Raw genomic sequence first — 57,671 nt, forward strand, 5'->3', positions numbered from 1 at the left:
CTGCTGTCGTCGCCGACGCGAATATTCCGGTCGGTGAGATCGAATTGCTCTCCGACGCCGAACGGCATGACGTCCTCACCGCATGGAACGACACCACCCATTCGGTGGAGCCCGCCACGCTGGGAACATTGCTGCGCCGGACCGCCGCGGCGACGCCGGGCGCGGTCGCGCTGGTCGCGGACCTACCCGGCGGCGAGCGCGCCGAGCTGAGCTACGCCGAACTCGCCGCCCGCGTCAACCGCCTCGCCCGATATCTGATCTCGGTGGGCGTCGGCCCCGAAACCCGAGTCGCGCTCGCCTTCCGCCGATCGGTGGACCTGGTCGTGGCGATGTACGCGGTGGCCGAGGCCGGTGGGGCCTACGTCCCGGTCGATCCGGACCAAGCCGCCGAGCGAACCGACTACATCCTCTCCGTCGCCGCGCCCGTGTGTGTGCTGAGCAACGCGGAGTCGGACTTCGACACCGACGTCGCGCCGGTGGTGCGGCTGGAGGATCTCGAACTGACCGCGGTCGCGAGCGTGCCGCTCACCGACTCCGAGCGGGTCGTACCGCTGCGGCCGGAGAACACGGCCTACGTCATCTTCACCTCCGGTTCGACCGGACGCCCGAAGGGTGTCGCGGTGCCGCACGCGGCGGTCGTGAACCAGCTGCTCTGGAAGGTCGCCGAATTCGCGCTGACGCAGGACGACTCGGTGCTGTTGAAGACGGCGGCGACGTTCGACTTGTCGGTGTGGGAGTTCTGGTCGGCCGTGGTGTGCGGTGGTCGCCTGGTGATCGCCGCCCCGGACGGTCACCGGGACTCTGTGTATCTCAACGACCTCGTGGCGCGGGAATCGGTTACCACCCTGCACGCGGTGCCATCGATGCTGGAGGCGCTACTGGCGCACCGGCCCGTCGCGGACGACTGGTCGCCACGGCGGGTGTTGGCGATCGGTGAATCCCTTCCGGGTGCTTTGGCGCAGCGGTTCTTGCGTGGTTATCCGCGGACCGAGTTGTTCAATTTGTATGGTCCGACCGAGGCGGCGGTGTCGATTACCAGTCATCGGGTAACGGTGGCTGATGAGACGTCGGTGCCGATCGGTGCGCCGGAGTGGAACAGTCGGGTGTTTGTGCTGGATGGGCGTTTGCGTCCGGTTCCGGTGGGTGTGTCGGGTGAGTTGTATTTGGCTGGTGCGCAGTTGGCGCGGGGTTACTTCGGTCGTGCGGATTTGACGGCTGATCGGTTCGTGGCGAATCCGTTCGAGCCTGGTGAGCGGATGTATCGCACGGGTGATTTGGTGGCGTGGAACAGCGCCGGTGAATTGGAGTACCGGGGTCGTACGGATTTCCAGGTGAAGATCCGTGGTTTCCGTATCGAGTTGGGTGAGATCGAGGCTGCGTTGCTGGCGCTGCCGCAGATCGCGCAGACAGCGGTGATCGCGAAGTCCGATCCCAAGACCGGTGACCGTTTGGTGGCCTATCTGGTGGCGAGTGATGCCGTGGCCGGTGTCGATGTGGCGCAGGTGAAGTCGGAGCTGACTGCTGGGTTGCCGTCGTACATGGTGCCGTCGGCGTTCGTGGTCCTGGATGCGTTGCCGTTGAATGTCAACGGCAAGCTGGATCGTAAGGCGCTTCCGGAGCCGGAGTTCGAGGTTCAGGCGTTCCGTGCTCCGTCGACGCCGATCGAGGAGATCGTGGCGAACGTGTTCGCCGAGGTGCTGGGTGTGGAGCGTGTCGGCGCGGATGACGATTTCTTCGCTTTGGGTGGTAACTCGCTGTTGGCGACGCAGGTCGCGGCGCGGATCGGTGCGGCGCTGGATTCCCGTGTGCCGGTGCGTGTGCTGTTCGAAGCCTCCACCGTCGCCGCACTCGCCATCAAGGTCGAACGGGCCACCGGTGAACGCAAGCGCGCTCCGCTCGTCGCCGGTCCGCGTCCCGACCGCATCCCGCTGTCGCTGGCGCAGCAGCGCATGTGGTTCCTCAACCAGTTCGACACCTCGGCCTCGGTCTACAACATCCCGGCCGTGATCCGCTTGTCCGGCGACCTGGATGTGGATGCCCTGCGGCACGCCGTCACCGACCTCGTCGCCCGCCACGAGATCCTGCGCACGATCTACCCGCAGACACCGGAAGGCCCCGTGCAGCAGGTGCTCGCGCCCGACGAGGTGCCGGTTGATCTGACGCCCGCGCAGATCGGTGACGAGCACGTCGCCGGGGAGGTGCAGCGGATCGTCGCAGCCGGATTCGACGTGACCGCCGACGTGCCGTTCCGCGCGAAGCTGTTCCAGCTCGCGGGCACCGAATACGTGCTGGTCTTCGTCGCGCACCACATCAGTGCCGACGGCTGGTCGATGGGCCCGCTCACCCGGGATCTGATGCTGGCCTACGTCGCTCGCGGCGGCGGGCAGGAGCCGTCGTGGGCGCCATTGCCCATCCAGTACGCCGACTACGCGCTGTGGCAGCGCGACACGCTCGGCGCCGACGACGATCCCGAATCGCTCGCGGGCGCCCAACTGGCCTACTGGACGACCGAACTCGCCGACCTGCCCGACGAGCTGAACCTCCCCGCGGACCGGCCGCGCCCGCCCGCCCAGTCCTTCGCCGGCGGCAGAACCGATTTCGCCGTGGACGCCGACGTGCACGCCGCGCTGACCGATCTCGCGCGACGGCACAACGCCACGCTGTTCATGGTGGTGCACGCCGCGTTCGCGGTGCTGGCGGCGCGGCTGTCCGGCACCGAGGACATCGCGATCGGCACGCCCGTCGCTGGCCGCGGCGATGCCGAACTGGACGACCTGATCGGCATGTTCGTCAACACGCTGGTGCTGCGCACCCGGGTCACGCCCGGTCTCGGCTTCACCGAACTGCTGGCCGGCGCCCGGGAAACCGACCTGCGCGCCTTCGCCAACGCCGACATCCCGTTCGAGCGGCTGGTCGAGGCGCTCGCCCCCGAGCGCTCGGCCGGTCGCCATCCGCTGTTCCAGGTGGCGCTGTCGTTCGAGAACCTATCCGCGACCGGCTTCGAGCTACCCGGCCTGAGCTGCACCGCGCTGGATCCGGCCGCCGACACGGCGAAGTTCGACCTGTTGCTGACGGTGCGCGAGCAGCGCACGGAGTCCGGGGCGGAAGCCGGTCTCGCCGCTGAATTCACCTACGCCCGTGATCTGTTCGACGAACAGACCGTGGTCGAGTTCGGCCGCAGGTTCCGTCGCATCCTGTCCGCGATCGTCCGCAATCCGGACATCGCCGTCGGGGATCTGGAGATCCTGGAGGACTCGGAGCGCGCGGACCTGATCACCCGCGCCGGCGCACCCGCCGTGCCGCCGCGCACGCTGCCGGATCTGATGGCCGCCGCAGTCGCCGCGAATCCGTCCGGTATCGCCGTCGTCGCGGACGACCGCACCTTCAGCTACACCGAGCTGGACGCGGCTTCCGCGCAGTTGGCGCGGGCGCTGATCGATCGCGGCGCGGGACCGGACGTGCTGGTGGCCATCGCGATCCGTCGTTCGGTGGAATACGTGCTGGCACTGTGGTCGGTGGCCAAGACGGGGGCGGCGTTCGTCCCGATCGACCCGGCCTACCCGGCCGACCGCATCGCGCACATGGTCGCCGATTCCGGCGTGGCACTCGGCGTGACCCTCACCGCCGAACTGGACAGCCTGCCCGCCCTCCCCGGCGGTTGGCTCGCTTTGGACGATCACGACTTCACCCTCGACGTCGCGGTGCGCTCGGACCAGCCGTTGCGTCCCGAGGAACTGCGCGGACCGCTGTACGCGAGCAACGCCGCGTACGTGATCTACACCTCCGGCTCCACCGGCGTGCCGAAGGGCGTCGTGGTCACCCACGCCGGCCTGGCCAATTTCAGCGCCGAGCAGGTGCAGCGCTACCGGCTCGACCGATCCACCCGCGCCCTGGCGTTCGCGTCGCCGTCGTTCGACGCGTCGATGCTGGAGCTGCTGCTCGCCCTGGGCGGTGCGGGCGGGCTCGTGGTCGCGCCGCCGCTGACCTTCGGCGGTGCGGAACTGGCCGAGCTGATCAGCGCCGGAGGCGTCACGCACGCCTTCCTCACGCCGTCGGTGCTCGCCTCGCTGGATCCGGACGCGCTGCCGGGAACGCGGACCATCGTGGCGGGCGGCGAAGCGGTGCCCGCCGATCTGGCGGCCAAGTGGACGACCGCCACGGAGCGCGACTTCCACAATGGTTACGGGCCGACCGAGACCACCGTCATGACCACCATCAGCGACCCGCTGCGGCCCGGCGAACCGGTCACGATCGGCGGACCGATCCGCGGCATGCGATCGCTGGTGCTCGACGGCAGGCTGCGCCCCGTGCCCGAGGGCGTCACGGGCGAACTGTATCTGGGCGGCATCCAGCTCGCGCGCGGCTACCATGCCCGCCCCGCCCTCACCGCCGCCCGCTTCGTGGCCGACCCGTACGGCGTGCCGGGCGAGCGGCTCTACCGCACCGGCGACCTGGTGCGCTGGCGCCGCACCGAGGACGCGCCGGTGCTGGAGTATCTGGGCCGCAACGACTTCCAGGTCAAGGTGCGCGGCTTCCGCATCGAACTCGGCGAGATCGACGCCGCGCTCACCGCCCAGCCCGAAGTCGGCTTCGCCGTGACGCTCGGCCGCGCAACCGATTCCGGCGCAACCATGCTGGTCTCCTACGTGCTGCCCGCCGAAGGCGCGACGGCCGACCCGGCCGTGCTGACCGAGCGGATCGCACGCACACTGCCGGAGTACATGGTTCCGGCGGCGATCGTCGTGCTCGACGCGCTTCCGCTGACTCCTGTCGGCAAGCTGGACCGCAAGGCGCTGCCCGCGCCCGAGCCGGACACCCGCCCCTATCGCGCGCCTTCGACCCCGGCCGAACTGGTGATCGCCGAGGTGATCGGCGAGGTGCTCGCCATCGAACGGGTCGGCCTGGACGACGACTTCTTCGCCCTCGGCGGCGACAGCATCGTGTCCATCCAGGTGGTCACCCGCTCGCGTGCCCGCGGCGTGAGTTTCACGCCACGGGACGTCTTCGAGCAGCGGACGGTCGCGGCGCTGGCGCGCGCCGCCGTGGTCGCGGGCGCGCCCGGTGACGAGGCCGGCGAACTGCCGCTGACGCCGCACGCCGCGCGGATGCTGGACGACGGCATCGAAGTGCGGGCCGTCGCCATCGACGTCCCCGAGACCTGCTCCGTGGAGACCGTGCACGACGCGGTGGCCGCTGTGCTCGAGCAGCATCCGATGTTGTGGGTGCGGGTGGAGTACGGCGACGACGGCACGCCCGTGCTGCGCATTCCGGCCGCCGCCGAACGCACCGGCGAGGCGTTCCGCAGGCTGGATCCGCAGCGCGGCGAGACGTCGCTGCCCATCGACGACGTGGTGCAGGCGGCCGCGGCCGCCCTCGACCCGGAGCAGGGCCGCAATATCTACTTCGTGCTCACCGGCGGTCCCGAGGCCCGCTCCACGCTGATCGTGGTGGCCAGCAGCCTCGTCGTCGACGACGTCTCCTGGCGCGCGGTCGTCGACCAGCTGACCGCGGGATGGGAGCGGTCGCGCCACGCCGCGCCCGCGAGCGCCGAATCCGGCCTGGGCGTGCTCATCCGCGCCCTCTCGGCGAAGGCGCACGATCCGGCCACCGTCGCCGAAATGGATTGGTGGCGGCTGGCGCTCGGCTCCGTCCCGGAGGGCGCGGGAACCGAGGGACGTGATCTGCGCGCCCGCAGCCGGGTGTCGCTCACCATCACCGCCGAGGGCGCGGCGGCGGTCGCCGCGGCGGCCGAGGCCTACCACGCCGGAGTGGACGACATCCTGCTCACCGCGCTGGCGCTGGCGCTGCAGACCTCCGCGGGCGAGACCGTCACGCGCGCCATCGGTTCGGTCGTCCGGCTGTGCGCCGACGGTCGCGCGGCCACCGACGCCGACGCGGCGAGCACGGTGGGCGGCTTCGTCACCGAATATCCGCTTCCGTTGCGCTTGAGCCGGATCGACATCGAGGAGGCCCTGATCGGCGGACCCGCGGCGGGCGCCGCGATCGCGCAGATCAAGGAACTGCGGCGATCGGTGCCGTCGCGCGGCGTCGGCTACGGCCTGCTGCGCCACCTCAATGCCGGGACCGCCGCCGAACTGCGCCGCCTCGGCCGCGGCCGGTTCGCGCTGCGCTACCGGGATCTGCGTCCGGCGCGGGTGCACACCGACATCCCGTCCGACGACCTGCTGCTGGTGCTGACCGTCGACGCCACCGACGACGGCCTGCTCGCCCGGTTCGACTTCGCCGCCGCCGCATTCCGCGGCGAGGACGCGAAGACCTTCGCCGAGCACTGGATTCGGGCGCTCGGCGGCCTCGCCGAACACGGCCTGCGCCCGGACGCGGGCGGCTACACCCCCTCGGACTTCCCGCTGGTGCGGCTCAAACAGCCCGACATCGACCGGTTCACCCGCGCCTACCCCGACCTGTCCGACGCCTGGCCGCTCACCCCGCTGCAATCGGGCATGCTGTTCCACGCCCTGCTCGCGGAGCACTCGGTGGACGTCTACACCACCCAGTTCATGCTCGATCTCGGCGGCGCGGTGGACGCGCGCCGGATGCACGCGGCCGCGCAGGCGGTGCTGGACCGGCACGACAACCTGCGCGTGGCCTTCGCCGACGACAGCGAGGGCAAGCCCGTGCAGATCGTGCAGGACGCGCTGGAGGTACCGTGGCGGCTGATCGATCTGAGCCATCTGGAACCCGCCGCGGCGGGAACCGAACTGGAGCGGATCAAAGCGGCGGATCTGGCCGACCACTTCGACATGCGGACCGCGCCGCTGCTGCGGTTCGCGCTGATCCGTTCCGCCGCGGCCCGCTACCACCTGCTGGTGACCAGCCACCACATCCTCGTCGACGGCTGGTCCATGCCGCTGTTGATGAAGGATCTGCTCACCCTGTACGCGTTCGGCGCCGATTCCAGGCGCCTGCCCCCGGCGCGGTCCTACCGCGACTACCTGGCCTGGCTGGTGGCGCAGGACACGGAGGCGGCCCGTTCCGCGTGGCGCGCCGCTCTGGCCGGTGTCACCGAGCCGACGCCGCTGGCTCCGGTCGATCCCGGCCGCGAGATCGCCTCCGGTGTGGGCGAGGTCGGTTTCGAGCTGTCCCCGGCCGACACCACCGCGCTGACCCGGCTCGCGTCCGGGCTCGGCGTCACGGTGAACACCGTGGTACAGGCCGCATGGGGACTGCTGATCGGCCGCACCGTCGACCGTGACGACGTGGTCTTCGGCGCCACCGTGTCCGGCAGGCCGCCGCAGCTGGACGGCGTCGAGGCGATGGTCGGCCTGTTCCTCAACGCGATCCCGGTGCGGGTGCGGCTCGACCCGGCCGGCACGCTCGCCGGGCTGCTGCGGCAGCTGCAGGCCGAGCAAGCCGCGCTGCTGGACTACCACTACCTGGGGCTGAGCGACATCCAGGAAGCCGTGGGTATCGAGGGGCTGTTCGACTCCCTGGTCGTGTTCGAGTCGTTCCCGGTGGACCGCGAGGGCTTGGACCGGGCAGGCGCCATCGACGGTATGAACGTCACCGGCGTGGGCGCGGTCAACGGCACCCATTACCCGTTCACGGTGATGGTGGTGCTGGACAACCAGTTGCGCGTCTCGGTGAAGTACCTGCGCGACGTGGCCGGCGAACCGGCGGCGCTCGCGCTCGCCCAGCGGCTCTCGGCGCTGATCGGCCGCTTCGTGACCACCCCGCAGGCGCGGATCGGCGAGATCGACGTGCTGCTGGACGACGAGCGCGCCGAACTGGCCGCGCGCAACGCCACCGACAGGCCGGAACTGCTCGACGGCGCGACCTTGCCCGCCCTGTTCGCCGCGCAGGTGGCGCGCACGCCGGACGCGCCCGCGGTGCGCTTCGGCGACACCACGCTGAGCTACGCCGAACTCGACTCGCGCGCGCGGTCCATGGCCGTGGAGCTGATGCGCTGGGGCGTCGGCCCGGAGACGCTGGTGGCCGTGGCCATGCGGCGGGGCATCGACCTGGTCGTGGCGATCCACGCGGTGCTGCGAGCCGGTGGCGGTTACGTCCCGATCGACCCGGACCACCCGGCCGAACGCAACGAGTACGTCCTCGGCAGCACCGCTCCCATCTGTGTCCTGACCACCACCGCGGACGCGTTCGACACCGCGACCGGTGTGCCGGTGATCGCGGTGGACACGCTGTATCTGCCGTCGTACGAAGACCCGTGGCCGCAGGAGGACGTGCATCCGGACACCGTCGCCTACGTCATCCACACCTCCGGCTCCACCGGCAGGCCCAAGGGCGTGATGATCACGCACCGGCAGATGGTGAACCAGTTCCGCTGGGCGCAGTCGGCCTACCCGCACGACGGCCGCGACGTCGTGCTGCACAAGACGCCGATCACCTTCGACATCTCCGCCTGGGAGTTGTTGTGGCCGTTGCACACCGGGGCCTCGATCGTGATCGCCGCGCCCGACGGACATCGCGACCCGGCCTATCTGGCCCGCGTGATCGTCGAGAACGCCGTGACCACCGTGCATTTCGTGCCGTCGATGCTGGACGCGTTCTTGGACCCGGTCGCCAACGCGACCGTGGAGTATCCGTCGCTGCGCCGGGTGTTCGCCGCGGGCGAGGCGCTGTCGGGGGAGACCGCGGCGCGGTTCGCCGCGACCGTGCCGGACGCGGAGCTGGTCAATTGGTACGGTCCCGCCGAGGCCACCGTGGTCACCGGTCATCCCGTGCGCGACAACGCCGCGGTGGCGGTTCCGATCGGGGTGCCCGTGGCCAACACCCGGGTGCACGTGCTCGACCGGCAGTTGTTACCGGTGCCGCCGGGTGCTCCAGGGGAGCTGTATGTCGCGGGCGTGCAATTGGCGCGTGGCTATCTCGGGGCCCCGGCCATGACCGCCGAGCGTTTCGTCGCCCACGCGGGCGGCGCGCGGCTGTATCGCACCGGGGACATCGTGCGCTGGCGCGACGGCGTACTGGAATACCTGGGCCGCGGCGACTTCCAGGTCAAGCTGCGCGGCCAGCGCGTCGAACTCGGGGAGATCGAGGCCGTGCTGGCGCGTCATCCGCAGGTGCGGCACGCCGCGGTCGCGGTGGTGCGTGGCGGCTCCGGCGACCGGCTGGCCGCCTACGTCGTCGTCGCGCCGGGGCAGACCCTGGACGAAGCCGCGCTGCTGCAGCACGCCCGCGCCGCGCTGCCGTCGTCCATGGTGCCCTCGGCGGTCGTCACGCTCGCCGAGCTTCCGCTCAACGCCAGCGGCAAACTCGACCGCAAGGCGCTGCCGGAACCGCGACTGGTGACGCGTCCGTACCGCGCCCCCGGCACGCCGCTGGAACGGACCGTGCTCGAGGTGTTCGACGAGGTGCTCGACCTCGGCGTCGGGCATCGGGTCGGCATGGACGACGACTTCTTCGAGCTCGGCGGCACCTCGCTGGTCGCAACGCGCGCGGTCAGCAGGCTGCGTACGCTCACCGGCGCGGAGGTGCGGGTGCAGTGGTTCTTCACCGATCCGACCCCGGCGGCGCTGGCGGCCAGGATCATGGCAGCGCTGGCCGACGACCACGACTACGACCAGGACTCCAACGCGGCGCTCGGCGTCCTGCTGCCGATCCGCACCATGGTTCCGCACGACGTGGCCGCCGCCGAGCCGCTGTTCTGCCTGCACCCGATGTACGGGTTGTCCTGGTGCTACGCGGGCCTGGCGCGCTACGTGCCCGCGAGCACGCCGATCTTCGGCCTGCAGTCGCCCGCGCTCACCGAAGAGGGCTACCTGCCGCGGTCGCTGGCCGAGATGGCGCACCGCTACGTGGCCGAGATCCGCGCGGTGCAGCCGCACGGGCCCTACCGCCTGCTCGGCTGGTCGCTCGGCGGTGTCCTGGCGCACGCGGTGGCGACCGAGTTGCAGGCCGCGGGCGAGCAGATCGGCCTGCTGACCATGCTCGACAGCCACCCCGACATCGACGTCACGGACTTCAGGGCGGCGATCCGCGAGGCGCTGGCCGAACTCGGCATCGGCGCCGACGCCCTGCTGCCCGGCGAGGGCGACATCCACGATCTGAGCGAGGACGCGCTGGCCGCGCTGCACGCCACCATTCCGCCGGACATGGCGGTGCTCACCCCCGACCGGGTGCGCCGGATCTACCGCAGCGCGGTGCGCTCGGCCGAGTTGATCGCCGAGCACCGGCCTGCGGTCTTCCGCGGCCGGCTGGACTACTTCAGCGCGGCCGGTCACGACACCGCGGCGGCCGGCTGGCAACCCTACGTCGACGGCCGGGTGGACGATCATCCCGTCGGCGTCTCGCACGATCAGATGACATCGCCCGAAGCGCTGGCCCAGATCGGGCCCCGATTGTCCGAGTTGCTCGATCCCCCGGGGTGGGAAGCGACACGGAACATGGGGCGGTCATGATCGGACCGACACCGTTCGGGCATGATGGGCAACGGTGCGGTAACGAAGTCCACTGTTGTGACGACTACATAGGCCGTATGGTCGGGCGGATGCCTGGACGTCCACCCGGCGCGTGGGGCATGCAGAGCGAATCTCGAGACGAAGCGAAGGTGCGAAATTGATACGTCGACAGAGCCGGCGCGGTGGCCTGCGGGCCGCGGCCGCGATCGCGGCAACCGCGGTGCTCGCGGGAATGATGACCGGTCTCGGCGCGTCCAGCGCGACAGCTGATCCCATCATCGATTCCAAAAGCCTGCTGGCCGACCCGGTCGCCCCGGACGGTTCGCGTATCACCAAGGCCGAGTACAAGGACGCGCGCAGCATCCGGCTGTACGTGTACTCGGCGGCCATGGACGAGAAGGTCATCATCGACGTCCAGCGCCCGGCCGACGCCTCCGTGCCGCGTCCGACGCTGTACCTGCTCAACGGCGCGGGTGGCGGCGAGGACGAAGCCTCGTGGCAGGCGAAGACCGACGCGCTGCAGTTCCTGTCGGACAAGAACGTCAACGTGATCCAGCCGATCGGCGGCAAGTGGAGCTACTACACCGACTGGATCAAGGACGACCCGGTGCTCGGCCGCAACAAGTGGAAGACCTTCTTCACCGAGGAGTTGCCCCCGCTGGTCGACGGCGCGCTCGGCACCAACGGCGTGAACGCCATCGCCGGCCTCTCCACTTCGGGCACCACGGTGCTGGCGCTGCCGATCGCGAAGAAGGGCCTGTACAAGGCCGCCGCGGCCTACAGCGGCTGCGCGCAGACCAGTGACCCGGTCGGCTCCGAGTTCGTCAAGCTGACCGTCGAGACCTGGGGCGGCGGCGACACCGACAACATGTGGGGTCCGGAAGGCTCGCCGGAGTGGGTGGCCAACGACCCGTACGTGAACGCCGAGGGGCTGCGGGGGCTCGACCTCTACATCTCCACCGGCAACGGCCTGCCCGGTCAGTACGACACGCTCAACGGTCAGTACGCCCTTCCCGGCGCCTACGGTCTGGCCAACCAGATCATCATCGGCGGCGTGATCGAGGCCGGCACCAACTACTGCACGCACAACCTGAAGAACCGGCTGGACGAGCTGGGTATCCCGGCTACTTACAACTTCCGCGACTCGGGCACCCACTCGTGGGGCTATTGGCGCGACGAGTTCCAGCGGTCGTGGCCCGTGCTCGCGAAGGGTCTCGGTATCTGATCGACTGAGCCGGGACGCCCGGTCCGCTTCCACCGACCGCCTGGTCTCCGCAGTCGCGGGGACCAGGCGGTCGTCTTTGTGGGGTAACCGTCACAAAAAGTTCGGGAGGCCGTAAAATTCAGTTCGTGGGTATTACGCTGGCCGAGTCGACCAAGTCCGCCACCGAGCGCGCGCGTGCCGCGACGGTCCTGCTGGGACCGGCGTTCGTGGCGGCCATCGCGTACGTCGATCCCGGGAACGTCGCGTCGAATATCAGTGCGGGCGCGCAGTTCGGCTACCTCCTGGTCTGGGTCATCGTCCTGGCCAACGTGATGGCGGGGCTGGTGCAGTTCCTCTCGGCCAAGCTCGGCCTGGTCACCGGGTGGTCGCTGCCGGAAGCGGTGCGCGCGAAGGCGAGCGGCCCGGTCCGGCTGGCGTACTGGGGTCAGGCGGAGACGGTCGCGATCGCCACCGACCTGGCCGAGGTGGTCGGCGGCGCCATCGCGCTGCATCTGCTGTTCGGCTTGCCCCTGCTGGTGGGCGGGGTCATCACCGGCGCGGTCTCGATGGGCCTGCTGCTGGTGCAGGACCGCCGTGGCCAGCAACCGTTCGAGCGCGTGATCACCGGGATGCTCGCGATCATCGCGATCGGATTTTTGGCCAGCGTGGTCATCGCCCCGCCGTCGGCCGCCGACGCGGCAAGCGGGCTCCTGCCGCGCTTCCAGGGCACCGAGAGCGTCCTGCTCGCCGCCGCCATGATCGGCGCCACGGTCATGCCGCACGCGGTCTACCTGCACTCCGGCCTGGCCCGCGACCGGCACGGGCAACCGGAGGCCGGGCCGCTGCGCGCCAGGCTGCTGCGGATCACCAAGGTCGACGTGGGGCTGGCCATGATCTTGGCGGGCACGGTGAACCTGGCCATGCTGCTGATGGCCGCCAACACCCTGCGCGGGCGAGACGTCGAAACCATCGAGGACGCGCACGCGGCCGTCGGCGACGTGCTCGGCCCGGCCGCCGCGCTGCTGCTCGCGATCGGCCTGCTGGCCTCCGGTCTGGCCTCCACGTCGGTCGGCGCCTACGCGGGCGCGATGATCATGCAGGGCCTGCTGCACAAGCGGATTCCGCTGATCGCGCGCAGGCTGATCACGTTGATCCCGGCCATCGCGGTCCTGGCGCTGGGCATCGACCCGACCCGCGCGCTGATCATCTCCCAGGTGGTGCTGTCGTTCGGCATCCCGTTCGCGCTGATCCCCCTGGTGCGCTTCACCAGTGACCGCACGCTGATGGGCGCGGACGTCAACCATCGCCTGACCACCGCGCTGGCCTGGGCGGTCGCCGCGATCATCTCCGTGCTCAACGCCGCCCTGATCTATCTCACCGTCACCGGGCGGTAGCCCGCCCGGTGCGGCGCGCCGGTCAGACCCAGTTCTCGATCCAGTACTTCCAGATCCGCGGCGCGTAGGCCTCCAGCGGCGGCACCCTGATGTCGGTGCCGGCCAAGGCCGCGCTGGTGTGCCTGCAATCGAACCAGCAGGCGAATTCGCTGTGCTCCAGCACGTCCAGCGGCACGCCGACCCGGGGCAGCAGCCAGTTCACGCCGGGGACCCGCAACATCATGTCCAGGGTGCGTTTTGGCATCACCTCGACCAGGTGTGGCGCCCCCGCCTCGTCGGCGAACAGGTTCAGCGCGTCGACCGCGCTCTGCCTGCGCGGATCCACCAGGTGATAGGCGATCTTGTCAGAGCCGGGGCGATGCGCGATGTGATCGAGGGCGCGGGCCACGAAATCCACCGGCACCATGTTTGTCTCGCCCAGTTTGGGCACCAGCACCGGCAGCAGCCTCGGCAGTTGCGCGCCCATGCGCAGCAGGCGGAAGAAGTAGTACGGGCCGTCGATCCGATCGATCTCGCCGGTCCTGGAATGCCCGATCACGATCGATGGCCGGTAGATGCGCCAGCGCAGCGACGATTCCCGCACCATCCGCTCGGCCTCGAACTGCGCGCGCTGCATCGGGGTGGCCAGCGTCTGGCCGTGATCGAACATGTCCTCGGTGAACAGCCCTTCGCTGGACCCGGCCACCTCTACGGTCGAGACGTGGTGCAGCAGGCCGACGCCAAGTTCCTCGGCGACGTCGACCAGGTTCCTGGTCCCGCCGCCGCGCTCGGTCAGGTCGTAGCCCGCGGCCAGATGGAAGACGTGCTCGATGGCGCCGCGATGCCGGGCCAGCCAGGTCGGATCGATGCCGAGCCCCGGGGCGCCGAGATCGCCGCGTACCAGGCGGACGCGGTCGCCGCCGGCCCATTCCCGCGCGCAGCAGGCGAACCGGTCGGCCGAGGCATCGCCCGGCCGCACCAGCACGTGGATGTCACCCTCGCGTTTCAGGAGCTCAGGGATGAGAAAGCGACCGATGAACCCAGTTGCCCCGGTAACCAGGTAAGTCATAGCCGATGAACATAGTCGCCTGCCGGTCGCTACGTTCCGGCGGGCCGATCAGTCGGCGAAGACGGCCTTGCGCTTGGTGAGCATCGCGGTGGCGCCCTCGATGAAATCGGGGGAGCGCAGCAGCTCGGTCTGCCCCGCCTTCTCGGCGGCCAGCGCCGCGTCCAGCGAGGTCAGCGTGGCCTGGTTCAGCGCCTGCTTGGTGAGCTCGAGCGCGCGGCGCGGACCCGTGGCGATCTTCTCGACCCCGGCCTCGACCGCGGCGTCGAGTTCGGCGTCGGGGACGACGGCGGTGAACAGACCGGCGGCCGCGGCTTCCCTGGCGGGCAGCCGTTCGCCGAGCAGCGCCATCCGCGCCGCCAGCGGGCGGCCCGCGGCCGCGGCGACCAGCGCGGCCGCCCCGCCGTCGGGCATCAGGCCGATGTTGATGAAGGCCAGCAGCAGGTAGGAGTCCTCGCTGGCGTAGACAAGGTCGGCGGCCAGCGCGATGCCGACGCCGACGCCCGCCGCGGCGCCACGGATCCGCGCGATCACCGGGACCGGCGCGTCGACGATGGCGCGCACCAGCCGGTTCGCCGCGTCCATCACCATGTCCGAGGTGATGCCACGCTGCGCCTCGTCCGCGCTCGCGGACAGATCGGCGCCGGTGCAGAAATCGCCGCCTTCGCCGGTCAGTACGATCGCCCGCACCGCGCGATCGTCCGCCGCCGCGTGGAAGGCGTCCCCGAGCGCGACCATGGTGTCGTAGTCGATGGCGTTCTTCCGCTTGGGGTTGGTGATCGTGATCCGCAGCACCTTGCCGTCCTGGACCGCGGTGAACTTCGCGGCGGAGGGCGCGGCCGGGGCCGCGGAATCGTTGTTGCTCACGTTTGCTCCTAAGCTGCAATTCGGCGGGCGCCAGGCCGTGAATAGTGGTTAACTTTGCGAATTGTGGTTAACTTAGGGTCCAGTGACGGGCGCTGTCAACCAGCGCCGCCGGAGAACGGAGAGGTGCATGGTCGCGGATCGCAGCGAGATCGATCTCGCTCCCGCGCGCCCCGAACCGGGCAGGCGGGCGGGCGCGCCTTCGGTGCGCCGCCGTCCGAAGGACCGCAAGGTGCAGATCATCCGGGCCGCCGCACGCGCGTTCAGCGAACGCGGGTACTACCCGGTCGGCGTCGATGAGATCGCCGCGGAGGTCGGCATCTCCGGTCCCGCCCTCTACCGGCATTTCACGAACAAATACGCGCTGCTGGTCGCCGCGGCGGAGGAAGGCGCGCGACACCTGCTCAGCGTCGCGGAGGGAGCCGACGACGCGCGGCTGGACCCGCAGCGGCGCGCGGACGCGCTGATTCGCGCGATCAGCGAGCACACCGTCGAGATCCGCCGCGAGGCCGGGCTCTACCGCTGGGAGCGGCGCTATCTCGAGCGGGACGATCGCGTCCGGATCAAGAAGATCTACGACGACCTGAACAACACCCTCGCGGCGCCGATCGCGCTGCTGCGCCCCGAGGCGCCGCCCGCGGACGTGGCGATGCTGGCCGCGGGCGTGCTCAGCGCGATCGCCAGCATCGCCGCGCACCGCACCGCGCTGTCGAGCGCCCGGCTGCTTCCGCTGCTGCATCAGATGTCCTGGGCCATCCTGCGCACCGACCTGCCTCCCGCGCCGGCGGAACCCGATCCAGGGCCGCCCGTTCGCGGCATCCCGGTGACCTCCAAGCGCGAACAGTTGCTCACCGAGGCCATCCGGATCTTCGGCAGGCAGGGCTACCACGAGGCGAGCATCGAGGAGATCGGCGCCGCGGTCGGCATCAACGCCTCCAGCGTGTACCGGTACTTCGCGAGCAAGGCCGACCTGCTCGCCGCGGCCTTCCACCGCACCGGCGACCGGCTGGCCATCGCGATCACCGAGGCGCTGGCCGAAGCGACGAGCCGGGCGGACGCCGCGCGGAATGTGGCCGAGCGCTACGCCAAGCTGAGTTTCGCCATGCCCGAGATCATGGCGGTGTACTACGCCGAGTTCGGCAATCTGCCGCAGGCCGAGCAGCACAAGCTGCGCGCCATCCAGCGGCAGAACGTGCTGGAGTGGGCCAACCTGCTCGACGGCGACCCGGTGGAAGCGCGTTTCCGGGTGCACGCCGCCATCAGCCAGGTGATCGATGTGGGCAGACTGATCCGATTCGATTCCCGGCCAGCGCAATTGGCCCGGGTGACCGCGCTCATGGACGCGGTGCTGCTCGCCGAACAGGCAGAGCCGCACAACCACCGCGATTGACCCCGCACCTCGCAACCCGTGACCGAACTCCGAGGCTGCCGCAGACCTATGCGGTCCTTGTCGACAACGTCCTCTGGCCGCCGACTCAACTCATCGGGTTGGCCACGGGAGGGCAGGCAAGCGTCGGCGGGACCAACAACTACAACTCACACACCGCGCTGAAAGCATTGAACGAGTTGGGCTTCGCCACGTTCGAGCGGGTGGAATACGACGCGCACGGGGCCGTAGTAGTCCGCGAAAGCCGGAAGCGCGCCTAGCCCTGCGCTCAGGGGCGGCGGCCGTGCCGGATGCGGAAGATCGTCCTGGCCAGGCGGAGGTGGCGTGGGTGCCGATCGAACGTGGACAGGTTCACCGGCGCCTGGTACCGCTTGCGGGTGATGGCCAGGGTCCGGCTGAACTCGCGCAGCCCCTGGTCGCCGTGGCTGTGGCCCTGGCCGTATTCGCCCACGCCGCCGAAGGGCAGCGCGGGGATGCCCGCGTAGGCGGTCGAGGAGTTGATGGTCACCACACCGACGCGCAGTTGCTCGGCGAACGCTTCGATCTCGTGCACGTCCCTGGTGAACACCGACACCGCGACGTCGGTGCCCACCGCGTTGATCCGCTCGGCGGCCTCGTCCATGCTCGCCACCTTGTTCACGATCAGCACCGGGCCGATGCCCTCGCCGGTGATCGCGATGCTCTCCTCGGGCACCTCGGCCAGCACGATCGGCTCGATGTAGGGATCGCGGATGGAGTCGAGCCCGCCGACCACCGCGCGGCCGCCGCGCGCCACCGCGTCGCGCACCTGCCTGCGCACCACCTCGACCTGTGACTCCATGATCATCGGGCCGTAGGACGCCTTCCGGTCCGCGCCCGGCCGCAGCTTGCGCGCCTGGTCCGCGACCAGGTCCAGGAAGCGGTCGTAGACCGACTGGGCGACGTAGGCGCGCTGGATGCCGGTGGCGTTCTGCCCGGCGTTGGCCATCGCGCCGAACACGGCGGCTTCGGCGGCGTCGTCCAGCTTGGCGTCGACGTGCACGACCATGCTGCCCTTGCCGCTGCGCTCGACGACGACCGGCGTCATGGTCTGCGCGCACACCGAGATCACCTCGCGCGCGCCCGCCTCGGAACCGGCGTAGGCGATCTTGTCGAGCTTCGCCCGGCACAGCGCGGTCCCGGTGGCCTTGTCTCCCGTGACAACTTGCAGCACCGGCTGGTTCGGCGCGAGCCGCGACCAGCTGTCGGCCAGCCACACGCCGACGCCGGTGGTCAGCTCGTGCGGCTTGAACACCACGGCGTTGCCCGCCGCCATCGCATAGGCGATCGAACCCATCGGGGTGAATACCGGGTTGTTCCACGGGCCGAGCACTCCGACGACGCCCAGCGGCAGATAACCGACCGAGGCGCGCTGATTGCGGGTGAGCCAGTTGGAACCGATGCGCCGCCTGCCCAGCGCGCGACCCGCGTTGCGCGCGGCCCAGTCCAGGTCCTCCACCGCGAGCATCACCTCGATCGCGGCGTCGGCCACCGGCTTGCCGGTCTCCTCGCACAGTAGGGTGACCAATTCGCCGGAGCGCCGGGCGATCTCGCGTTTCCAGTCCAGCAGCCACCGCTTGCGACTGCTGAATCCGAGTTCGGCCCACCACTTTTCGGCGGATCGGGCCGCGCGCACCGCGCGATTCAGTTCGCTCGCGCTCATCACGGCGTAGTTGCCCACGACCTCGCCGGTGCGCGGATCATAGGACGTCAGGACGTTCGCAGGGCCCGTTCCGCCCGGACGCGCCGCCAACCGTGACTGCGCGGACTCGGCCATGATCACCTCTCGCAGTGTCGAAACCAGCCTGCGGACCGCTGAGTGGGGCCACAGCCGCGGACGAGTGAGTGTTTTCCCCCGCAAAGCAGACTATGGTCTCGCGCAGCGGACCGACAAGGCTCGGCCGCGGCTCGGCGTCCGTACCGGATCGCGCTCACCAGCGCCGATTCTTCGCCTGGCGAACGGGCAGCGAGAAATGTGAGTAAGGACACAATGGGCGTGCCTCGGTGCGGGTACCTCACGCGATGCGGAAGTCCGGGCGATCGGGCCGGTAACATCACGCCGAGCGCGACGGATCACCAATCCGAGCGTGCGCCTGCGCTCTGGGCGACATGGTCGCCGCACCGGCCGATAGTGGAGAGTTGATGCCGAGTTCCAACCAAGCAGATTCGCATGCGAGTGAGCCTGCGGTCCGGGTAGCGGACGTCCGCAAGTCGTTCGGCGATGTGCATGCGCTGCAGGGCGTCAGCTTCGTCGCCGAACGCGCCTCCGTGCTCGGCATCCTAGGGCCCAACGGCGCGGGCAAGACGACCATGGTGAAGGTGCTGTCCACGCTGCTGCGCCCCGATTCGGGCACCGCCGTCGTCGCCGGGCACGACGTGCTGAAGGACCCGGCGGGCGTGCGCCGATCGATCATGATGACCGGTCAGTACGCGGCGCTGGACGAGAACCTCTCCGGCCGGGAGAACCTGGAGCTGTTCGGCAGGCTGATGGGCCTGGGCAAGTCCGCGGCCCGCAAGCGCGCCGACACCCTGCTGGAGGAATTCGATCTGGTGAGTGCGGGCCGCCGCGCCGTGCGCCACTACTCGGGCGGTATGCGCCGCCGCGTGGACATCGCCTGCGGCCTGGTGGTGCGTCCCGAGGTGGTGTTCCTGGACGAGCCGACCACCGGTCTGGACCCGCGCAGCAGGCAGGGCGTCTGGGATCTGGTGACCGCGCTCAAGACCCAGGGCATCACGGTGCTGCTGACCACGCAGTACCTGGAGGAAGCCGACGTGCTCAGCGACAACATCATCGTCATCGACAAGGGCACGGTGATCGCGGAGGGCACCGCCGACGAACTCAAGGAGAAGACCGGCGGCAGCTACTGCGAGGTCGTCCCCCTGGACCAGAAGAAGCTGCGCACCGCCGCCTATGCCCTCGGCGACCTGGTGCCGCCCGCGGTGCTGGCCGACATCGACGGCGGTGACCGGCTGTCCATCCCGGCGCCGGAGGGAGCCGCCACGCTGACCGAGGCGTTGCGCAGGCTCGACAGCGCCGGCGTGGAACTGGCCGACATCGCGCTGCGCCGTCCCTCGCTCGACGACGTGTTCCTGTCCATCACCGGCCACTCGGGCGGGCGAGCGTGACCGCTGCGACCGCCCCGGAGCACGTCCGAGCCGACGTGACCTTGTTCGCCGAGCTGCCCGCGGCGCGGCTGTCGTCGTTCGCGCAGTGGCGCGCGCTGACCGGCCGCATCGTGCGCACCATGGCGACCAAGGGCGAGCTGATCGTCGCCGCGGTCACGCCGCTGATCTTCACCCTCGGCTTCTACCTGCCGTTGCGCTATGTGATGAAGATCCAGGGCGTCGACTACGCCCAGTACGTCATGCCGATCATCGTGTTGCAGACCATGGCCTTCACCATGATGTCGAACGCGCAGCTGGCCGCGTTCGAGGCGATGACCGGCCTGAGCACCCGCCTGCAGACCATGCCGATCGGGACGCTGGTGCCGTTCACCTCGCGCATCTGCGCCGGGCTGGTCCGCTCGGTGACCTCGCTCACCGCCGCGGTGCTGTTCGGGCACCTGATCGGCTTCCGCTTCGTCGCTGGCACCGGCCAGGCCGTGCTGTTCTGCGCGTTCTCCCTCGCGGTCGGCACGGTGCTCGCGATCGGCGCAGACGGGCTCGGCAGTCTGACCAAGAGCCCGGAGTCGCTGAGTCAGGCGCTGACCCTGCCGACGCTGATTTTCGGCATGCTTTCCTGCGGGTTCGTGCCCGAGCGCAACTTCCCGGAATGGATTCGCCCGTTCGTGCGCAATCAGCCGATCTCCCAGTTCTCCTTCGCGTTGCGCGATATGGCGGCCGACGGCGTGACCTGGCAGGTGCTGTGGGTGCCGCTGGTGTGGTTGATCGGGCTGGCGGCGGTGTTCACCCCGTTGGCGATCTGGGCGAGTGTGAGGCGGTCATGAGTTCGGTGGAATCGACCGTGGAGCGCACCGCGCCGCAGGCCGAGCAGGCGGAGGTGCGCGCGAGCGAACCGCTGCCCGTGGTCCGGGCGAAGCCGGAAGGTTCGCTGGTCACCTGGGTGGTGCAGAGCCTGATCCAGTGCAAGCGGCTGCTGCTGGTCTGGGCGCGTGATCCGGCGACGACCATCCAGACGCTGGTGTATCCCGCGCTCACCTTGGTGATGTTCTACATCGTGCTGAACAAGCCCGTCTCCGGTGCGACCGGGATGCCCGCCGTGTACGGGACGGTCCCGTTGCTGACGCTGGTCGCGGCGATGTCCGGCGCGGTGGTCAGCGCACTCGGCTTCAAGACCGAGAAGATGACCGGATTGCTCGGCCGGTTCTGGACGATGCCGGTGCACCGCGCGGCGGGCTTCACCGGCCGGTTGCTCGCCGAGGCCATCCGGGTCCTGGTGACCACGGTGTTCGTCGTCGCCGTCGGTCTGCTGCTCGGCTTCCGATTCGAGCAGGGTCCGCTCGCGGGGCTGGCGCTGATCGGCATCCCGGTGCTGTTCGGGGTGGCGTTCGCCGTGCTGGTCACCGCGCTGGCCACCGTGTCCGAGGGCGTCATGCTGGTGAACATCATCGGCATGATCAGCACGCTGCTGATGTTCTTCAACTCGGGTTTCGTTCCGGTCTTCGCCTACCCGATCTGGTTGCAGGACGTGGTGGCGCATCAGCCGATGAGTTGCGCGATCGACGCGATGCGCGGGTTGTCCTACGGCGGCGCGGTCGCCGACCCGCTGCTCGAGACGCTGGCTTGGACGATCGGGATGATCGTCGTCTTCGCCTACCCCGCGATCAGGGGTTACCGGCGGGCCGCGGAGACGGGGCCGTAACCACCCACGTCGCCGTCCGCCGGGTCAGCCAATCCGGCGCACGACGTCTTCCCGCGGTTCGGCGAAGTCGTAGTCCAGCCAGCGGTCGCGGTTGGTCCAGCCGACCAGGTCGTAGCGCCAGCGGAACGGCCAGGTGTGCGCGACCGTGTTGAACAGCACCGCGCCGAGCGCCGCGTAGTCGTCGTGGGCGGACAGCAGAGCGCGCTGACCGCGCGGTGACGCGCTGAAGAACGCGTCGAACATGGCGACGGACTGCTCGGCGGTGAGCCTGCCGAGGCCGTAGAGGCCGCGCATCCGCATCCAATACACCAGTCGCGCGCGCGGCGGCCAGAGCGCGGCGATCGGGTCGCGGCCTTCCATCAGCGCGGCGACCGCGGTGTCCACCAGCGCCAACGAGTCGGCGACGCTGTAGCCGGTGCACGGGTGCATCATGCCGCCGCGCGAACCGAACGGAATCGCGCGCGCCTCGCCTCTGCGCGGCGGCGGCTGGTCCAGCGGGTAGTGCGCCGCCTCGCTCGGTTCGGCGCCGTTGAGCCGGATGCCGTGCGCGGCCAGCCGCGCGAGCGTGCGTTTACGCAGTTCGTGCTGCGGCATGCCGCCCCGGAGACCGAGGCTGGTCTCCTCGAAGATCACCGTGCCGTCGCCGAGCGGCACCGCGTAGAGGAACGACGGCGGCTCGTCCGGGCCCGCGCCGTTCTCCGGCCGCCAGTCCAGCAGCAAGCCCTCGCCCTCGGTGATCATCGGGGCGGCGGTCTCGGCGTCGACGAAGATGCCGTGCGCGCTCGCCGCCCTGCGGCGTCCCAGCGAGGGCAGCCCACGGGCGTCGAACACCGTCGCCGCCCGGTGCACCGCGCCGTCGGCGAGTTCGACCTCGTGCGCGTCCACCCGCGTGGCGCGGCCCGCGACGACGGTGGCGTCATCGAGCGGCAGCGCCGCCCGCAGGCCCGGTTTGGACAGCACGCAGTAGGGACGCTCGATGCGATGCTCGGTCTTCGTCCATACCGTCGGCGCCGGGATGGTCGTCGCGATCGCCGTGGCGGGCAGCCATCGCGGCAGCTCGTCCACCCAACAGGAGAAGGTGGGCGGCCACAGCCGTTCCGGGCGTGGGTCGATCGCGGACACCGACAGCCCGGCGTTCATGGCGCGGTGCGCGAGCGCCCGCCCGGTGGGACCGAGCCCGACCACGCACACATCGACTTCCCGGTCCGCGCTGACACCCATACGGGCATTCAATCCGTTGGGACGACGGCAGCGCAACTATTCCGCGCTCCTGGGCCCAAGGAATCGGGGGCTCGCTATTTCGGGATCGGATCGATATGGAGCAACGATAATTCCGCTTTTCGATGCCTGCCCCCAGAATTGGTGGCCCAGCAACTTCAGTCGTGAATCGGTTCGGGACAGACCCTAGCCTGAGCTCGGAACGCGAGGCGTACCGGGATTCGGGATAAGGGGAGTCATGAGAGGAAGCCACCTCCGCCGGCTGATGTTGTCGGCGGTCGTCGCCGTGGCCGCCGCGTCGGCGATGATTTCGACGCAGGCCACGGCCGCGCCGGCGGAGTCTTCCATTGTTTCCGTGCAGGAGCACAATGCGCGGAGCCTGACATTGACGGTGCATTCCGCCGCGATGGATATCGACATTCCGGTGGAGGTGCAGCGCGCCGCGGACACGAGCGTGCCACGGCCGGTGCTGTATCTGCTGCTCGGCGCGGCCGGTGGCGTCGACGGCTCCACCTGGGCCACGAAGACCGACGCCATGCAATTCCTCGCGGACAAGAACGTGCACGCGGTCACGCCGATCGGCGGCATGTTCAGCTACTACGCGGACTGGGAGAAGGACGACGCCAGACTGGGCCGCCAGAAATGGCGCACCTTCCTGAGCAGCGAACTGCCCCCGCTCATCGACGCGTACCTCGGGACCAGCGGGCGCAACGCGCTCGCGGGCTTCTCGATGTCGGGGACCACGACGCTCGCCCTCGCCGCGACCACGGGCGGGTTGTTCTCCAGCGTCGCGGCCTACAGCGGTTGCGCGCAGACCAGCGATCCGGTCGGCCGCGAGTTCGTCCGGCTCACCGTCGAGGAATGGGGACTGGCGGAGCTGGACAACATGTGGGGTCCCGCCGGCGCACCGCAATGGGCGGCCAATGATCCTTACGTGCAGGCGGAGGGATTGCGCGGAAAATCCATCTACATCGCCAGCGGTAATGGCATGCCCGGCGTCTACGACCGATACGGCGGCAAATACTCGCTGAACGGCCCATGGGGTTTCGCGAATCAACTGGTCGTCGGCGGCGTGATCGAAGCGGCCACCAATTACTGCTCACACAACATGAAAGACCGGCTCGACAGCCTCGGTATCCCCGCGCGCTACAACTTCCGCCCGGAAGGAACTCATTCCTGGGGCTACTGGGAGGACGCGCTGAAGGATTCCTGGCCGACGCTGGCCGCTGGATTGGGAATCTGATCGGTCGGGAATTCGAGATGACTGTTCGTACCAGGGCCGCGCGCGTCGTCGGCCTCATGATGGCCGCGGCCTGCGTGGCGCTGTCCCACGCGCCGAGCGCGGCCGCCGCACCGGAGACACCGGCGCTGGACGGCGCCAACGACTGGACCTGCGAGCCGACACCGGCGCGACCGGAGCCGGTGGTGCTCGTGCACGGCTCCGGCACCGATATCGGCCGCAGCTTCCCGCTGCTCGCCCCCGCCATCCGAGCCGAGGGGCATTGCGTGTTCGCCGCGAACATCGGCGCCGCGCCCGGCGTGGTCGACGCGGTGAGCGGGCAGAGCGGCTCCAGTTCCACCGGCATCGGGCCGATCGGCGCCGCACTGCTGGGCCGCGCGGTCTACGGCGTGGCCGACATCGACCGGATGGCGGGCGAGCTCGCCGAGGTCGTGCGGTCCGTGCGGGAGGCTACGGGCGCGAGCCGGGTGGCGCTGGTCGGCCACTCCACCGGCGGCACCGTGATCCGGCAGTATCTGCGCGCCCGCGGCGGCGATGCGGTGTCCCAGGTGGTGACGCTCGGCACCCCGTATCGCGGCACTACCTGGGGCGGATTGCGCGCCGGCTATCCGGACCTGGCCGCGCTCGGCTTGGGGGACGCGCAGATCGCCGCCCAGGTCTTCGGGACTCCGGGGCAGCAGCAAGTGGTCGGGTCACCGCTGCTGAACCGGCTGAACGCGGGAGGCGAGACCGTGCCGGGTCCCCGGTACACGGCCATCGCCTCCCGCGCCGACCAGGTGATCACGCCGCAGGACACCGCCCTGCTGGCCGCACCCGCCCCCGCCGACCGCAACGTGTGGCTGCAGGACGGATGCCCCGGCGACGCGGCCGACCACAGCGGCATGCTCGAAGACCCGCGCGCCACCGCCGCCGTGCTCTCCGCGCTGGCCGGAGATCGGCGGACGCTGCCCTGCTGAGCGCACCTGCGGCCGGATGAGATCACGAGACGAGATGGAGAACCGCGGTGGCCCTCGGCATCACCTGTAGCGGGCTGCGCCGCGAATACGCCGGCGTCGCGGTGGTCGACGACGTGACGTTCCGTGCCCCCGCGGGCCGGGTCACCGCGGTGGTCGGGCCGAACGGCGCGGGGAAGACGACGCTGCTGTCGATGCTCGCCGGCCAGTTACGGCCGCACCGGGGGCGGCTGCGCGTGGAGGACGCGGATCCGAGCGTCGAGCCGTGGGCGGTCCGCGCCAGGGTCGGCTGGGTCCCCGACGTGTACGAGGGCAGCGAGACCTGGTCGGTCGCCGAGGTGGTGGAGTTCTCGGCGAAGGTCGCGGGGCACAGCGGGGACGCGGCCGAGGAACTGGTCGATCGGGCATTGCATCTCGCGCGCTTGGCGGCGTCCTCGGCCACGCCCGTGCTGCGGCTGTCCCGCAGCGAGAAGAAATGGCTCGGCCTGGCCAAAGCGCTCGCCGCCGGTACGACGGCGCTCGTGCTCGACAATCCCATGGCCGACTTGGACGACGACGGCCGTCGCTACCTGGCCGGAATGCTGCGCGCTCTGGCGCGGCAGGACATGACGATCGTCGTCTCGGCTTGCCTGGAAGACGATCTCGCCGGATGCGCCGAGCACATCCTGCGCATCGATCGGGGCCGTGTCGTCGCGGGGTGAACGACCCGCTCCGGCGCAGTAGGAGCCGAAGCGTCGGCGGGACCGGCCGCGCGGGGGTCGCCGGTGACTACTTGGGCGTGACCCAGGTCGTGATATCGGCGTGCACCACTTCCAAGCCGTGCTTGTCGTAGATCGACACCGGCACCACCAGCTCGCGGCCCTCGGTGATGCTCGCGAAGTCGGGAATCTCGGCCAGCTTCGCGACCGCCCGCAGTCCGGTCTCCGCCTTGGCCAGGTACCGCACGTTCATCGCCTTGGGGATCCACCGGTGCGTCGCGGGCACGGTCGCCTCGCTGAGCATGCCCATCGCCACCTCGGCCAGGTTGCACGCCGCGATGGCGTGGAAAGTGCCCAGATGGTTGTGGATGCCGAACCATTTGGGCGAGGTGACCTCGCACAACCCCGGTTCGAGCCGGACCACGTTCGGCAGCACGGTACCGAAGTACGGCACCCTGGCCACCATTCCCAGCGAGAACAGGGCATGTCCCAGCCGGTTGTCCGGCAGCTTCTTCCAGCCGCGATAGGTCACGGTCTCTTTCGTCATGGCGGCTATCTTACTCAGAAGTAAGTTTGTCTCGGGCCCCACTGATTTGAAGTGGCCCACGGGGGTCGTGCATACTGTTCGGGTTGCCTTGCACCGGGCCATGCCTGTTTCTCCGTGAAACTGCTGGTCGGGCAGGGCGAGCAGTACCCATCGTGTACCTCGCCGGGTTTCTGGCGTGGGTACGTCCGGGACAGTGTTCCAGGTCTGAGATACGTTGCGATCCGAGGCCGAGGAATGAGCGGACGGGCGACACGCCCGACCGCGTGGACCGGAGAACCATGACAGATGAACAGCGGCGAGGATCGGGCATGCCCGGTCATGGTCTCCACCGTGTGGGACGTCTTCGTGTGTTCGGGCTGTGCAAATGAGGGTGGTCCAGAGGACTGGTGTAGCCGGGCTTCGGATCACGAAGGAAAGCGGAGAAAAGGACACTTAGCGTGGCGGGACAAAAGATCCGCATCAGGCTCAAGGCCTATGACCACGAGGCGATCGACGCTTCGGCGCGCAAGATCGTGGAGACGGTGACCCGCACCGGGGCACGCGTCGTCGGCCCGGTGCCGTTGCCGACCGAGAAGAACGTGTACTGCGTCATCCGTTCGCCGCACAAGTACAAGGACTCGCGCGAGCACTTCGAGATGCGTACGCACAAGCGCCTTATCGACATCCTCGACCCGACGCCGAAGACGGTGGACGCGCTCATGCGCATCGACCTGCCGGCCAGCGTCGACGTCAACATTCAGTGACGGGGACTCGAGACATGACTGACAACAAGAACAGGCCTGCCGCCGGCATCCTGGGCACCAAGCTCGGCATGACCCAGGTCTTCGACGACAACAACCGTGTCGTGCCCGTGACCGTCATCAAGGCCGGGCCGAACGTCGTCACCCAGATCCGCACCGTGGAGCGCGACGGCTACAGCGCCGTCCAGGTCGCCTTCGGCGCCATCGACCCGCGCAAGGTGACCAAGCCGGTCTCCGGTCAGTTCACCAAGGCCGGGGTCACCCCGCGCCGCCACGTCGCCGAGATCCGCGTCGCGGACGCCTCCACCTTCGAGGTCGGCCAGGAGATCAACGCCGACGTGTTCGAAGAGGGCACCTACGTCGACGTCACCGGCACCAGCAAGGGCAAGGGCTTCGCGGGCACCATGAAGCGCCACGGCTTCCGTGGCCAGGGCGCCTCGCACGGTGCGCAGGCCGTGCACCGCCGTCCGGGTTCGATCGGTGGCTGCGCCACTCCCGGCCGCGTGTTCAAGGGCATGCGCATGTCGGGCCGGATGGGTAACGACCGGGTCACCACGCAGAACCTGTCGGTGCACAAGGTGGACGCCGAGAACGGCCTGCTGCTGATCAAGGGAGCGATCCCGGGTCGCAAGGGCGGCGTCGTGATCGTCAAGAGCGCCGTGAAGGGTGGTGCGCACGCATGACGAGCCTCGAGAAGAAGGCCAACCTGACGCTGCCGGTCAAGGAGATCGGCGGCAAGACCAACGGCACCGTCGACCTCCCCGCGGAGATCTTCGACGTGACCGCCAACATCGCGCTGATGCACCAGGTCGTCGTGGCCCAGCAGGCCGCGGCCCGCCAGGGCACGCACGCGACGAAGACCCGTGGCCAGGTCTCCGGCGGCGGCAAGAAGCCGTACCGGCAGAAGGGCACCGGTCGCGCCCGCCAGGGTTCGACCCGCGCGCCGCAGTTCACCGGCGGTGGCACCGTGCACGGCCCGCAGCCGCGCGACTACACCCAGCGCCTGCCCAAGAAGATGAAGGCCGCCGCCCTGCGTGGCGCCCTGTCCGACCGGGCGCGCAACGAGCGCATCCACGTGATCACCGAACTGGTGGCCGGGCAGACCCCGTCCACCAAGACCGCCAAGAGCTTCCTGGCCGAGCTGTCGGACCGCAAGAAGTTCCTGGTCGTGGTGGGCCGCGAGGACGTCGCCGCGTGGAAGAGCGTGGCGAACCTGCAGAACGTGCACCCGATCGCTCCCGACCAGCTCAACACCTACGACGTGCTCAACAGCGACGACGTGGTGTTCAGCGTCGAGGCGCTCAACGCGTTCGTGCACGGCCCCGCGGAGTCTCCGCAAGACACTGCGGCGATTGCACAGGAGGAGAGCAAGTGACCACCATCGCCGACCCCCGCGACATTCTGCTGGCGCCGGTCATCTCCGAGAAGTCCTACGGACTGATCGAGGAAGGCACCTACACCTTCCTGGTGCACCCGGACTCGAACAAGACGCAGATCAAGATCGCCGTGGAGAAGGTCTTCGGTGTGAAGGTGACCAGCGTCAACACCGCCAACCGTCAGGGCAAGCGCAAGCGGACCCGCTTCGGTTACGGCAAGCGCAAGAACACCAAGCGCGCGCTCGTGACCATCTCGGCCGACAGCAAGCCCATCGAGATCTTCGGAGGCCCGGTCGCGTAAGCGCCCGGGAGTCCAGAAAGCAGAGAAGAACTCATGGCAATCCGTAAGTACAAGCCGACTACGCCGGGCCGTCGCGGCTCCAGCGTCTCGGACTTCGCCGAGATCACCCGGTCGACCCCGGAGAAGTCGCTGCTGCGCCCGCTGACCAAGTCCGGCGGCCGCAACGCCCACGGCCGGATCACCACCCGGCACCGCGGTGGCGGGCACAAGCGCGCCTACCGCCTGATCGACTTCCGTCGCCTGGACAAGGACGGGATCCCGGCCAAGGTCGCGCACATCGAGTACGACCCGAACCGCACCGCCAACATCGCGCTGCTGCACTTCGTGGATGGCGAAAAGCGCTACATCATCGCCCCCAAGGGCGTGACGCAGGGCACCCGCATCGAGTCCGGCCCGACGGCCGACATCAAGCCGGGCAACAACCTGCCGCTGCGCAACATCCCGACCGGTACCACCATCCACGCGGTGGAGCTGCGTCCGGGCGGCGGCGCCAAGCTGGCCCGCTCGGCCGGCATGAGCATCCAGCTGCTGGGCAAGGAAGGCCCCTACGCCACGCTGCGTATGCCCTCCGGTGAGATCCGTCGCGTCGACGTGCGCTGCCGCGCCACCGTCGGCGAGGTCGGCAACGCCGAGCAGTCGAACATCAACTGGGGCAAGGCCGGCCGTATGCGCTGGAAGGGCCGCCGCCCCACGGTCCGTGGTGTCGTCATGAACCCGGTCGACCACCCGCATGGTGGTGGTGAGGGCAAGACCTCCGGTGGTCGCCACCCGGTCTCGCCGTGGGGTCAGCCGGAAGGCCGCACCCGCAAGCCCAACCGTCCGAGCGACAAGCTCATCGTCCGCCGTCGCAAGACCGGCAAGAAGCGCTGAAGGAGGAGGTAAGAAATGCCACGCAGCCTCAAGAAAGGCCCGTTCGTCGACGACCACCTCCTGAAGAAGGTGGACGTGCAGAACGAGAAGGGCACCAAGCAGGTCATCAAGACCTGGTCGCGTCGTTCGACCATCATCCCCGATTTCATCGGGCACACGTTCGCGGTGCACGACGGCCGCAAGCACGTGCCGGTGTTCATCTCGGACAACATGGTCGGGCACAAGCTCGGTGAGTTCGCGCCGACCAGGACGTTCAAGAGCCACGTCAAGGAAGACCGGAAGAGCAAGCGGCGATGACGACGACCGAGACTCAGAACCCGACTGCGCGCGCGACCGCCAAGCACGTTCGCGTCACCCCGATGAAGGCACGCCGGGTCGTGGACCTGGTCCGCGGCAAGCGCGTCGAGGATGCCCTCGCCCTGCTGAAGTTCGCGCCCCAGGCCGCGAGCGAGCCGGTCGCCAAGGTCGTCGCCAGCGCCGCGGCCAACGCCGAGAACAACCTCGGCCTGAACCCGGCCACGCTGGTCATCTCGACGGCGTACGTCGACGAGGGCGCCACCCTGAAGCGGTTCCAGCCGCGTGCCCAGGGCCGTGCGTTCCGCATCCGCAAGCGCACCAGCCACATCACCATCGAGGTCGAGAGCATCCCCACCGCCGGTGGAGCCACTCGTAACCGCCGGAAGGGAGGGGCAAAGTAAATGGGACAGAAGATCAACCCCCACGGCTTCCGCCTCGGTATCACCACCGACTGGAAATCGCGTTGGTACGCGGACAAGCAGTACGCGGACTACGTGAAGGAAGACGTCGCGATCCGTAAGCTGCTGGCCACCGGCATGGAGCGGGCCGGCATCGCCAAGGTCGAGATCGAGCGCACCCGTGACCGCGTGCGGGTGGACATCCACACCGCGCGTCCGGGCATCGTGATCGGCCGCCGCGGCGCCGAGGCCGACCGCATCCGCGCCGAGCTGGAGAAGCTCACCGGCAAGCAGGTGCAGCTGAACATCCTCGAGGTGAAGAACCCCGAGTCGGATGCGCAGCTGGTGGCCCAGGCCGTCGCCGAGCAGCTGTCCAACCGTGTGGCGTTCCGTCGCGCGATGCGCAAGGCCATCCAGTCGGCCATGCGTTCGCCGAACGTCAAGGGCATCCGTGTGCAGTGCTCGGGCCGTCTCGGCGGCGCCGAAATGTCGCGCTCGGAGTTCTACCGCGAGGGTCGGGTGCCGCTGCACACGCTGCGCGCCGACATCGACTACGGCCTCTACGAGGCCAAGACCACCTTCGGTCGCATCGGCGTGAAGGTCTGGATCTACAAGGGCGACATCGTCGGTGGCAAGCGTGAGCTCGCCGCCGCTGCCGCCGCGCCCGAGCGTCCGCGCCGGGAGCGGCCGAGCCGCCCGCGTCGGTCCGGTTCGACCGGCACCACGGCGACCAGCACCGAGGCCGGGCGCGCCGCCACCGCGGTGGCCGACGCTCCGGCAGAGACACAGGAGGGCTGACGCATGCTGATGCCTCGCAAGGTGAAGCACCGCAAGCAGCATCACCCGGGCCGTTCCGGTACGGCCAAGGGCGGCACCTCGGTGGCGTTCGGCGATTTCGGCATCCAGGCGCTGGAGCCGGCCTACGTCACCAACCGGCAGATCGAGTCGGCGCGTATCGCGATGACTCGCCACATCCGCCGTGGCGGCAAGATCTGGATCAACATCTACCCGGATCGCCCGCTGACCAAGAAGCCCGCCGAGACCCGTATGGGTTCGGGTAAGGGTTCGCCGGAGTGGTGGGTCGCGAACGTCAAGCCCGGTCGCGTGATGTTCGAGATGAGCTACCCGAACGAGGAGACCGCTCGCGAGGCCCTGCGTCGCGCGATGCACAAGCTCCCGATGAAGTGCAGGATCGTGACCAGGGAGGAGCAGTTCTGATGGCTACCGGAACACCGGCCGCAGAGCTCCGCGAGCTCACCGAAGAGGAGTTGGTGGCCAAGCTGCGCGACTCCAAGGAAGAGCTGTTCAACCTGCGCTTCCAGATGGCGACGGGTCAGCTGGACAACAACCGTCGTCTGCGCGTCGTCCGTCACGAGATCGCGCGCATCTACACGGTCATGCGTGAGCGTGAGCTCGGTCTGGCCACCGGACCCGCTGGCAAGGGAGATGCCGCATGAGCGACAAAGCAGAAGGGCAGCGCGGCACCCGCAAGGTGCGGGTCGGCTACGTTGTCTCGGACAAGATGAACAAGACGATCGTCGTCGAGCTGGAAGACCGTAACCGGCACCCGCTCTACGGCAAGATCATTCGCACCACCTCGAAGGTGAAGGCGCACGACGAGAACGAGATCGCCGGCATCGGCGACCGCGTTCAGCTGATGGAGACCCGTCCGCTGTCGGCCACCAAGCGCTGGCGTCTGGTCGAGGTCCTGGAGAAGGCCAAGTAAGCCTTTCTGCCACGGCGTGAAACCCGAAGGCCCGCTTCCCGTTCCGGGAGGCGGGCCTTCGCCGTGTCCGGAGTGGGTACTGTCGTGTGCGTGTCGCGGGTAGCGATGGGGCGAACCGGCACCGCCGCCTGACCGTATCCGCGACGACTGGCGCCGACGGCCGATGCGGAGGTATGAGCGGTGGGGAACGTGACTCGACCCGGCCGGCCCGATGACCGAGCGCGGCTGCGGGAACATCTGCTGCGGACGCGGATCGCGGGGGATGTCGCGACGCCTCGGGAAGGGAATCTCGCGAACTATCGCAAGATGGTGGACAAGGATCCGGGGTACCAGTTCGGGCTGACGCTGAGGGATTGGACGTTCGCCGAGACCTTGGAGATGATGGCGCGGCTGTGCGGGGTCGCTCCCGATCCTCGCCATGTGCGGGGGCCGGACACCATCGACGTCGACCTGACGCTCGACGCGCTCGATGCGATGGCAGAGCGGATCGGACTCGCGGCCCGCCGCGAGGAGACGGTGATCCTGGCAACCGGGCATCCGGACACGCTGATGGGCGTCTATCGCGCGGTCGAAGACGCGCTGCGGGCGGCGGGCTGTGTGGTGCTCACGCCTGCCGCCGGGTGGTCGTATCGGGCCACCACGCCCTTCGGCCCCCAGCACCGCGAAATTGTCTACACCTCAGGAGTCGCCGCGCTCGGCACCGACGGCACGCTGCGGCACACGCATGACCCGCATCCGATGCGGGCGATCCTGCGGGAGTTGCGCGACGCCGCGACCGGCCGGTGGCCCGGTCTGGTCATCGCCGATCACGGCTGGGCCGGAGCGGCGGGCGAGGCGGGCATCGAGACCGTCGGATTCGCCGACAGCAATGACCCCGCCCTGTTCGCCGGGCACGCGGAAGGGAAGATCGCGGTCACGGTGCCCCTCGACGACGGCGTCTACTCCGGCCACTACCGACCTCTGACCGCGTATCTGCTCGACCGCGCTGGGCTCGGCGGGTAACGCCGACCGTGTGTCGCGGCCAAGGCTTCGCCGCTCGGACCATGGGCGCCAACGAATCTCGGCTTGTTCGGCGAACCGCTCGGCCGGTATTTGCGTCTATTGTGGACGGTGGGCCGACTCCAGGACGGAGGTGAGGTGTGCAGGAGACGGGAGACTCCAGCCCCGCACGGACGAGCATGCCTCGAGTATGGGCGGCCGCAGTCAAGGGGGTGGGATGTCGGTTCGAGCGTATCGGGCACGCCTGCGCGGGGGAGCGCTCCTCCGCGATCCGGAGGTCGGATCGACCTCGGTCTGTCGATGTCGGCATGTGATGCCCCCGTGAGCGTCGCGAACTGATCGCGAGTGCGGGCGGCTCTGCCGCGGCGGGCGGCGCGCGGCGGTATCGAACGAGTGGCGGGCGCGCGGTTCGGCCGCGTTCGAGATGTCCGGCCTCGGCGTGTGCGTCACCATCGTAACGGGGGCGACAAGCGAGAAAGTCGCGCATTCTTTTCGAGTGGGAGGAGGCTCGATAGGTCATTGTGGCGGTTCGGCTAAGTGACAAATCAGTGATCTCGCGAAGGATGATCATGGGGCGGGCGTTGAAGAAATTGAATCCTGACCAGTCGGCACAACACAGATTCGGGGCGGAATTGCGGCGATTGAGAATATCGCGCAATTTATCACAGGTCGAGCTGGGGCGCCTGCTGATGCACAGCGGATCGACTGTGGCGAAAATAGAGAAAGCCGAGCGATGGCCTAGTTCGGAATTCGCCGAACGCGCCGACGAAGTCCTCGGCGGTGGGGGGAAACTACTCGAACTACTGTCCATGGCGCGTCGTGAACGGGCGATCGGACTATCCAATGTGCGGAGTGGCATCACCTGGAATTCGAGAAGCAATTCCGAAGCCTCCGCGCGGACGCGCGGTCGGTGCGACGGTTTCGGCGGCCAGTCGACCGGCGATCCATCCGCGCCGGGCTCGGCGGAAGCCACAGAGTTGGACAGCGTGGTCGCGGAATGCCTGGCTGCGCTGCGCAGCGCGGTCGAGGAGCATCCCGAGGGAGAGTACCTGACCAGGCATGTCGACTTCGTCATCGACGTGATCGACTACCACTTCGGCGGCCGTGTGCGGACGGCCTACCGGTTCGCCTACCGCGCGGGTGCGTGATGGCGTAGGTGGGTGTGAACGCTTCATCGAAGCCGGGGGCCGCAGTACGCTGCGGCCCCCGGCTCGCGTTTCGGCACGCCGCGGGCAAAGCGGCTCGCGCATCCGTCCAATTCCTGTGCAAAACCGTGTCGGTGCTCGAATACTCCCAGCATCCATTCGTACATCCGTATCGTCCGATTCGAAATCATTGAAACCTCATTCTGGTCCGGGTTTCATGGGAATCAGCGCTCGGTTGAATCAACCGGACGCACCGAAGAAATTGATGAAGGAGATATCGATGGCGAAGAAGAGCAGCCCCGGCGACGGCACCCACGGCAAGGGCGTGCGCGGCGGTCGTGCCGATGCCTACGACCGCACCGCGGCGGAGGGAATTCAGAGCAACATGGTCGCTCTGGCGGAGACCGTGAAGTCCTTGCAGAAGGCGCCCAAGTAGGGCGGAACTCCGGAGGCTTGCCCAGGTCCGCTCGGACCGGGCAGGCCTCCCTTCTGTAAAGGGGGGAATATCATCGTGCTGACGAATAGCATTTCGCGGAGAAAGCTGGCGCTCTGGCTCGCCCTCCCCGCGATCAGAGGCGAGTTCGGCCCAACGCATCCATTCGAAAACGAGCCGGACATGGTGCTCGAGCAGCCGTGGCCCGCGCCCGACCGGAGCCTGCGAGACCTGCGCGCGGAATTCGTCGCGGCCATCGAACGTGTGGTCGGCGACAGCGCCGATATCGCCGTGTCCACGTCGGGCGGGCTCGACTCGCTCGCGGTCCTCGTCAACGCCGTACGCGCTTTCGGCGACGAGCGGAAGGTGAGGGCGGTCGCCATCGAGATGATCGACGATCGGGGCCGGTCCAACATCCCGGTCATCGAGCGGGTTTTGCGCGGTCTCGATCTGCGTTGCGAACTGCGCACGGCCCCGCTGTCGCAAAGGCCGGCAGGCCGCCCGCAGTGGCACCCGGAAGGTCCGCGGCTGGACGCGCTGCCGGACGCCAACCGCGTTGTCGCCGAGCTCGCGCATGCCGCGGGCGCGGAGGTCATCCTCTCCGGCGACGGCTCCGACGAACTGCTGGGAAGTACGCAATTCCTCACCCTCGAGCTGTTGCGCGCGGGCCGGTGGCGTGACCTTCCCGGCTACTGGCGCGATCATCCGGGCGAGCACTACTCCACGGCGAAGCTGGAAGCCGTCGCGCTGCGGGCCGCGTTCGAACGGAAGCGGAAGCGGGCGATGCTCTATCTCGCCTCATCCTGGCCCGAACTGTGCCGCAACCCGTCGCACGACTTCTTGCGAGAGCCCTACCGCGGCCTCGCCGACGAATGGGCGGGGTCCTGGATCGGATCGTTGGTCGCCATGCACGAGCACCACCACGCCACCTTCGCGACGATGGATGCCTGGAGCAGCCTCTATCCGCATCAGAGGCTGCGCACTCCAGGATTGGTCCGCGCCGAAGATCCCTTCCTGGAACCAGGATTCGTCGCCGACGCCCGCAGACTGCCCCTGCACATGCGGTACGACCCTGGCTACCCGTGCGCGTACTGGCGGAGGAAGTCGCAGGTCGTCAAGCTGCTGCCGGCCGAGGCCGTGCCATACCTGCCCACGGAGAAGCAGATATTCTCCCGAGCGATCCTGGATCGTGTCGATACCGAGGTACTCGCAGCGGACACGCTGGTGGACTGCGGAATCCTCGACGCGGGGGCGCTGCGCAAAGAAATTGATCCGATGGTAGCCACCCGTATCATGGAAGTCGAGCTGTGGCTTGCCGAAGCGATTGATCTCGGCTACGAGATCGTGGATTGACGGGATCATGAATTCGACAGTGCACACGCCCGCGCGAACTTCGCTGCGGGATCTGCTCGCTTGGACCGAAGGCAATAGGATCAGATTGTCCTTCGCTGGAGCGGCGGCCTTGATCGCGGCGGGCCTCGGACTGCTGCAACCGATGATCGTCAATTGGACCATCGACCGTGCGGTCGCCAAGAGTTCGGTAGTTCTGTTCCTCGTGCTGCTGGTGACGGTTTTCCTGGCCCAGGCCGTCTTGCAGGCCTATGCGCTCTTCCGGCTCGACCAAGCGGGGGAGCGCATGATCCTGCGCATACGAAGAGCCCTTGTCGATCGCCTGATCAGAGTCGATCTGGCAGTGCTGGGAAAGCAGCGGCTCGGCGACTTGATTTCGCGCGCGACGACCGATACCACCCTGTTGCGCGACGCGTTGGTCTATGACGTGGTCGGCGCCGCCGTCAACGGTGTGATCATCATCGGCGGAATCGGGATGCTGCTGTGGCTCGACCCTCTGCTCGCCGTCATCGTGCTGACCTTGGTGTTCGCCGCCGGCTTCGTCGTCGCCGGTGCGCTGAAAGGCATTCGCCGGGCCGTGACGGCCGCGCAGGACAGCACCGGTGCGCTCGCCTCCGACCTGGAGCGGGTACTCAGCGCGGTGCGCATGGTTCGCATCCATCGAATGGAAGAGCGGGAATCGGACCGATTGTCGCGGGTGGCCGGTGAGATCTACCAGCACAACGTGCGGGCGGCTCGGTTGAGCTCGGCGATATCGCCCGCCATCGAAATGGGCATCCACGCCTCCTTCGTCGTCGTGATCGTCGTCGGCTTGCAGCGTGTCTCCAGCGATCAGATGATGATCGGCGAACTCGTCGCTTTCCTGCTGTATGTGAATTATTTGTCCGCGCCGATGATGGGGCTCTTGGATTTCGGACGGGCACTGCAGACGGGACTCGCGGCGCTCCAGCGGGTGGACACGGTCCTCGATCTTCCCGCCGAGACGGATCGGCAACCTGAAACGGATCGGCCGGGTGGGGCGAACCGTCCTTCTGAAACGTCCGGCCTGATTCTGCGGAATGTTCGATTCAGTTACGGGGACCGGCCGGTGCTGCGCGGCATTGATTTTCGTGTCGCGCCGTGCACTATGGTCGCCATCGTCGGACGTTCGGGCGCAGGGAAGAGCACGATACTGAGCTTGCTCGCCAGATTCTACGATCCGTCCGAAGGCTCGATCGTGTTGAACGGGCGCGACGCGCACAGTGCGCATTCCCTGAGTGACTGGCGCGCACGAGTCGGCCTCGTCGAGCAAGATTCTCCGATCATGTTCGGAACGCTGCGCGACAATATCTGCTATGGCACGCGGGAGCCCGCAGAGAATTGGTTGGAGCAGGTCGTGGAAATGGCGGGCCTGGCCGATCTGCTCGAACGTCTCCCCGAAGGCCTGGACACACCGGTCGGCGAGCACGGGACGTCGCTGTCCGGCGGTGAACGGCAGCGCGTCGCGATCGCGCGGGCCGTATTCGGGCGGCCCGAACTGCTGCTGCTCGACGAGCCGACCGCGCATCTGGACGGCATCACCGAGGATCTGATCGCCGAGAACTTGCGGCGCCTCGCGCAGGAGTGCACCGTGCTGGTCGTCGCGCACCGGCCTTCCACGGTTCAGGCGGCCGATCAGATCGTGGTGATCGAGGACGGGCGCGTGGCCGCCGCGGGTGGTTATGCGGAGGTGTACGACCGGCTCCCGACGTCGATGCGAGGTGGACCGGCCACTATCGTGAGGACGTGACCGATAACAACCGTCTCGACAGTGGGGGTCTGGCGATCGAGAGGGTGGCCGCAGTTGTCGAAGCTGCCGGTGTGGCCGGGCGTCAGCTGCGGGAAGTCGTCTACGCGGTCGGCACGGAGGAGCACACGCTGGCTTCGCTGGTGCGGTCGACGGCCGTCCCGCGGCGGACCGTGGAAGACGTTCTGTCGGCGCTGGGGGACGATCTCGAGTACCAGGGGGAGACCTTTCGGCTGCGCGCCGACCGGGTGGACAGCTACGCCGCGCGATTCGATTTTCCGCAATTGCGGAGTACCGCGCTGACCGATCCGCTGGCGGCGCGGATGGCGCAGTACGCCGACACCATCCGGATCGTGCGGGACCTGATCGAGCGGGCGCCTGCTTCGCGCCAGGACATCGACCACGTCTCGGCCACAGCGGAAACCGTTGTGCGGCGGGCGCTGTGGATGGATTCCACTTTCGACTTGGCCGGGTCGCGGATTCTCTTCGTCGGCGATCACGATCTCACCTCGATCGCCACCGCGCTGGTGTGCCCGCGGGCGAGTATCACGGTGGTCGATCTGGACGAACGGATTCTCGAGTTCATCGATACCGAGACCGCGCACCTGCCCAACGAGGTGCAGTGCCTGTTCGCCGATCTTCGTCTCGGCCTGCCGACAGCCGCCGCACGGTCCGCCGATCTCGCGGTGACGGATCCGCCCTACACGCCGGAAGGCATCAAGCTTTTCCTCGCCCGAGGTCTTGCCGGCCTTCGCGACAAAGAGAATTCGCGGATTCTCATGGCTTACGGCTTCAGCGCACGGCAACCCGCCTTGGGGCTCAAGGTGCAGAACACCGTCCGCGATCTGCATCTGGCGACCGAGGCGATGCTGCCGAGATTCAACCGGTATCTCGGTGCGCAGGCGGTCGGGAGTTCGGCCGATTGGTACGTGTGCAGGCCGACCTCGCGGACCTGGCGTTCGCTCGAGTCCGCGCAGGGCGGCGTCGCTGCGAACATCTATACCCACGGTCCGCAATCCCTCGAAGGAGGTACCGGGCAGCTCGACGGCGAGTTCGTAAAGTACCTGCTGGAGCAGACCACGGGGGAGGCACCGGTGCTCGTCGGCGACGGATGGGGTGGCAGTGCCGAAGGTCGGGCGAAGGTCGGGCTGGACACGTTGCTCGCCAACGGCATACCCGCCGCGCACAGTCGGCGTGGACTCTGCACTGTCGTCGCGAACTTGGCGAAGGACCCCGGCGGCTGGCTGCTGCGGGTCTTGCTGGCCGCCAACTGCCGCGAGGTGGTCGCCGTGGTGCCCGATTCGCATCCCGACGTGCGCGACGCTCGGTCCCTGCAGCGATTGTCTTCGCTGGTATCCGCCAAGTACGCGCTGCGAATCGTCCGAGATACACCGCGAGCCGGATATCTGATCGTGCGGGCGGAGGCGGTCGACGCTGCCGGCCCGGACGACGCGGTCGTCGGTTTCCTGTTGAGCCGTGCGCACGGCAAAGTCGGAAACGTGTGGCGAGACGGGTTGATTCGCCATGCATCAGATGAAACCGAGCTGACCAAGCGGCAGGCGAGAGATCTGGTGCAGACGACGGCGTCGAAGAGCAAGCTGCTCGGACTGCCGCTGATCGAACTCGCCCGCCACGACGTCGCCGCGGTGGTGGCGGATGCGCGCGCGTCGATGCACGCACTCGCGCACGGTTGACCGGCGCGGGAGTGATGCGCTCGGAAGGGCTGGTTCGCGGGCGATGGTGGGATCGCAGCGATCAAGACGGGCCGGGTGATCCTTTGGTCTCGTCGGGCCGGGCGATACGCCAGGTATCGCGAACGATCGTTTCGATGTCGGAATGGCGAGGACGCCACGGTAGTTCGTTCGTCGCCTTGGTGGGATCGCTGATGAGGGCGGCCGGTTCCGGCGCAGGCGGCCGGTGGGTCAGCCGGATCCGGCGGCCGGTCTGTCGTTCGACCGCGGCGACGACGTCGAGGATGCTGCTGCCGCGGCCGCTGCCGATGAGGTAGCGCCGCCATTCGCCGTTCGGCGGCATACTTTCGACGCACGCGACGAAAGCGGCCGCGGCGTCGGCGATGTGCAGGTAGTCGCGCACCGCGCTGCCGTCGCCGTTGACTTCCAGAGCCGAGCCGTTCATCGCGGCGGCGAACGCCCGGGGCACCAAACGCGTCGGATCGGGGTCCGCGCCACCGGCTACGTTCGTCAAGCGCAGCACGGTAGCGGACAAGCGACCGGCGCCCGCCTGCGAACTGATCGCCCACTCGGCCGCCAGCTTGCTCGCCGCGTAAGGATGCGGCGGTGCGTCGGGCAGACCTTCGGTCATCGGCTGTCGTTCGGGAGTTCCATATATCGATCCGGTCGAAGCGAAGACGATCCGCGACACTCCGGCGGCGGCCATGGCATCCAGCAACGCGACGGTCCCGCCGGTATTGACGCGAAAGTAGCCCAGCGGATCGGCCGTCGACTCCCGGGCCCGAGTGAGCCCGGCGAGATGGCACACCGCCTCGACCCCCTCCAGCGCTTCGCGCAGCCCGGCCTCGTCCAGCAGGTCGGCGACCCGGGTCACCGCCCGCAGGGCCGAACCCCTCGCGCGCACCATCGCGATCGGCTCGTGCCCGGCCCCGGCCAGCAGTTCCACCACCGCCCGGCCGAGATATCCGTTCGCTCCGGTCACGAGAACTCGCACCACACGATCTTGTCATCGAGTGGGGGTAGCACCTGGACAACGTCCGGCCGTGACTGGTCGAGTAGGCGAGCGGTTCGGTGTTCGGGCAGGCTGGCAGGTCTTGCGCTATACGTATACATCTACTTATAGTGAGATGACGGCCCGGAGGGTCCGGGAGCATCGAATCCGCATCGGTAGAGCGGGCCGGTCCACGGTAGACGCATGCCCACATGCGCACTGATCTATGAAACGGGGACAGTTATGACCAGTGATCCGACCAAGCCGCTTGATGCGGAGACCGTCGAGGCTCCGGCCTACGGCGTCACCATCGTGAAGGAATCGGCCGAGCCGGGCGACGCGGAGGAGCTGCGCCAGATCGTGTTGCGCGTGGGGCCGGGAGGCGGACGGCAGCAGCGGTTTTTCGGCAGGCTGCTCGGCGAATCCCGCGAATACGGCAAAGCCGGGATGAACGTGGTGCGGGTCTATGTGAGCCGCAAGGGCAAATTCGTGGTGCACCGCCGGGAGTCGGACTGGCGCGAAATGTCGGTCGCGATCGACTGGACCGAATGGAAGAATTGGCGCGAGCTGCTGCGGCCGGGCAGCGGCGAGCGTGAGTGGGGCGATTACACGGTGGAGATCGTGGACTCGCCCGCTGAGTTGCGCGGCCGGATTCCGGAGCACATCTACCGGACGGTCGTCGACGTGGCCGAGAACCCGAACTCGCAGGACCTGCAGATCTGAGATACCGCCGCTTTTCCACTTTCCGGAAAGGATCTATTCGCAGATGTTCGCACGACTGGGGGCCGTGGTCGTCCACAATCCGTGGAAGGTGATCGGCCTGTGGGTGCTGCTCGCCATCGCGGTGGTGGCCGCGGCGCCGGAGCTGAAATCCACCACAGACCAATCCGCGTTCCTACCCTCGCATTACGAGTCGATTCAAGCGCTGGAGTTGCAGCAGAAGGCTTTCCCGGACAGCTCGGCTCCCGCCGCGATCATCGTGTTCGCCCGGAAGGACGCCGCGCCGTTGACCGACGCGGACGCCGCCTCGGTCGTCTCGATCGGCAACGGCCTGCGCGAGGCGCAGATCAAGGACGTCATCGGGATACAACCGACGCCGCCGTCACAGAACCGCTTGGTGCAGATCATCGCGGTGCAGATGACGAAGGTGACCAATCCGAACGACACCACGCAGGGCGACGCGGTCAAGGCGCTGCGCAAGGAGTTGAAGGACCGCGTCGCGGGCACCGAGCTGAAGGCGGGCATCACCGGCCAAGCGGCGCAGGTGCTGGATCAGCGGGAATCGGGCGACAAGGGCTTGGCGATCGTCGGCATCGCCACCGTCGTGCTGATCCTGGTGCTGTTGCTGATCATCTTCCGCAGCCCCGTGATCGCGTTGCTGCCGATCGTCGTGATCGGCGCGATCTCCAGCATGGTCAGCGGGTTGATCGCCGTGGTCGCCAAGGCCTTCGACTTGCAGATCGACGCATCGATCAACGCCATCCTGGTGGTCGTGCTGTTCGGCGTCGGCACCGACTACATCCTGTTCCTGATGTTCCGTTACCGGGAGCGGCTGCGAGCCGGCGAGGATTCGAAGACCGCCATGGTCAGCGCCGTCACGCGGGTGGGTGAGGCGATCACGTCGGCGGCGGGCGCGGTGATCATCGCGTTCATGGCGCTGGTGTTGTCCACCCTCGGCATGTTCCGCGCCATGGGACCGGCGCTGGCGATCGCGGTGGCGGTCGCGCTGGCGGCGGGGCTGACGCTGGTTCCCGCGGTGGTCTCGCTGCTGGGCACCAAGGTGTTCTGGCCGTCGAAGGCGTGGCGCACCGAGCCGAAGGGGGCGCGGTTCACCGCGATCGGCAACGCGCTCGGCCGGCGGCCCGGTCTGTTCGCCGCGGTCTCCGGCGGAGTGCTGGTGGTGCTCGGGATCTTCGCCCTGGGGTTCCACCCGACGTTCGACCTCAGCTCCGGATCGACCTCGGAGGCCTCGGAATCCGTCGTCTACAGCAAGGAGCTGGTCAAGGGCCTGCCCGCCGGGACAACCCAGCCGACGGACGTCCTGTTGCAGTCCAACGCTGGCGAATTGGCCGCCGATCAACTCACCGCCTATCGCGCCGCGCTGGCCGCGGTGCCGGGCGTGGGTCAGGTGGCCGAGCCGAAATTGTCCACGGACAAGTCGATCGCCGACTTCGCGGTGACGCTCGACGCCGCACCGGAATCGGACGCCGCGCTGGACACCGTCTCCGGCCCCCTGCGCGATGTCGCCCATTCGGCCGCGCCCGCAGGCGCCACCGCCGCGGTGGGCGGTCTGACTTCGGTCTTCGTCGACTTCCAAGAGGCGATGGCGCGTGACTACTCGATCGTCTTCCCGGTGGCGGCGATCCTGATCATGATCGTGCTGGGATTGCTGCTGCGCAGCCTGGTCGCGCCGTGGTACCTGATGGCCTCGGTGTTCCTCGGCTTCGCCGCCACGCTCGGCGCCGCGGTGCTGGTGTTCCAGCACTTCCGGGGCGAGACCGGCCTGATCTTCACGCTGCCGGTGATCATGTACCTGTTCGTGGTCGCGCTGGGCACCGACTACAACATCCTCATGGTCGCCCGGTTGCGGGAAGAGGCGCGCGAGGGCAACGAACCGAAACAGGCCGCGGCGCTGGCGGTGCGGCACACCGGCCCGACCATCGCGGCGGCCGGCGTGATCCTGGCGGGCACCTTCGCGTCGATGATGCTCGCGGGCAACAACGTCCTCGCGCAGATGGGCTTCGCCATCTCGGTGGGCATCGCGATCGCCGCCTTCGTCATGGCGATGTTCTTCACGCCCGCGCTCACGGCGCTGATCGGGCACAAGGCGTGGTGGCCTGGGCACGGGGACGAGAAGCCCGGTGGGGCGGGGCGGGAGTCTCGGGAGGTCGTCGGGAGTTCGGTCGGCGAGGGCTGACCGAAGCCGGAGCGTTCACCACCGACGCTCGCGAGATCGGAATAGAGCTGTGCGCCCATATCATTGGGCGCACAGCTTTTCGTTCGATAACGCTCGTAGTGCGACGATCACCGATTGCGAAAACTACGGCACTACCCACCCGGTTCGAGTGAAGAGTCGGCTAATGAAGTAGTGGCGCGAGATTTTCCTCGTAAGACGTCCCGTTTCGTCGGTGCTGACGAGTCCTGTCTTCTTTCCGCCAACTGGCCATGCTGCCTGGGATATCAAGCAGCGCCCCGCTAGAGTGGGGCTTCACAGCATCGAGGGAGGGCATGATGGCGCTGACAACTTCTCTGGCAGGCAGGGTACGGAATACCAGCCTCCCTAAAAGCCATTCGCTGTTGCCGCTGCTGGAGGCCGTCGTCAACGGTCTGCAAGCGATCGATGCACGCTTTGGTGAGGACACCGAACACGGCCACCTTCGGGTTACGATCCGGCGGAGCGGACAGGATGAGCTCGACTTCGACTTGTCCGACGCGGGTCGTGTGACGCTGAAACCGATATCAGGATTTCTCATCGAGGACAACGGCGTGGGATTCACCCCAGCCAACATGAGCTCGTTCGAGACACTGGACAGTGACTACAAGGCGGAGATGGGTTGCCGCGGCGTAGGACGCCTGCTCTGGCTCAAGGCGTTCGACAGGATTTCGATACGGAGTACGTACCTCGACGACGACGGCGATCTTCGCGCACGGCAGTTCAAGTTCTCCGTAGACCGCGAAGTCGAGCACGACGAGGCGCCGGAGTGCTTCGATGAACCAGGCACAGTCGTCCATCTGGACGGATTCAAAGACGCCTTCCAGAGAAGCGCGCCGAAGACGGGCGAGACCATCGCCCGTGCGGTATTCGAACACTGCATTTGGTACTTCCTCAGGCCCGGCGGCGCCCCTGACGTGACGATCGTCGATGACGAGGATGCGATCTCGCTGGCGAAACTGATGGAAGAATTCGTCTTCTCCGAGTTGCCTCAGACCGCCGTCGAGGTCAAAGGCAAAAAGTTCGACATGGTCAATCTTCGCCTCAAGTCCTCGACACGCAATTTCACGCCTCGGCTGTACTGGTGTGCGGCCAACCGCGTCGTTGTCGAGGAGAACCTCACCGGGAAGATCCCAGGGCTGTACGGAAGGCTGAAGGACGACTCAGCAACCGAGTTCACATATGTCTGCTACCTGTCGTCCGACTTTCTGGACACCCACGTTCGAGCTGATCGCACCGCGTTCGACATCAACGAACGACTGGCGGACCCGACGTTGGAAGACGATATCTCGCTGGAAGATATCCGTTCGGGCGTGCTGCAGGAAGTAGAACAGCTCCTTGCCGACTCACTCGCCGCAGCCCGCGACGCAGGCAAGCTGCGAGTCCTCGAGTTCGTCAGCAACCACGCGCCTCGGTATCGCCCGGTCCTTTCCAGGCTCGAGTCACTCGGTGTGACCGTGGACCCGTCGATCAAGGATGCAGACCTCGAACTCCTGCTTCATCGCAATCTACAGAAGCTGGAGGCCGATACCATCACTCAGGGCCAGGCGATCTTCGCAGAGGCCGGCTTCGCTCCCCTGGAGGAATACCGGGAACGCTTGAACCAGTACCTCGACAAAGTCAGGGACATCAATCAATCCGACCTGGCGGCGTATGTCTCCCGCCGTAGAGTGATTCTCGACCTATTGTCCAAGCTCATCAGGACGAACGAGCAGGGCAGGTATTCTCGAGAGGACGCTATCCACTCGCTGCTCATGCCTATGCGCACAGACTCGAATGAGATCGGCACCGACGCGGCCAATCTGTGGATCATCGACGAGCGGCTGGCTTTCCACGACTACCTCGCCTCCGATAAAACGCTCAAGAGCATGCCGATCACGGGCTCGGAGTCGACGAGGGAACCGGACATTCTTTCAACCCGACTCATCGATACGCCGGTGCTGGCAGCGCAGGGTGAGACGTTGCCATTGGCCTCGATCGTCGTGGTCGAGATCAAGCGGCCGATGCGGAACGACGTGTCGGAAGACAAGGACCCAATCCTTCAGTCGCTCGACTACGTGAAGCGCGTGCGAAGCGGCGGTGTAGTGACCGCTGCAGGACGTCCGATCCCGGCGTCACAGGATTCGCCGGCATTCTGCTACATCCTCGCCGACCTGACTCCGACACTGGTGAACAGGTGCGAGTATGCGAACTTGCGGCGGACTCATGACGGCCTTGGCTTCTTCGGCTTCAACGAGCCGGCCAAGGCGTACATAGAGGTCATGTCGTTCGACAGGCTCGTCAACGCCGCAACAGAGCGTAATCGAGCGTTTTTCGACAAGCTCGGATTGCCGTCGAGCTGACCGCCGAGTATGGCGGTTATCCGGTAAGCGAGTTGTGTTGAGGCGCAAGGCCCTAGGTGAGCGCTCAGACGATGGTTGCGTAGGGGCGGTGGACTTTGAGGGCTGAGTCCAGGACTCGGGTGACGGCGGAGCGGGGGAGGCCGAGTTCGTTGGCGATGGCGGGGGTGGAGCCGCCCTGGTCGGCTAGCGTCAGGATCTCTCTGACCTCCTCGATCGGGAGGTGGGACAGGCGGCGGCCGGTGATGGCGCGTGCGATCGCGGAGATCTCGTCGTCGTCGGTGTCGGCTTCCTCGGGCTCGGTGGGGAATTCATCGTCCTCGTCGTCGTCCGCCTCGAGGACGGGTATGGGTTCGACGCGCGGACGCGAGGGCTCGGGGGCTTCCTCGAGCGCCAATTGTTCGCTCTCCGTGTCGGCGGAGCGGTCGTTCTGCTCGGCGGTCGCCGACTTTCCGCGTTTCGCGCGCGGTGCGGTGGCGTTCGGGTGCACCTGAGCGGCAGTGTCGGCAGTCGCTGGGGGCGGTGTGCGCATGGGTTCGGTGGAGCCAGGGTGCCGGACTTCGTCTCCGTGATGCGCTCGCTCGATCGAACGGCCGTCTCGATCGGTAGACGCGTGCGGTGACGCGACACCGTTCGCGCCTGCCGACGGGTGCTCACGGAACGCGAAGCCGTCGTGCAGGTCGGCGAGTGAAATCTGCTGTGCGGCTGGTTGCGAGAGCTGGCTGTCGGACGCGGGCGCTTCTGCTGGACTCGACGTTCCACGCTCGACATCGAGTGGGTGAGACTGTGGCGCTGGGGTTTCGTCGGCAGCGACGGCGTCCGTGGGGTGCTTGATGACGAGCGGCTCGGTGTGCTTGTCGACTGGGTCGGCAGGAGGCACTGTGCTGGTGGGTATCTCGGTGGAGTGACCGTTGGCTGCCGAAGCAATATCGTGCCCGTTGACCCGCGGGTGACCGGTCGTGTGGAACGCATCGTCGGTCCTGGGGTGGGCGGTGTTCCCGTCGCCACTCGAATACCGCACGGTGCCGTCGGCAGGGCTCGCCGGGACGATGTGGCCGTTGGTGGCAGGGCGCGAAGCGTGCCCGTTGGTGTGCGGGTGCGCGTTTCCGTTGGTGGGCGTCCGGTTGGTTTCGCCGTGGATCGGCAGTGGGTAGCCGTTCACGGGCAGGTCGTGCGAGTGGCCGTTGCGAGGACGCGAGAGCGCGGCGCCATTCGGACCGGTGACGGCCTCATGGCCGTTGCGTGATTGCTCGTCGGCGGAGTGCGAAGCGGTAGTGTGCGTTTCGCTGTCCACCGGGACCGTCCCCGTCCGAGGGAGGGCGACGGGATGGCCGTTGATCGGCGTATCGACGGCGTGACCGTTGGTCCTGCGCGCATCGGTCGGGCCCGAGGCGGCGGAACCTTCGTACATTTCGCTGTCCACGGCGTCCGCCGTCGTGGGCGGTGTGCGGTCGACGGTGATCGGATGGCCGCCGATCGGTGGTTCGGCCGGATGATCGTCGGCCGCCGACTTCCGGTGGGCGTGAGCCGGGGCAGGGGCGGCCGCTGCGGCCGGGTGGGTGAACTCGTCGGGACGAGCGTCCGTCGTCTTGTCCTGGACAGTGGCGCAGACCGGCGTTTCACGCCCGGCGGGAGTGCCCCGATGTTCGGTTCGCGTTCCTGGATTCGCGTCGTAGCGACCATCGGTCACGGGTGCGGCGTAGGTATCGCCTTCCGTAGCGAAGCGGCGGCTGTTCGTCGCCGCAATCGGCTGGTAGTCACCGTTCTCCGGCATACCCGCAGCGAATCGCGCATCGACCCGGACGGTGCGCGGGTCGGGATCGATCACCGGCGCTCCGTCGATGAGCACGGCGTACCGCGCGGAAACCCAGGCGTGCAACCAGATCACGACGCCGACCATCACCGGGGCGATCGCGTACTCGGCGGCGCGGCCGAGGTCGCCCGCGGCGAGATGCGGTCCGGTGTTGAGGGCGACGGTCGTGCCGAGCAGCGCCGCCTCGAAGAAGATCACCTTGCCGCGCGCCAGCTCCCGGCCCCAGCGCGCCGCGGTCGTCGCCGCGACCATGATGGTGATGACGGGGATGGAGATCATCGCCTCGATGCCGTAGCTCAACCAGTACAGCGGGTCGGACATGTCACCGCTGGGCACCAGATTGTGCTGCACGTTGACACCGGCCCAGACCATGCCGAGCACGACGACGGCGATCAAGGCGCGCGAGGACCACTCCGCACGCCGGTAGAGCTGCGCCAAGCGCGCGTCCTGGCTGGAGGCCCGCCGCCGTGCGGCCAGCGCGCGCCGATGCCAGCGGGCGTCGGCCTCCTCCGCGCGGCGCAACGCCGCGGCCGACTTCCGGTCGCGCCGCTCGGTGGCCAGCTCCGCCTCGATCGCCCTGCGCCGCTGCTCTCGGCGGCGCGCGCGAATCCATTCCGCCAACTCACGCTCCGCGGCGATCTCGCGTTCGGAGAGCACCTCCAGCAACGCCGGATCGAGCTGCAGGGGCAATTTGCCGCGCGCGGTCTCGACTTGCTGAGCCAGCGCGGCAATCTCGGAACTACCGTTCGAGGGTTCGTCGGGCATCGCGAGCCTTCCCAAGAGCAGGTCTCATGTCGTAGCGGTGGAGACATGATTGCTCGAACATATGTGTGATCGAAGTGAGATTAAACCGACCTGTTCCCGTGGTCAACGTAGCGGTCTCCCGGGGTGAAGGCGACACGCCGAACAGGCGAAATTCGCAGCTCGCCGCGAATATCCGCATGAGCGGCGCTTTTATCGTTGGTCTCCGCGTGTCGAAACTCAGTTCGAATGCGCGCAGAGCGATCACGCGAATTCCGCCGCGTGGGGTTGCCGCCCGCGCGCTCGAGCCCGAGGGGAACGCGGAGCGACGGCGGCCGGTCACCGCGCGTTTCAGCGCGAAGCAAGACCGGGACCGCCGTTCGTGGCCGCCGGCGAAGTTTGCGACGACAAGTCGCGACAGAACTAACGCAGCGTGGTGTGCCAGACGATGGCGGCGGCCAACGCGCCCGCGCCGTTGACCGACCAGTGCAGGGCGATCGGGGCGAGCAGGCTGCCGCTGCGGTGGCGCAGCCAGGTGAACACGACGCCCGCCGCGGCCGTCGCGAGGACGGCGAGCAGGATGCCTGCGATCTGTCCGGTCACGCCGCCGCCGACGTACTCGCTCAGGCCGCGATTGCCAGAGGTGAGGCCGAGGGAGGACGCGATGTGCCAGAGGCCGAACAGCAGGGAGCCCGCCGCGAACACGCCGCGCGCGCCGTAGGCGCGGTGCAGGGTGCCGTGCAGTACGCCGCGGAAGGCCAGTTCCTCGGGGATCGCGGTTTGCAGCGGGATGACGATCATCGAGGCGATCAACGCGCCGGAGACGGTGGCGTAGCGATCGGCCAGGAAGAACGGACGGGTCATGGGCAGCGCCGCGCCGATCGCGACGGCTGCGAGGACCACTGCCACCGCGGCGAGCGCGTAGAGCGAGCCGCGCCGCCAGTGCCGGGGCGAAAGGCCCAGTTCCGACCAGCCGAGGCCGCGCCTGCGCATCAGCGCGAGCAAGGCGATCGCCGCGATCGGCACCGTGACGATGTTCGCCCACGCGGTGGTGAAATGCGCGATCAGATTGGTGCCCGCCAAGACCATCACTACCACGGCGACGTCGATGTAGGCGTGCAGTCTGTGGCGTGGGCGGGGCGGTGCTGCTAGGTCCGGCTCAGACATCTCGACCGAGTCTACGGAACAAGAACACGTTCACCATAGATTGCGGCGCTATTGCTGGATCGATCACTTTCCCGCCGCCGTCGCGGGCGGCGGGGGACGGCGCTCGCGTGGATGGCGACGCGGGCGCCGGAGAGCCGTGTGTGGGGAGCGGGGCGGCGCTCGTCCGGGCAGGTACGGCGTTGAGCCGATCCGCGTCCGGTGGCGCTGCCCGGGCGAGCGCCGGTTGCGGCTCCGCTGGTTCAGCCGAACGGCGGGCGGATCGTGGATTCCTCAGCCGGCCCACCCGTGCGGATCGGTCCAGGCCTGGAGCGTGCGGGTGGTTCGGAAACGGCGTGGCTCGCGGGTGACCGGATCGGTGAACTCGAGCGAGGCGGCCAGCAGTTGCAGCGGCCTGGTGAAGTCGTCGACCGGCTTGTCGGTGAGCACCGGGTAGAAATCGTCACCAAGGATGGGGATGCCGAGGCTGTTCATGTGCAGGCGCAACTGGTGGGTGCGGCCGGTGTGCGGGCGCAGGCGGTAGCGGCCGAGTCCGTCGCGGTGCTCGAGCAGTTCGATCTCGGTCTCCGCGTTGGGCTCGCCCGGCACCTCCTGGGCCGCGAGCACCTGCTTCTCCTTGATGATCCGGCTGCGCACCACGCGGGGCAGTGTGAGGGCGGGATCGAATCGGGCGATCGCCTCGTACTCCTTGCGCACGGTGCGCTTGTGGAACATGGTCTGGTACGCGCCGCGGCGGGCGGGATCGACGACGAAGAGCACCAGTCCGGCCGTGACGCGGTCGAGCCGATGAGCCGGAACCAAGTCGGGGAGGTCCAGCTCCCGGCGCAGCCGCACCAGCGCGGTCTGGAGGATGTGCTGACCGCGCGGGATCGTGGCCAGGAAGTGCGGCTTGTCGACCACCAGGATGTCGTCGTCGCGATGGACGACGGGGATGTCGAACGGGACCACCGTCTCCTGGGGCAGATCGCGATGGAACCAGACCGCGCCGCCGGGCACGTACGGCGAGTCCGGGGCGATCGGACCCTCCAGGTCGACGATGCCGCCCGCGTGCAGCAGCTCATCGATGCGCGCAGGAGACACCCGGGGCAGGCGTTCCACCAGATGGTCCCGGATGGTCGCCCAGTGGCCCTGCTCCGGCAGTCGCAACCGGGCCGGGTCCAAGCCGTGCCGCTTCGGCAACGGCGGTTGTTGCCGCCTTCTCATCGGTACCGACCTTAATAGGCGCGGTCGGACGTCGTCCGTCCTCGGTCCGCGCATGGCCGGAGCGGAGGCGGAGGAACGCTTGACCGCAGGTCCGTGACCCGGGGTCGCGGGCTCAGTGTGCGCGGATCGCGATGCCGGGGTAATCGAGCACCAGGCCCGATTTGTCGTAGTCGAGGGTGCAGGCGAAGTCGAACTCCGGGGCGGTGTACTGGAAACGCGGCCCGTGCGCGCCGTCGGCCACGCGGACGTAGCGCTGCTCCAACCGGGCTACCGCGGCGCCGGAGGCGTATACGCAGGCCGCGGGGGCGTCCGCGCTGTCGCCGATCTCCCGCGCGGCCCGGTGCACCGGCAGCGCGTTGGTCAGCGCGGAGGACTCCAGGTCCACGTCCAGGCAGCCGTCGAGCAGCGGCGCGGGCATGCCGTCCAGCAGCCAGGAGCCCGCACCATCGGACTCCAGCACCAGCGTGTTCCAGCCGCCGGGCTTGCGCACGGCCACCTGAGCGCGGCGTGTGCGCCATTCGGTGTCCAGTGCGATCCGGTAGTCCACCACCCAGGGGTAGCCGTCCTCGACGGCTGTGGTGCAGCCGTCGATCAGCACGCCCTGCTCGGTGACCCGGAAATAGGCCACCTCGAATCCCTCGCGGGCGGTGCGATGCCGCCACGCGGCGGTGGGTGGCGGCGGCGCGAACATCATCGGGATCAGAATCCGCGCAGGCGATCGGGCGTCACACGCAGCACGACGGAGTACTCGGCGTAGAACTGCTCGTCGGTGATCCCGAGTGAGCGGAGGCCGTCGGCGTACTTCGTGGTGAAGGCGTCGATCTCCGCCGCGCCGGGGCGCTGCTCGACCACGCGCGCGGTGCCCGTGAGCACGACCACGTCGCCGCCGGTCGCGGTGCTGTTGAGATTCAGCGCGACCCGAGGGTTGCGCTGGATGTTGCGCACCTTCGGCTGGCCGGGCTTGCTGAAGATCAGGAATTCGCCGTCGCGCCACTGGAACCAGACGGGGTTGGGCTGCGGTGTGCCGGTGGGGCCGACGGTGGTCAGCCAGAGGACGGACTCGCGGTTCAGTCGCGCGGCGACTCTCGCGCCGAATTCGGTCTCGGTATCGACGACGGGGGCGGCGGAGCGATCGGATGCCGTTGCGGTCATGGCAAGGACAACGCCACCGCTGCCGTGACGATTCCGCCGCACGGACGACAGCCGCTCCGACACCGGGGGAACTCGTCGCGGCGACCACGGTGTGGCCGTCACGGCGTGGCCCGTTCGTCCAGCACCATCAGCCGGGCTTCGACCAGCGTCCTGCGTGCGCGCCTGCGGACCCGGCATATCTCGACGCCGCAGTCCAGGTGCACCTGCATGGCGCGGTGCGCTTGATTCGCGGTGAGTTCGCCAGGGTCTTTCGCGCAATTGGACAGAATCGAAAGGGTGTCTGCGCCAAACATATTCGTCACCCCTGTGTCCGATGGTTTCGCTTGCATGGGAAGTTAGCGATGCGCAGGGGCTATCGCGCCAGGACGCGGGTTCGTTCATGAAGGTTTCCCGAGCGCGTCGAGAATTCGAAAACAGAGGGTTCGCAGTAGTTTTCGCACATTGACGAAATAAGTCGCGAAAGACAACGCCTGGTGTGGGCCGCACCCTCGGGGTGGATCTCGCGTACGAGGCCGCGAGGCGGGTGTGGGGCCGGAGCGCCGGACGGGCTAAAGTAACTTAGCCTAACCTTCCTTAATAACCCCTTCTGTGTGAGTATGGGGCGAATCGGGAACGAACGCCGGGACGGGCGAGAGACGAGGACAGATGACGGTGGAGGCCGCGCCGCTGCCGGTGGCGGACACGGGGAACCGGCCGCCGAAGGCGGTGCTCAGAGAACACAAGCGGCGGGAGGCGCGGGCGCGCAAGGAGATCCTCGCGCCCGTGCGCGGGCACCTGGCCGCCGCGAGCGTCGTCATGGCCGTCGCGTCGGTGTGCGCGGTGGCGCCGTTCGTGCTGATCGTCGAAGTGTGCCGCGCACTGCTCGATCAACCCGTGGACACCGGCCGGGTCTGGCGACTGCTCGCGGTCGCCGCGGTGGTGCTGCTGGCCCGCGCCCTGCTCCAGGCCGGTGCGCTGACCTGGACGCATCTGGTCGACAGTGGTTACCAGCTCGCGGTGCGGCGGGCACTGGCCGCCAAGCTGACCAGGGTGCCGCTGGGCTGGTTCGGCGAGCGGACCTCGGGCGAGGTGAAGAAATACCTGCAAGACGACGTGGAGGCGCTGCACTACCTGGTGGCGCACGCGCGGCTGGAGTTCGTCGGCGCGCTCACCGTTCCGCTGGTCACCCTCGGCTACCTGGTCACGGTGCAGTGGCGGCTCGCCCTGGTGCTGCTGCTGCCGATCCTGGCCTACGCCGTGCTCTACAGCCGGATGATGGACCGCGACGGCCGGGACCGCTACGTCGTCTACACCCGCTCCGAGCAGCGCACCAAGGAAGCGGCCATCGAGTTCGTCGACGGCATCCAGGTGGTGCGCGCGTTCGGCCAGGCGGGCAAGGCGCACAGCGTCTTCCAGGACGCCGTCGAGCACCAGGCGCGCAGCGTCGACCGGCTGAAGACGCCGATCATCAAGGTGCAGGCGGCCTCCGACATCGTCGTCACCCCGGTGTTCGTGATGCTGGTCGTGGTCTTCGCCGGGCTGGCCGCGGTGGGTCTGGACTGGGTGCCGCCGCTGGACGTGCTGCCGTTCCTGCTGGTCGGCCTGGGCCTCGGCAGTTCGTTGCTCAACCTCGGCTACGGCGCGCAAGCGTTGCGCGCGGCGGCGGTCGCGGCGCAACGACTCTACGACCTGCAACAGACGCCGGAACTGAGCACCGACGCGCACGCATCCGATGCGGCGCCCTCCGCGCCCGCTGGACTGGTCCGGTTCGAAGGCGTCGGCTTCGGTTACCGCAGCGGCCACGACGTGCTGCACGACATCGATCTCGAACTCGCGCCGGGCACCATCACCGCGCTGGTCGGCCCCAGCGGCTCCGGCAAGTCGACGCTGGCCAAACTGCTGCCGCGCTTCTACGACGTGGGCGCGGGCCGGATCACCATCGGCGGCAGGGATATTCGTGACTTCCCGAGCGAAGAGCTCTATCGCACCGTTGGTTTCGTCTTCCAGGATGTGCGGCTGATCCGCGGGACCATCCGGGAGAACCTGCGCCTGGCCCATCCGGACGCCGATGACGCGGCGGTGGAAAAGGCGGCCCGCGCCGCGCAGATCCACGACCGGATCGTCGCGCTGCCACGCGGATACGACTCCGAGATCGGCGTCGACGCGACCCTCTCCGGCGGCGAGGCGCAACGGCTCTCCATCGCCCGCGCCCTGCTCGCCGACACCCCGGTGCTGGTGCTGGATGAGGCGACCGCCTTCGCGGACCCGGAATCCGAAGCCGCCGTGCAGGACGCGCTGGCAGTTCTGGTCGCGGGTCGCACCGTGCTGGTCATCGCGCACCGGCTGCACACCATCACCGGAGTGGATCGCATCCTCGTGCTCGAGGGGGGACGGCTGGTGGAGCAAGGCGAGCACGCGAGCCTGGTCGCCGCGGGCGGCACCTATCAGCGACTGTGGGAGATCAACGAGGCGGCGCTGGGCGAGATCGCCCTCGTCGAACGTGCGGAGGGCGTCCGATGATTCGCAAGGTACTCGACCTGGTTCCGGCCGAATTCGCCCACCTGACGCCGAGGTTGTTCGCCGCGATCGTGGCCCAGGCGCTCAGCCAGGCGCTGGCGTATCTGCTGCTGGTGCCGGTGTTGCAGGCGCTGTTCGACGACGACCTCGGCCGCGCGTGGCTGTGGGCGCTGGGCATGCTGGCCGCGGTCGCGGGCGTGGTGGTGTTCGGTTACCTGCAGGCCGCGATCGGACTGCGCGTCGGCGTCGGCATGCAGCGCGGATTGCAGACCCGGCTCGGCGACCACCTCAACGCGCTGCCGCTGGGCTGGTTCGAGACCCACGACGCCGGACCGCTGGGACGGCTGATGGTCGAGAACGTGCGCGAACTGCAGGGCCTGGTCGCCTACCTGCTGGCCAAGATCCTGACCGGCGTCATCGTCCCGCTCGCGGTCGCGGTGGGCATGCTGCTGGTCGACTGGCGTATCGCGGTGGCGATGCTGCTCGCCGCGCCGGTGCTCTATCTGGTCAACGGCCTGGCGAATCGCGCCTACACCGGCGCGGACAAGCGCCTGCACGCCGCGGCGGCCGAAGCCGATTCGCGCGTCATCGAATTCGCGCAGGCGCAGCCGGTCCTGCGGGCCTTCGGCGCGGTGGGCGCGGGCAACCGCGCGCTCGACGCGGCGCTGGCCGGGCAGCGGTCGGCGGGTGCGCGCATGGTCTTCGCCAGCGTGCCGGGCCTGATCCTGTTCGCGCTGTTCGTGCAGGCGGTGTTCCTGCTGCTGGTGTACGTCGCGGTCGCCCGGGTGACCGACGGCGCGATCTCGGCCGCCGCCGCCGTCGCGCTCGTCGCGGTGAGCTCGCGATTCATCGAACCGGTCAATCAAGCCGCGCAGTTGGGCAACGCGCTGCGCTCGGCGGCGACGGCCGCGGACCGGATCACCGAATTGCTCGCCGAACCGGTGCTGCCGGAGGCCACCGCCCCGGTCACGCCCGGCGCGCCATCGGTGATCTTCGACGACGTGAGCTTCGGCTATCGCGATGGCGAGCCGGTGCTGTCGGGCGTCACCTTCAGCGTTCCCGCGGGCACCACCACGGCCATCGTCGGACCGAGCGGCGCGGGCAAGACGACCCTGCTGCGGCTGGCCGCCCGGTTCTACGACGTGGATTCCGGCCGGGTGGCGGTGGGCGGGCACGACGTGCGTGACCAGCCGTCGGCGACGCTGTTGAGCCAGCTGTCGCTGGTCTTCCAGAACGTCTACCTGTTCGACCAGTCGGTGGCCGACAACATCAGGATCGGCAAGCCCGGGGCGGACGACGCCGAGGTGCGGCGCGCGGCCGAAGCGGCGCGGGTGGACGAGATCGTCGAGCGTCTTCCCGACGGTTTCGACACCCGCGTCGGCGAGGGCGGCACCGCGTTGTCGGGCGGTGAGCGGCAACGCGTCTCGATCGCGCGGGCGCTGCTGAAGGACGCGCCGATCGTATTGCTGGACGAGGCGACCAGCGCGCTCGACCCGCACAGCGAGGCGGTGGTTGTGCGCGGCGTGCACGAGATCACCAGGGACAAGACGGTCATCGTCGTCGCGCACCGGCTCGCCACCATCGCGCACGCCGACCAGATCCTGTTCCTGGACGGTGGCCGCATCGTCGAGCGCGGCACGCACGACGAACTGCTGGCGCTGGGCGGCCGCTACGCCGCCTTCTGGAACGAGCGCTCCCGCGCGACGGGTTGGCGGCTGGAACCGGCTCCGGCATAGGCGGGCACGAGGTCCCGTCGCCGGACAGGCGGCGGGGCCCCGCATCGGTGGGAGTTACTTCCAGTAGGCGCGCGCTTTGATCGCGGTTTTCGGCAGCGCGTGCGCGGTTTTGAGCGTCTTGACGATCGAGCGGGTGGTGTGACCGTCGCAGGCCACCCAGGCGAAAGCGTCCTCCGGGCAGTCGATCTCGTGGGCCTGCTCGCGCATCAGCCGCCCGTCGTCGACGCGCTGCAGCCAGGTGACCTGGTGGTGCGGCTTGTTGCGGACCGGGAGGGTGCGGTCGGACTCGTACTGCCATTCCAGCCAGACCCGTGCCGGGGTGTCGCCGATCGCGTCGAGCAGGGAGTTGATCGCGGGCAGCGACGCGGTGTCACCGAAGATCAGATACTCGCTGTGGGCGGTCTCCGGCAGCTGGAAGTCCGAACCGAGGACCGAGGCATCGATCTCGTCGCCCACACCGGCTTTTCGAGCCCATTCCGCGGCCGGGCCGTCGTGCAGGGCGAATTCGATCCAGAAGCGGTCGTTCTCCGGGTCGGGGTCGACCAGGGTGTATCCGCGCTGATGTTCTCTGTCCCCGTTGGGGATCCACAGCCGCACCCACTGGGTCGGGTGCACCGGATGGTCGGCGAGCAGGCCCCCCGCGCTGAAACCGAGCCGGACGAACTTGTCGGTGATCTGCTCGGTCGAGGTGACGGTCAGCCGATAGTCATCGGCCCGCCACGCCTTCAACATCAAGCCTTCGAATCCTCTGCCCATGCGACTAAGGGTAGCCTAATCACACTTGGAAGTGGAGGCGTAGGCCGTGCCGGCGCGAAACGGCCCCGGAACTCGGAAGCCGAGTTCGACGGGACCGTTTTCGCGCCGCGGTCGATCAGACGCTGCAGGGGACCGACGCGTAGTAGCCGATGGTGCACTCGGATTCGCGGGTCAGCTTCCACGTGCCATCGATCCGGCGCCAGGACACCTCGATCGCCGGGAAGGGGGAGAAGCCGTCGACGGTGGTCATCAAGTTGGCGGAGAGGGTGTCACCGTTGACGCTGACCGGACCCTGGACCGACCAGCGGAAGCTGGGCACCGAGTTCATCACGCCGGCGATCTGATCGATCATCGGCAGTCCCGCCTCGCCCGCCTCCAGTTCGGCGGCGCGGGCGGAGCGCGACGCTCCGGTGTTCAGCAGCACCTGCAACTTGGCCTGCAGTTCCCCGACCGAAGGCGCCGCGGTGCGGACCACGGCGGGCGCCGCGGTAGCGGGGGCGATGCCGGCGAATCCGCCGACGAGCGTGGCCGAGACGATGGCGAAGGCCGCCGCGGTTGCTCTGATCTTGCGGTTGTTCATCTGCGTACTTCCGTTTCGTTCCAGGGCGATTGCTCGCCTGCCCCTGCGGAGTTCGCCACAGGAGCGGTTGCCTCTAGCAATATAAGGTAAGCCTATGCAAACATGTGTGCGTGCATGTCCAGTCTCACGGTGACGTCGTCGCGGGCGACCAGCCGCACAGCTGAGTGCCCGACCGATAGCTGAGCAGTGGCTGGAAACACAGATGGGAGAACCGGTGGACAGACTTCTCGTGGTCGGTGGCGGCCCCAAGGCCATGGCCGTGGCGGCGAAGGCGCACGTGCTGCGCGAACTGGGATTGGCGGCGCCGGAGGTCGTCGTCGTGGAATCGCAGGCGGTCGGCGGCAATTGGCTCTCCAGCGGCGGATGGACCGACGGTCAGCACCGGCTCGGCACCAGCCCGGAGAAGGATGTCGGCTTCCCGTATCACTCGACCTGGGCGCGGGGGCACAATCGCGCCATCAACGAGGCGATGCAGCGGTTCAGCTGGACCTCTTTCCTGATCGAGCGCGGCACCTACGCCGAATGGGTGGACCGGGGCAGGCCGCATCCGCACCACCATGTGTGGGCGAAATACTTGCAGTGGGTCGCGCGCAAGACCGGGGTCGAGCTGGTGCTCGGCACGGTGCGCACCATCTCGGCGGCCGCCGACGGCTGGCTGGTCCGCGTGGTGGACGCGAACGGCGTCGAATCCGAACTCGACGCCGACCGGTTGATGATCACCGGCCCCGGGCGCAGCGACCGCGCGCTCGCCCGGCACCCGAAAATGCTGAGCATCGCCGAATTCTGGGATCTGGCCTGCCGCAGGCGGTTGCCCGCGTCCTCGCGGGCGGCGGTGATCGGCGGTGGGGAGACCGCCGGATCGGCGCTGGACGAACTGGTGCGTCACGACGTGCTGACCGTGTCGGTGA

Annotated in this window: 47 protein-coding genes (1 of these 47 running past the window's edge); 33 read left to right on the top strand and 14 right to left on the bottom strand. The window is 68.4% G+C overall.

Annotated elements, in window-relative coordinates:
- The 3 genes from ACWDMM_RS18660 to ACWDMM_RS18670 form a co-directional block, all read left to right on the top strand.
- The coding region (locus ACWDMM_RS18660; RefSeq protein ID WP_449938586.1) for an amino acid adenylation domain-containing protein at positions 1–10,379 on the top strand (10,379 nt) is incomplete at its 5' end.
- A gap of 235 nt (positions 10,380–10,614) precedes the next feature.
- Positions 10,615–11,604 carry an alpha/beta hydrolase gene (locus tag ACWDMM_RS18665; protein ID WP_195080610.1) on the top strand — a complete coding sequence of 330 codons (990 nt, stop codon included), beginning with the start codon at positions 10,615–10,617 and terminating at the stop codon, positions 11,602–11,604.
- Positions 11,605–11,735: 131 nt separating this feature from the next.
- A complete protein-coding gene (locus tag ACWDMM_RS18670) occupies positions 11,736–12,977 on the top strand; it encodes an Nramp family divalent metal transporter (RefSeq protein WP_323124526.1) in 1,242 nt (413 codons plus the stop codon).
- A 22-nt stretch (positions 12,978–12,999) separates the two neighbouring features.
- On the opposite strand, the gene ACWDMM_RS18675 is transcribed toward ACWDMM_RS18670, so the two are convergent.
- Positions 13,000–14,025, bottom strand: coding sequence for an SDR family oxidoreductase (locus ACWDMM_RS18675; RefSeq protein ID WP_195080328.1), 1,026 nt, complete (start codon positions 14,023–14,025; stop codon positions 13,000–13,002).
- A gap of 48 nt (positions 14,026–14,073) precedes the next feature.
- Positions 14,074–14,889, bottom strand: coding sequence for an enoyl-CoA hydratase (locus ACWDMM_RS18680; RefSeq protein ID WP_357106754.1), 816 nt, complete (start codon positions 14,887–14,889; stop codon positions 14,074–14,076).
- A 127-nt stretch (positions 14,890–15,016) separates the two neighbouring features.
- Between ACWDMM_RS18680 and ACWDMM_RS18685 the strand changes: the two genes are divergently transcribed.
- Positions 15,017–16,276, top strand: coding sequence for a TetR/AcrR family transcriptional regulator (locus tag ACWDMM_RS18685; protein WP_195080330.1), 1,260 nt, complete (start codon positions 15,017–15,019; stop codon positions 16,274–16,276).
- A 265-nt stretch (positions 16,277–16,541) separates the two neighbouring features.
- Here the strand turns inward: ACWDMM_RS18685 and ACWDMM_RS18690 are convergent, their stop codons facing one another.
- On the bottom strand, positions 16,542–18,068 hold the full coding sequence (locus ACWDMM_RS18690; protein WP_195080612.1) for an aldehyde dehydrogenase family protein: 1,527 nt from the start codon (positions 18,066–18,068) through the stop codon (positions 16,542–16,544).
- A 365-nt stretch (positions 18,069–18,433) separates the two neighbouring features.
- On the opposite strand from ACWDMM_RS18690, the gene ACWDMM_RS18695 reads away from it, so the two are divergent.
- From ACWDMM_RS18695 to ACWDMM_RS18705, 3 genes are read left to right on the top strand one after another with little or no spacing between them, the layout of a single operon-like run.
- Positions 18,434–19,417 (top strand): ATP-binding cassette domain-containing protein, encoded by a 984-nt coding sequence (locus ACWDMM_RS18695; protein ID WP_159850590.1) that lies wholly within the window; start codon positions 18,434–18,436, stop codon positions 19,415–19,417.
- The gene (locus tag ACWDMM_RS18700) at positions 19,414–20,238 is read left to right on the top strand and encodes an ABC transporter permease (RefSeq protein ID WP_195080331.1); all 825 of its coding nucleotides are present in this window, start codon (positions 19,414–19,416) and stop codon (positions 20,236–20,238) included. Before ACWDMM_RS18695 ends, ACWDMM_RS18700 begins: the two co-directional genes overlap by 4 nt.
- Positions 20,235–21,113, top strand: a complete 879-nt coding sequence (locus ACWDMM_RS18705; protein WP_195080332.1) for an ABC transporter permease — start codon at positions 20,235–20,237, stop codon at positions 21,111–21,113. Before ACWDMM_RS18700 ends, ACWDMM_RS18705 begins: the two co-directional genes overlap by 4 nt.
- Positions 21,114–21,137: 24 nt before the next feature.
- Here the strand turns inward: ACWDMM_RS18705 and ACWDMM_RS18710 are convergent, their stop codons facing one another.
- Positions 21,138–22,334: a lycopene cyclase family protein gene (locus ACWDMM_RS18710; RefSeq protein ID WP_449938594.1), complete on the bottom strand. Its 1,197-nt coding sequence runs from the start codon at positions 22,332–22,334 to the stop codon at positions 21,138–21,140.
- Between the two features lie 235 nt (positions 22,335–22,569).
- Between ACWDMM_RS18710 and ACWDMM_RS18715 the strand changes: the two genes are divergently transcribed.
- The 3 genes from ACWDMM_RS18715 to ACWDMM_RS18725 are packed head-to-tail and all read left to right on the top strand — an operon-like array spanning position 22,570 to position 25,225.
- Complete coding sequence (locus ACWDMM_RS18715) at positions 22,570–23,574, top strand: alpha/beta hydrolase (RefSeq protein WP_449938595.1); 1,005 nt, start codon at positions 22,570–22,572, stop codon at positions 23,572–23,574.
- Between the two features lie 17 nt (positions 23,575–23,591).
- A complete protein-coding gene (locus ACWDMM_RS18720) occupies positions 23,592–24,527 on the top strand; it encodes a lipase family alpha/beta hydrolase (RefSeq protein WP_195080335.1) in 936 nt (311 codons plus the stop codon).
- Between the two features lie 47 nt (positions 24,528–24,574).
- Positions 24,575–25,225 (top strand): ATP-binding cassette domain-containing protein, encoded by a 651-nt coding sequence (locus tag ACWDMM_RS18725; protein WP_195080336.1) that lies wholly within the window; start codon positions 24,575–24,577, stop codon positions 25,223–25,225.
- Between the two features lie 67 nt (positions 25,226–25,292).
- On the opposite strand, the gene ACWDMM_RS18730 is transcribed toward ACWDMM_RS18725, so the two are convergent.
- Positions 25,293–25,769, bottom strand: coding sequence for a hotdog fold domain-containing protein (locus ACWDMM_RS18730; protein ID WP_195080337.1), 477 nt, complete (start codon positions 25,767–25,769; stop codon positions 25,293–25,295).
- A gap of 437 nt (positions 25,770–26,206) precedes the next feature.
- On the opposite strand from ACWDMM_RS18730, the gene rpsJ reads away from it, so the two are divergent.
- From rpsJ to ACWDMM_RS18815, 17 genes are all read left to right on the top strand, one after another.
- Positions 26,207–26,512, top strand: coding sequence for a 30S ribosomal protein S10 (gene rpsJ, locus ACWDMM_RS18735; RefSeq protein WP_003938093.1), 306 nt, complete (start codon positions 26,207–26,209; stop codon positions 26,510–26,512).
- Positions 26,513–26,526: 14 nt separating this feature from the next.
- Positions 26,527–27,192, top strand: coding sequence for a 50S ribosomal protein L3 (gene rplC, locus ACWDMM_RS18740; protein WP_195080338.1), 666 nt, complete (start codon positions 26,527–26,529; stop codon positions 27,190–27,192).
- Positions 27,189–27,884, top strand: a complete 696-nt coding sequence (gene rplD, locus ACWDMM_RS18745; protein ID WP_195080339.1) for a 50S ribosomal protein L4 — start codon at positions 27,189–27,191, stop codon at positions 27,882–27,884. The genes rplC and rplD overlap by 4 nt, the downstream gene beginning before the upstream one ends.
- Positions 27,881–28,186: a 50S ribosomal protein L23 gene (rplW, locus tag ACWDMM_RS18750; RefSeq protein ID WP_011207266.1), complete on the top strand. Its 306-nt coding sequence runs from the start codon at positions 27,881–27,883 to the stop codon at positions 28,184–28,186. The genes rplD and rplW overlap by 4 nt, the downstream gene beginning before the upstream one ends.
- A gap of 33 nt (positions 28,187–28,219) precedes the next feature.
- Positions 28,220–29,056, top strand: a complete 837-nt coding sequence (gene rplB, locus ACWDMM_RS18755) for a 50S ribosomal protein L2 (RefSeq protein WP_039795441.1) — start codon at positions 28,220–28,222, stop codon at positions 29,054–29,056.
- A 15-nt stretch (positions 29,057–29,071) separates the two neighbouring features.
- The gene (gene rpsS / locus ACWDMM_RS18760) at positions 29,072–29,353 is read left to right on the top strand and encodes a 30S ribosomal protein S19 (protein WP_043719741.1); all 282 of its coding nucleotides are present in this window, start codon (positions 29,072–29,074) and stop codon (positions 29,351–29,353) included.
- On the top strand, positions 29,350–29,754 hold the full coding sequence (rplV, locus tag ACWDMM_RS18765; protein ID WP_039795443.1) for a 50S ribosomal protein L22: 405 nt from the start codon (positions 29,350–29,352) through the stop codon (positions 29,752–29,754). The genes rpsS and rplV overlap by 4 nt, the downstream gene beginning before the upstream one ends.
- On the top strand, positions 29,755–30,549 hold the full coding sequence (rpsC, locus tag ACWDMM_RS18770) for a 30S ribosomal protein S3 (protein WP_067808069.1): 795 nt from the start codon (positions 29,755–29,757) through the stop codon (positions 30,547–30,549).
- A gap of 3 nt (positions 30,550–30,552) precedes the next feature.
- Entirely contained in the window at positions 30,553–30,969 is a 417-nt protein-coding gene (rplP, locus tag ACWDMM_RS18775) for a 50S ribosomal protein L16 (protein WP_063021258.1), read from the top strand.
- Positions 30,969–31,208, top strand: a complete 240-nt coding sequence (gene rpmC / locus ACWDMM_RS18780) for a 50S ribosomal protein L29 (RefSeq protein WP_040864843.1) — start codon at positions 30,969–30,971, stop codon at positions 31,206–31,208. The genes rplP and rpmC overlap by 1 nt, the downstream gene beginning before the upstream one ends.
- Positions 31,205–31,477 carry a 30S ribosomal protein S17 gene (gene rpsQ, locus ACWDMM_RS18785; protein WP_043719750.1) on the top strand — a complete coding sequence of 91 codons (273 nt, stop codon included), beginning with the start codon at positions 31,205–31,207 and terminating at the stop codon, positions 31,475–31,477. The genes rpmC and rpsQ overlap by 4 nt, the downstream gene beginning before the upstream one ends.
- 189 nt (positions 31,478–31,666) lie before the next feature.
- The gene (locus ACWDMM_RS18790) at positions 31,667–32,479 is read left to right on the top strand and encodes a phosphatase (protein ID WP_449938601.1); all 813 of its coding nucleotides are present in this window, start codon (positions 31,667–31,669) and stop codon (positions 32,477–32,479) included.
- A gap of 566 nt (positions 32,480–33,045) precedes the next feature.
- Positions 33,046–33,624 carry a helix-turn-helix domain-containing protein gene (locus ACWDMM_RS18795; protein WP_357207732.1) on the top strand — a complete coding sequence of 193 codons (579 nt, stop codon included), beginning with the start codon at positions 33,046–33,048 and terminating at the stop codon, positions 33,622–33,624.
- Positions 33,625–33,901: 277 nt separating this feature from the next.
- Positions 33,902–34,057 (top strand): lariocidin/triculamin family lasso peptide core domain, encoded by a 156-nt coding sequence (locus tag ACWDMM_RS18800; protein ID WP_157111988.1) that lies wholly within the window; start codon positions 33,902–33,904, stop codon positions 34,055–34,057.
- Positions 34,058–34,237: 180 nt separating this feature from the next.
- Positions 34,238–35,407, top strand: a complete 1,170-nt coding sequence (locus tag ACWDMM_RS18805) for an asparagine synthase-related protein (protein WP_357207729.1) — start codon at positions 34,238–34,240, stop codon at positions 35,405–35,407.
- Between the two features lie 7 nt (positions 35,408–35,414).
- A complete protein-coding gene (locus ACWDMM_RS18810) occupies positions 35,415–37,172 on the top strand; it encodes an ABC transporter ATP-binding protein (RefSeq protein ID WP_449938604.1) in 1,758 nt (585 codons plus the stop codon).
- Positions 37,173–37,492: 320 nt separating this feature from the next.
- Positions 37,493–38,863 (top strand): bis-aminopropyl spermidine synthase family protein, encoded by a 1,371-nt coding sequence (locus ACWDMM_RS18815; protein WP_449938707.1) that lies wholly within the window; start codon positions 37,493–37,495, stop codon positions 38,861–38,863.
- A gap of 61 nt (positions 38,864–38,924) precedes the next feature.
- On the opposite strand, the gene ACWDMM_RS18820 is transcribed toward ACWDMM_RS18815, so the two are convergent.
- The gene (locus ACWDMM_RS18820; RefSeq protein WP_195080342.1) at positions 38,925–39,854 is read right to left on the bottom strand and encodes an NAD-dependent epimerase/dehydratase family protein; all 930 of its coding nucleotides are present in this window, start codon (positions 39,852–39,854) and stop codon (positions 38,925–38,927) included.
- Between the two features lie 240 nt (positions 39,855–40,094).
- On the opposite strand from ACWDMM_RS18820, the gene ACWDMM_RS18825 reads away from it, so the two are divergent.
- The 3 genes from ACWDMM_RS18825 to ACWDMM_RS18835 all read left to right on the top strand — a co-directional run bounded on the left by ACWDMM_RS18825 (position 40,095) and on the right by ACWDMM_RS18835 (position 45,125).
- Positions 40,095–40,574 carry an EXLDI protein gene (locus tag ACWDMM_RS18825; RefSeq protein WP_449938606.1) on the top strand — a complete coding sequence of 160 codons (480 nt, stop codon included), beginning with the start codon at positions 40,095–40,097 and terminating at the stop codon, positions 40,572–40,574.
- Between the two features lie 43 nt (positions 40,575–40,617).
- Positions 40,618–42,768, top strand: coding sequence for an MMPL family transporter (locus ACWDMM_RS18830; protein ID WP_449938607.1), 2,151 nt, complete (start codon positions 40,618–40,620; stop codon positions 42,766–42,768).
- Positions 42,769–43,082: 314 nt separating this feature from the next.
- Positions 43,083–45,125: an ATP-binding protein gene (locus ACWDMM_RS18835; RefSeq protein ID WP_449938610.1), complete on the top strand. Its 2,043-nt coding sequence runs from the start codon at positions 43,083–43,085 to the stop codon at positions 45,123–45,125.
- Positions 45,126–45,189: 64 nt separating this feature from the next.
- Here the strand turns inward: ACWDMM_RS18835 and ACWDMM_RS18840 are convergent, their stop codons facing one another.
- From ACWDMM_RS18840 to ACWDMM_RS18865, 6 genes are all read right to left on the bottom strand, one after another.
- A complete protein-coding gene (locus ACWDMM_RS18840) occupies positions 45,190–47,700 on the bottom strand; it encodes a hypothetical protein (protein ID WP_449938612.1) in 2,511 nt (836 codons plus the stop codon).
- A 399-nt stretch (positions 47,701–48,099) separates the two neighbouring features.
- Entirely contained in the window at positions 48,100–48,843 is a 744-nt protein-coding gene (locus tag ACWDMM_RS18845) for a CPBP family intramembrane glutamic endopeptidase (RefSeq protein ID WP_195080347.1), read from the bottom strand.
- Positions 48,844–49,113: 270 nt separating this feature from the next.
- A complete protein-coding gene (locus ACWDMM_RS18850; RefSeq protein WP_195080348.1) occupies positions 49,114–50,043 on the bottom strand; it encodes an RluA family pseudouridine synthase in 930 nt (309 codons plus the stop codon).
- Between the two features lie 112 nt (positions 50,044–50,155).
- The gene (locus ACWDMM_RS18855; RefSeq protein WP_195080349.1) at positions 50,156–50,737 is read right to left on the bottom strand and encodes a putative glycolipid-binding domain-containing protein; all 582 of its coding nucleotides are present in this window, start codon (positions 50,735–50,737) and stop codon (positions 50,156–50,158) included.
- Between the two features lie 5 nt (positions 50,738–50,742).
- Complete coding sequence (locus ACWDMM_RS18860) at positions 50,743–51,195, bottom strand: TIGR03667 family PPOX class F420-dependent oxidoreductase (RefSeq protein WP_195080350.1); 453 nt, start codon at positions 51,193–51,195, stop codon at positions 50,743–50,745.
- 98 nt (positions 51,196–51,293) lie between these two features.
- On the bottom strand, positions 51,294–51,488 hold the full coding sequence (locus ACWDMM_RS18865) for a hypothetical protein (protein ID WP_195080652.1): 195 nt from the start codon (positions 51,486–51,488) through the stop codon (positions 51,294–51,296).
- A gap of 352 nt (positions 51,489–51,840) precedes the next feature.
- Here ACWDMM_RS18865 and ACWDMM_RS18870 point away from each other — a divergent pair, with 352 nt between their 5' ends.
- Positions 51,841–53,694, top strand: coding sequence for an ABC transporter ATP-binding protein (locus ACWDMM_RS18870; RefSeq protein WP_195080351.1), 1,854 nt, complete (start codon positions 51,841–51,843; stop codon positions 53,692–53,694).
- Complete coding sequence (locus ACWDMM_RS18875; RefSeq protein WP_195080352.1) at positions 53,691–55,427, top strand: ABC transporter ATP-binding protein; 1,737 nt, start codon at positions 53,691–53,693, stop codon at positions 55,425–55,427. Before ACWDMM_RS18870 ends, ACWDMM_RS18875 begins: the two co-directional genes overlap by 4 nt.
- A gap of 54 nt (positions 55,428–55,481) precedes the next feature.
- Here ACWDMM_RS18875 and ACWDMM_RS18880 read toward each other — a convergent pair whose 3' ends face one another.
- Both ACWDMM_RS18880 and ACWDMM_RS18885 read right to left on the bottom strand, forming a co-directional pair.
- A complete protein-coding gene (locus ACWDMM_RS18880; protein WP_357106723.1) occupies positions 55,482–56,183 on the bottom strand; it encodes a siderophore-interacting protein in 702 nt (233 codons plus the stop codon).
- Positions 56,184–56,298: 115 nt separating this feature from the next.
- Complete coding sequence (locus ACWDMM_RS18885; RefSeq protein WP_195080354.1) at positions 56,299–56,763, bottom strand: hypothetical protein; 465 nt, start codon at positions 56,761–56,763, stop codon at positions 56,299–56,301.
- A 214-nt stretch (positions 56,764–56,977) separates the two neighbouring features.
- Between ACWDMM_RS18885 and ACWDMM_RS18890 the strand changes: the two genes are divergently transcribed.
- Positions 56,978–57,671, top strand: the 5' portion of a protein-coding gene (locus ACWDMM_RS18890) for a SidA/IucD/PvdA family monooxygenase (protein ID WP_357106718.1). Its footprint extends 593 nt past the window's final position; 694 of the gene's 1,287 nt are visible here — the first part of the coding sequence; it begins with the start codon at positions 56,978–56,980; its stop codon lies beyond the right edge, outside the window.

The sequence above is a fragment of the Nocardia sp. NPDC003726 genome (assembly GCF_053586955.1).

What these genes read in the sequence shown, in the direction of transcription:
- ACWDMM_RS18665 (WP_195080610.1), top strand. Translation starts at nt 10,615, where the DNA reads ATGACCGGTCTCGGCGCGTCCAGCGCGACAGCTGATCCCATCATCGAT.
- ACWDMM_RS18675 (WP_195080328.1), bottom strand. Translation starts at nt 14,025, where the DNA reads ATGACTTACCTGGTTACCGGGGCAACTGGGTTCATCGGTCGCTTTCTC.
- ACWDMM_RS18685 (WP_195080330.1), top strand. Translation starts at nt 15,017, where the DNA reads ATGGTCGCGGATCGCAGCGAGATCGATCTCGCTCCCGCGCGCCCCGAA.
- ACWDMM_RS18690 (WP_195080612.1), bottom strand. Translation starts at nt 18,068, where the DNA reads ATGGCCGAGTCCGCGCAGTCACGGTTGGCGGCGCGTCCGGGCGGAACG.
- ACWDMM_RS18695 (WP_159850590.1), top strand. Translation starts at nt 18,434, where the DNA reads ATGCCGAGTTCCAACCAAGCAGATTCGCATGCGAGTGAGCCTGCGGTC.
- ACWDMM_RS18705 (WP_195080332.1), top strand. Translation starts at nt 20,235, where the DNA reads ATGAGTTCGGTGGAATCGACCGTGGAGCGCACCGCGCCGCAGGCCGAG.
- ACWDMM_RS18710 (WP_449938594.1), bottom strand. Translation starts at nt 22,334, where the DNA reads ATGGGTGTCAGCGCGGACCGGGAAGTCGATGTGTGCGTGGTCGGGCTC.
- ACWDMM_RS18715 (WP_449938595.1), top strand. Translation starts at nt 22,570, where the DNA reads ATGAGAGGAAGCCACCTCCGCCGGCTGATGTTGTCGGCGGTCGTCGCC.
- ACWDMM_RS18720 (WP_195080335.1), top strand. Translation starts at nt 23,592, where the DNA reads ATGACTGTTCGTACCAGGGCCGCGCGCGTCGTCGGCCTCATGATGGCC.
- ACWDMM_RS18730 (WP_195080337.1), bottom strand. Translation starts at nt 25,769, where the DNA reads ATGACGAAAGAGACCGTGACCTATCGCGGCTGGAAGAAGCTGCCGGAC.
- rplC (WP_195080338.1), top strand. Translation starts at nt 26,527, where the DNA reads ATGACTGACAACAAGAACAGGCCTGCCGCCGGCATCCTGGGCACCAAG.
- rplD (WP_195080339.1), top strand. Translation starts at nt 27,189, where the DNA reads ATGACGAGCCTCGAGAAGAAGGCCAACCTGACGCTGCCGGTCAAGGAG.
- rplB (WP_039795441.1), top strand. Translation starts at nt 28,220, where the DNA reads ATGGCAATCCGTAAGTACAAGCCGACTACGCCGGGCCGTCGCGGCTCC.
- rpsS (WP_043719741.1), top strand. Translation starts at nt 29,072, where the DNA reads ATGCCACGCAGCCTCAAGAAAGGCCCGTTCGTCGACGACCACCTCCTG.
- rplV (WP_039795443.1), top strand. Translation starts at nt 29,350, where the DNA reads ATGACGACGACCGAGACTCAGAACCCGACTGCGCGCGCGACCGCCAAG.
- rpsC (WP_067808069.1), top strand. Translation starts at nt 29,755, where the DNA reads ATGGGACAGAAGATCAACCCCCACGGCTTCCGCCTCGGTATCACCACC.
- rplP (WP_063021258.1), top strand. Translation starts at nt 30,553, where the DNA reads ATGCTGATGCCTCGCAAGGTGAAGCACCGCAAGCAGCATCACCCGGGC.
- rpmC (WP_040864843.1), top strand. Translation starts at nt 30,969, where the DNA reads ATGGCTACCGGAACACCGGCCGCAGAGCTCCGCGAGCTCACCGAAGAG.
- rpsQ (WP_043719750.1), top strand. Translation starts at nt 31,205, where the DNA reads ATGAGCGACAAAGCAGAAGGGCAGCGCGGCACCCGCAAGGTGCGGGTC.
- ACWDMM_RS18795 (WP_357207732.1), top strand. Translation starts at nt 33,046, where the DNA reads ATGGGGCGGGCGTTGAAGAAATTGAATCCTGACCAGTCGGCACAACAC.
- ACWDMM_RS18800 (WP_157111988.1), top strand. Translation starts at nt 33,902, where the DNA reads ATGGCGAAGAAGAGCAGCCCCGGCGACGGCACCCACGGCAAGGGCGTG.
- ACWDMM_RS18805 (WP_357207729.1), top strand. Translation starts at nt 34,238, where the DNA reads ATGGTGCTCGAGCAGCCGTGGCCCGCGCCCGACCGGAGCCTGCGAGAC.
- ACWDMM_RS18810 (WP_449938604.1), top strand. Translation starts at nt 35,415, where the DNA reads ATGAATTCGACAGTGCACACGCCCGCGCGAACTTCGCTGCGGGATCTG.
- ACWDMM_RS18815 (WP_449938707.1), top strand. Translation starts at nt 37,493, where the DNA reads ATGGCGCAGTACGCCGACACCATCCGGATCGTGCGGGACCTGATCGAG.
- ACWDMM_RS18825 (WP_449938606.1), top strand. Translation starts at nt 40,095, where the DNA reads ATGACCAGTGATCCGACCAAGCCGCTTGATGCGGAGACCGTCGAGGCT.
- ACWDMM_RS18830 (WP_449938607.1), top strand. Translation starts at nt 40,618, where the DNA reads ATGTTCGCACGACTGGGGGCCGTGGTCGTCCACAATCCGTGGAAGGTG.
- ACWDMM_RS18835 (WP_449938610.1), top strand. Translation starts at nt 43,083, where the DNA reads ATGGCGCTGACAACTTCTCTGGCAGGCAGGGTACGGAATACCAGCCTC.
- ACWDMM_RS18840 (WP_449938612.1), bottom strand. Translation starts at nt 47,700, where the DNA reads ATGCCCGACGAACCCTCGAACGGTAGTTCCGAGATTGCCGCGCTGGCT.
- ACWDMM_RS18845 (WP_195080347.1), bottom strand. Translation starts at nt 48,843, where the DNA reads ATGTCTGAGCCGGACCTAGCAGCACCGCCCCGCCCACGCCACAGACTG.
- ACWDMM_RS18850 (WP_195080348.1), bottom strand. Translation starts at nt 50,043, where the DNA reads ATGAGAAGGCGGCAACAACCGCCGTTGCCGAAGCGGCACGGCTTGGAC.
- ACWDMM_RS18855 (WP_195080349.1), bottom strand. Translation starts at nt 50,737, where the DNA reads ATGATGTTCGCGCCGCCGCCACCCACCGCCGCGTGGCGGCATCGCACC.
- ACWDMM_RS18860 (WP_195080350.1), bottom strand. Translation starts at nt 51,195, where the DNA reads ATGACCGCAACGGCATCCGATCGCTCCGCCGCCCCCGTCGTCGATACC.
- ACWDMM_RS18865 (WP_195080652.1), bottom strand. Translation starts at nt 51,488, where the DNA reads ATGTTTGGCGCAGACACCCTTTCGATTCTGTCCAATTGCGCGAAAGAC.
- ACWDMM_RS18870 (WP_195080351.1), top strand. Translation starts at nt 51,841, where the DNA reads ATGACGGTGGAGGCCGCGCCGCTGCCGGTGGCGGACACGGGGAACCGG.
- ACWDMM_RS18875 (WP_195080352.1), top strand. Translation starts at nt 53,691, where the DNA reads ATGATTCGCAAGGTACTCGACCTGGTTCCGGCCGAATTCGCCCACCTG.
- ACWDMM_RS18880 (WP_357106723.1), bottom strand. Translation starts at nt 56,183, where the DNA reads ATGGGCAGAGGATTCGAAGGCTTGATGTTGAAGGCGTGGCGGGCCGAT.
- ACWDMM_RS18885 (WP_195080354.1), bottom strand. Translation starts at nt 56,763, where the DNA reads ATGAACAACCGCAAGATCAGAGCAACCGCGGCGGCCTTCGCCATCGTC.